42 protein-coding genes are annotated in these 50,316 nt (G+C 64.3%); 16 read left to right on the top strand and 26 right to left on the bottom strand.

From position 1 onward, the window contains the following. Positions 1–43 precede the first annotated feature (43 nt). The 5 genes from aptA to ACTRWG_RS14855 all read left to right on the top strand — a co-directional run bounded on the left by aptA (position 44) and on the right by ACTRWG_RS14855 (position 6,080). Complete coding sequence (aptA, locus tag ACTRWG_RS14875; RefSeq protein ID WP_462829522.1) at positions 44–1,363, top strand: omega-aminotransferase AptA; 1,320 nt, start codon at positions 44–46, stop codon at positions 1,361–1,363. A 63-nt stretch (positions 1,364–1,426) separates the two neighbouring features. Next, positions 1,427–2,686, top strand: coding sequence for an allantoate amidohydrolase (locus ACTRWG_RS14870; RefSeq protein WP_462829521.1), 1,260 nt, complete (start codon positions 1,427–1,429; stop codon positions 2,684–2,686). Further along, positions 2,683–4,143 carry a dihydropyrimidinase gene (gene hydA, locus ACTRWG_RS14865; protein ID WP_462829520.1) on the top strand — a complete coding sequence of 487 codons (1,461 nt, stop codon included), beginning with the start codon at positions 2,683–2,685 and terminating at the stop codon, positions 4,141–4,143. The genes ACTRWG_RS14870 and hydA overlap by 4 nt, the downstream gene beginning before the upstream one ends. 94 nt (positions 4,144–4,237) lie before the next feature. Next, on the top strand, positions 4,238–5,728 hold the full coding sequence (locus ACTRWG_RS14860; RefSeq protein ID WP_027234034.1) for an NCS1 family nucleobase:cation symporter-1: 1,491 nt from the start codon (positions 4,238–4,240) through the stop codon (positions 5,726–5,728). A 58-nt stretch (positions 5,729–5,786) separates the two neighbouring features. Continuing rightward, positions 5,787–6,080 (top strand): DUF1330 domain-containing protein, encoded by a 294-nt coding sequence (locus ACTRWG_RS14855; protein ID WP_027234035.1) that lies wholly within the window; start codon positions 5,787–5,789, stop codon positions 6,078–6,080. Positions 6,081–6,188: 108 nt separating this feature from the next. Here ACTRWG_RS14855 and ACTRWG_RS14850 read toward each other — a convergent pair whose 3' ends face one another. The 11 genes from ACTRWG_RS14850 to ACTRWG_RS14800 form a co-directional block, all read right to left on the bottom strand. Beyond that, complete coding sequence (locus ACTRWG_RS14850; RefSeq protein ID WP_462829519.1) at positions 6,189–7,301, bottom strand: alpha-hydroxy acid oxidase; 1,113 nt, start codon at positions 7,299–7,301, stop codon at positions 6,189–6,191. Then, complete coding sequence (gene comE / locus ACTRWG_RS14845; RefSeq protein ID WP_435661655.1) at positions 7,301–7,855, bottom strand: sulfopyruvate decarboxylase subunit beta; 555 nt, start codon at positions 7,853–7,855, stop codon at positions 7,301–7,303. Before comE ends, ACTRWG_RS14850 begins: the two co-directional genes overlap by 1 nt. Beyond that, positions 7,852–8,358 (bottom strand): sulfopyruvate decarboxylase subunit alpha, encoded by a 507-nt coding sequence (comD, locus tag ACTRWG_RS14840; protein WP_008558271.1) that lies wholly within the window; start codon positions 8,356–8,358, stop codon positions 7,852–7,854. Before comD ends, comE begins: the two co-directional genes overlap by 4 nt. Positions 8,359–8,395: 37 nt before the next feature. Beyond that, positions 8,396–8,806 carry a universal stress protein gene (locus ACTRWG_RS14835; protein WP_462829518.1) on the bottom strand — a complete coding sequence of 137 codons (411 nt, stop codon included), beginning with the start codon at positions 8,804–8,806 and terminating at the stop codon, positions 8,396–8,398. 30 nt (positions 8,807–8,836) lie between these two features. Continuing rightward, a complete protein-coding gene (locus ACTRWG_RS14830; RefSeq protein WP_027234039.1) occupies positions 8,837–9,817 on the bottom strand; it encodes an alcohol dehydrogenase catalytic domain-containing protein in 981 nt (326 codons plus the stop codon). Beyond that, positions 9,814–10,575, bottom strand: coding sequence for an SDR family NAD(P)-dependent oxidoreductase (locus ACTRWG_RS14825; protein WP_027234040.1), 762 nt, complete (start codon positions 10,573–10,575; stop codon positions 9,814–9,816). Before ACTRWG_RS14825 ends, ACTRWG_RS14830 begins: the two co-directional genes overlap by 4 nt. Further along, positions 10,568–11,875 (bottom strand): histidinol dehydrogenase, encoded by a 1,308-nt coding sequence (hisD, locus tag ACTRWG_RS14820; RefSeq protein WP_027234041.1) that lies wholly within the window; start codon positions 11,873–11,875, stop codon positions 10,568–10,570. The genes ACTRWG_RS14825 and hisD overlap by 8 nt, the downstream gene beginning before the upstream one ends. A 12-nt stretch (positions 11,876–11,887) precedes the next feature. Beyond that, a complete protein-coding gene (locus ACTRWG_RS14815) occupies positions 11,888–13,216 on the bottom strand; it encodes a TRAP transporter large permease (RefSeq protein ID WP_027234042.1) in 1,329 nt (442 codons plus the stop codon). A gap of 13 nt (positions 13,217–13,229) precedes the next feature. Beyond that, on the bottom strand, positions 13,230–13,742 hold the full coding sequence (locus tag ACTRWG_RS14810; RefSeq protein WP_027234043.1) for a TRAP transporter small permease: 513 nt from the start codon (positions 13,740–13,742) through the stop codon (positions 13,230–13,232). Between the two features lie 111 nt (positions 13,743–13,853). Continuing rightward, the gene (locus tag ACTRWG_RS14805; RefSeq protein ID WP_462829517.1) at positions 13,854–14,999 is read right to left on the bottom strand and encodes a TRAP transporter substrate-binding protein; all 1,146 of its coding nucleotides are present in this window, start codon (positions 14,997–14,999) and stop codon (positions 13,854–13,856) included. A 23-nt stretch (positions 15,000–15,022) separates the two neighbouring features. Continuing rightward, the gene (locus ACTRWG_RS14800; protein WP_259959581.1) at positions 15,023–15,208 is read right to left on the bottom strand and encodes a hypothetical protein; all 186 of its coding nucleotides are present in this window, start codon (positions 15,206–15,208) and stop codon (positions 15,023–15,025) included. A gap of 130 nt (positions 15,209–15,338) precedes the next feature. Between ACTRWG_RS14800 and ACTRWG_RS14795 the strand changes: the two genes are divergently transcribed. Further along, positions 15,339–16,367, top strand: a complete 1,029-nt coding sequence (locus tag ACTRWG_RS14795) for a LacI family DNA-binding transcriptional regulator (protein ID WP_462829516.1) — start codon at positions 15,339–15,341, stop codon at positions 16,365–16,367. Between the two features lie 122 nt (positions 16,368–16,489). Here ACTRWG_RS14795 and ACTRWG_RS14790 read toward each other — a convergent pair whose 3' ends face one another. Further along, a complete protein-coding gene (locus ACTRWG_RS14790; protein WP_462829514.1) occupies positions 16,490–18,898 on the bottom strand; it encodes a YbcC family protein in 2,409 nt (802 codons plus the stop codon). 13 nt (positions 18,899–18,911) lie between these two features. Beyond that, the gene (locus ACTRWG_RS14785; RefSeq protein WP_027234048.1) at positions 18,912–20,462 is read right to left on the bottom strand and encodes a proton-conducting transporter transmembrane domain-containing protein; all 1,551 of its coding nucleotides are present in this window, start codon (positions 20,460–20,462) and stop codon (positions 18,912–18,914) included. Positions 20,463–20,577: 115 nt separating this feature from the next. On the opposite strand from ACTRWG_RS14785, the gene ACTRWG_RS14780 reads away from it, so the two are divergent. From ACTRWG_RS14780 to ACTRWG_RS14765, 4 genes are all read left to right on the top strand, one after another. Further along, complete coding sequence (locus ACTRWG_RS14780) at positions 20,578–21,468, top strand: LysR family transcriptional regulator (protein WP_027234049.1); 891 nt, start codon at positions 20,578–20,580, stop codon at positions 21,466–21,468. A 262-nt stretch (positions 21,469–21,730) separates the two neighbouring features. Further along, positions 21,731–24,523, top strand: a complete 2,793-nt coding sequence (locus ACTRWG_RS14775) for a bifunctional aconitate hydratase 2/2-methylisocitrate dehydratase (RefSeq protein ID WP_027234050.1) — start codon at positions 21,731–21,733, stop codon at positions 24,521–24,523. A gap of 402 nt (positions 24,524–24,925) precedes the next feature. Next, the gene (locus ACTRWG_RS14770) at positions 24,926–27,151 is read left to right on the top strand and encodes an ATP-binding protein (RefSeq protein WP_462829511.1); all 2,226 of its coding nucleotides are present in this window, start codon (positions 24,926–24,928) and stop codon (positions 27,149–27,151) included. After that, complete coding sequence (locus tag ACTRWG_RS14765; RefSeq protein WP_462829510.1) at positions 27,148–27,786, top strand: heme oxygenase-like domain-containing protein; 639 nt, start codon at positions 27,148–27,150, stop codon at positions 27,784–27,786. Before ACTRWG_RS14770 ends, ACTRWG_RS14765 begins: the two co-directional genes overlap by 4 nt. A gap of 186 nt (positions 27,787–27,972) precedes the next feature. Here ACTRWG_RS14765 and ACTRWG_RS14760 read toward each other — a convergent pair whose 3' ends face one another. Both ACTRWG_RS14760 and ACTRWG_RS14755 read right to left on the bottom strand, forming a co-directional pair. Then, positions 27,973–30,216, bottom strand: coding sequence for a methyl-accepting chemotaxis protein (locus ACTRWG_RS14760; protein WP_462829508.1), 2,244 nt, complete (start codon positions 30,214–30,216; stop codon positions 27,973–27,975). A gap of 538 nt (positions 30,217–30,754) precedes the next feature. Continuing rightward, positions 30,755–32,563, bottom strand: a complete 1,809-nt coding sequence (locus ACTRWG_RS14755) for a methyl-accepting chemotaxis protein (protein ID WP_462829507.1) — start codon at positions 32,561–32,563, stop codon at positions 30,755–30,757. Between the two features lie 323 nt (positions 32,564–32,886). On the opposite strand from ACTRWG_RS14755, the gene ACTRWG_RS14750 reads away from it, so the two are divergent. Then, the gene (locus ACTRWG_RS14750) at positions 32,887–33,336 is read left to right on the top strand and encodes an Lrp/AsnC family transcriptional regulator (protein ID WP_027234055.1); all 450 of its coding nucleotides are present in this window, start codon (positions 32,887–32,889) and stop codon (positions 33,334–33,336) included. Positions 33,337–33,351: 15 nt separating this feature from the next. On the opposite strand, the gene ACTRWG_RS14745 is transcribed toward ACTRWG_RS14750, so the two are convergent. Then, positions 33,352–34,287 carry a LysR family transcriptional regulator gene (locus ACTRWG_RS14745; protein ID WP_462829505.1) on the bottom strand — a complete coding sequence of 312 codons (936 nt, stop codon included), beginning with the start codon at positions 34,285–34,287 and terminating at the stop codon, positions 33,352–33,354. Between the two features lie 168 nt (positions 34,288–34,455). Here ACTRWG_RS14745 and ACTRWG_RS14740 point away from each other — a divergent pair, with 168 nt between their 5' ends. From ACTRWG_RS14740 to ACTRWG_RS14725, 4 genes are all read left to right on the top strand, one after another. After that, on the top strand, positions 34,456–35,469 hold the full coding sequence (locus tag ACTRWG_RS14740) for a TRAP transporter substrate-binding protein (RefSeq protein ID WP_027234057.1): 1,014 nt from the start codon (positions 34,456–34,458) through the stop codon (positions 35,467–35,469). Between the two features lie 70 nt (positions 35,470–35,539). Beyond that, positions 35,540–36,076 carry a TRAP transporter small permease gene (locus ACTRWG_RS14735; RefSeq protein ID WP_027234058.1) on the top strand — a complete coding sequence of 179 codons (537 nt, stop codon included), beginning with the start codon at positions 35,540–35,542 and terminating at the stop codon, positions 36,074–36,076. Positions 36,077–36,093: 17 nt separating this feature from the next. After that, positions 36,094–37,434 carry a TRAP transporter large permease gene (locus ACTRWG_RS14730; protein WP_027234059.1) on the top strand — a complete coding sequence of 447 codons (1,341 nt, stop codon included), beginning with the start codon at positions 36,094–36,096 and terminating at the stop codon, positions 37,432–37,434. 16 nt (positions 37,435–37,450) lie between these two features. Continuing rightward, positions 37,451–37,954 carry a universal stress protein gene (locus ACTRWG_RS14725; protein WP_027234060.1) on the top strand — a complete coding sequence of 168 codons (504 nt, stop codon included), beginning with the start codon at positions 37,451–37,453 and terminating at the stop codon, positions 37,952–37,954. A 59-nt stretch (positions 37,955–38,013) separates the two neighbouring features. Here ACTRWG_RS14725 and ACTRWG_RS14720 read toward each other — a convergent pair whose 3' ends face one another. From ACTRWG_RS14720 to ACTRWG_RS14690, 7 genes are all read right to left on the bottom strand, one after another. Then, complete coding sequence (locus ACTRWG_RS14720) at positions 38,014–39,510, bottom strand: M81 family metallopeptidase (protein WP_036796825.1); 1,497 nt, start codon at positions 39,508–39,510, stop codon at positions 38,014–38,016. Then, positions 39,510–41,135 (bottom strand): amidohydrolase, encoded by a 1,626-nt coding sequence (locus ACTRWG_RS14715; protein WP_462829504.1) that lies wholly within the window; start codon positions 41,133–41,135, stop codon positions 39,510–39,512. Before ACTRWG_RS14715 ends, ACTRWG_RS14720 begins: the two co-directional genes overlap by 1 nt. A 36-nt stretch (positions 41,136–41,171) precedes the next feature. After that, the gene (locus ACTRWG_RS14710) at positions 41,172–42,095 is read right to left on the bottom strand and encodes an ABC transporter ATP-binding protein (protein ID WP_027234063.1); all 924 of its coding nucleotides are present in this window, start codon (positions 42,093–42,095) and stop codon (positions 41,172–41,174) included. Continuing rightward, positions 42,092–43,072 (bottom strand): ABC transporter ATP-binding protein, encoded by a 981-nt coding sequence (locus ACTRWG_RS14705; protein WP_027234064.1) that lies wholly within the window; start codon positions 43,070–43,072, stop codon positions 42,092–42,094. Before ACTRWG_RS14705 ends, ACTRWG_RS14710 begins: the two co-directional genes overlap by 4 nt. After that, positions 43,069–43,974 carry an ABC transporter permease gene (locus tag ACTRWG_RS14700; protein WP_051357657.1) on the bottom strand — a complete coding sequence of 302 codons (906 nt, stop codon included), beginning with the start codon at positions 43,972–43,974 and terminating at the stop codon, positions 43,069–43,071. Before ACTRWG_RS14700 ends, ACTRWG_RS14705 begins: the two co-directional genes overlap by 4 nt. A gap of 10 nt (positions 43,975–43,984) precedes the next feature. Then, on the bottom strand, positions 43,985–44,923 hold the full coding sequence (locus tag ACTRWG_RS14695; protein WP_027234066.1) for an ABC transporter permease: 939 nt from the start codon (positions 44,921–44,923) through the stop codon (positions 43,985–43,987). Positions 44,924–45,034: 111 nt separating this feature from the next. Further along, positions 45,035–46,597, bottom strand: coding sequence for an ABC transporter substrate-binding protein (locus tag ACTRWG_RS14690; RefSeq protein ID WP_462829502.1), 1,563 nt, complete (start codon positions 46,595–46,597; stop codon positions 45,035–45,037). A gap of 230 nt (positions 46,598–46,827) precedes the next feature. Here ACTRWG_RS14690 and ACTRWG_RS14685 point away from each other — a divergent pair, with 230 nt between their 5' ends. Further along, entirely contained in the window at positions 46,828–47,631 is an 804-nt protein-coding gene (locus ACTRWG_RS14685) for a helix-turn-helix transcriptional regulator (RefSeq protein WP_027234068.1), read from the top strand. 60 nt (positions 47,632–47,691) lie between these two features. On the opposite strand, the gene ACTRWG_RS14680 is transcribed toward ACTRWG_RS14685, so the two are convergent. The 3 genes from ACTRWG_RS14680 to ACTRWG_RS14670 form a co-directional block, all read right to left on the bottom strand. Beyond that, positions 47,692–48,894 carry an ABC transporter permease gene (locus ACTRWG_RS14680; RefSeq protein WP_462829501.1) on the bottom strand — a complete coding sequence of 401 codons (1,203 nt, stop codon included), beginning with the start codon at positions 48,892–48,894 and terminating at the stop codon, positions 47,692–47,694. Beyond that, complete coding sequence (locus ACTRWG_RS14675; protein ID WP_259957227.1) at positions 48,891–49,811, bottom strand: ABC transporter permease; 921 nt, start codon at positions 49,809–49,811, stop codon at positions 48,891–48,893. Before ACTRWG_RS14675 ends, ACTRWG_RS14680 begins: the two co-directional genes overlap by 4 nt. Before the next feature lie 13 nt (positions 49,812–49,824). Beyond that, positions 49,825–50,316, bottom strand: a 492-nt coding sequence (locus ACTRWG_RS14670; RefSeq protein WP_462829500.1) for a TOBE domain-containing protein, incomplete at its 5' end; no start/stop codon positions are given.

The raw sequence follows: 50,316 nt of genomic DNA, 5'->3' as shown, positions 1-50,316 counted from the left end.
AACCAGGTTGCGGCCTGACCACTCTCAAGAAAAGGATTCGGATATGACCACTGATCCAAAACGCGCAAACGCGATGGACGCCTATTGGATGCCGTTCACGGCCAACCGGCAGTTCAAGCAAAACCCGCGCATGGTCGCTGCGGCGGAGGGGATGTATTACACCACCACCGACGGGCGGAAGGTGATGGACGGCACCGCGGGCCTGTGGTGCGTCAATGCAGGTCACGCCGCGCCGCGCATCACCGAAGCGGTGCAGAAACAGGTCACCGAACTGGACTATGCGCCCGCCTTCCAGATGGGTCACCCCAAGGCGTTTGAGCTGGCCAACCGACTTGCCGAGCTGGCGCCGGGCGATCTGAACCACGTGTTTTTCACCAACTCCGGCTCGGAATCGGTGGAGACCGCGCTGAAGATCGCGCTAGCCTATCACAAGGCCAAGGGCGAGCAGGGCCGCACCCGGCTGATCGGCCGCGAGAAGGGCTATCACGGGGTCAATTTCGGCGGCATTTCGGTGGGCGGCATCGTCAACAACCGCCGCCATTTCGGCAGCTTGCTGACCGGCGTCGACCACCTGCGCCACACCCATGATCCGGAGCGCAACGCCTTTACCAAGGGCCAGCCGGAGCATGGCGCGGAGCTGGCCGAAGACCTGGTGCGGCTCGTTGACCTGCATGGGGCCGAAACCATCGCCGCGGTGATCGTCGAGCCGATGGCGGGCTCTGCCGGGGTGATCCTGCCGCCCAAGGGCTATTTGCAGCGGCTGCGCGAGATCACCCGGGAGCATGGCATTCTGCTGATCTTTGACGAGGTGATCACCGCCTATGGCCGCCTGGGCCGGGCGTTCGGCGCCGATTACTACGGCGTCGAGCCGGATATGATCACTACCGCCAAGGGCCTCACCAACGGGGTGATCCCGATGGGCGCGGTGATGGTCAGCAGCGAAATCCACGACGCCTTCATGACCGGGCCGGAGCATATGATTGAGCTGTTCCACGGCTATACCTACTCCGGCAACCCGGTCGCCTGCGCGGCCGCCCTGGCGGCGCTGGACACCTACCGCGAGGAGGAGCTGTTCGAGCGCGCCGCGTCGCTGGAGGCGTATTGGGCCGACGCGCTTTTCAGCCTCAAGGGGCTGCCGCATGTGAAGGACATCCGCTGCGCGGGCCTGGTCGGCGCGGTGGAGCTGGAGCCGGTGGCGGGGGTGCCGACCAAGCGCGCCTTCGACACCTACCTGCGCGCCTGGGACAAGGGGGCGCATCTGCGCACCACCGGCGACATCATCGCCATGTCGCCGCCGCTGATCATCGAAAAACGCGAAATCGACGAGCTGATCGGCATTCTGGCCGAGTCGCTCATCGCGTGAGGACCTGCCCCTGACCTGCGGGCCAAGCGGCGCGCGGGGCAGGGGCGGCAAAGGGAGAGAGATATGAAAGACGTGCAAAGCAACGCCCGCATCAACGGCAGCCGCCTGTGGGACTCGCTGATGGAGATGGCAACCAAGGGCCCGGGGGTGCGCGGCGGCAACAACCGCCAGACGCTGACCGATGCCGACAAGGAAGGCCGCGACCTGTTCAAGCGCTGGTGCGAAGAGGCCGGCATGACAGTGGGCGTCGACAGCATGGGCAACATGTTTGCCCGCCTGGAAGGCGCCGAGCCGGATCTGGATCCGGTGATGATGGGCAGCCACCTGGACACCCAGCCGACGGGCGGCAAATACGACGGCGTCCTTGGCGTGCTGGCGGGGCTTGAGGTGGTGCGCTCGATCCGCGATCTGGGCATCACCCCGCGCCGCCCTATCGTGGTCGTGAACTGGACCAACGAGGAAGGCACGCGGTTCGCGCCCGCCATGCTGTCCTCCGGCGTCTTTGCGGGCGTTCATACCCAGGACTGGGCCTATGCGCGTGAGGACGCGGAGGGCAAAAAGTTCGGCGAGGAGCTGTCCCGGATCGGCTACAAGGGCGATGAGCCGGTGGGCAACCGCAAGATGCACGCAATGTTTGAGCTGCATATCGAGCAAGGGCCGATCCTGGAAGCCGAGGGCAAGGACATCGGCGTCGTGACCCACGGTCAGGGCCTGAACTGGCTGCAGGTCACGCTGACCGGCCAGGAAGCGCATACCGGCTCCACCCCGATGCCGATGCGCCGCAATGCGGGCCTTGGCGCCGCGCGGATCACCGATCTGGTGCATGAAATTGCGATGAGCCACCAGCCCGATGCGGTTGGTGCTGTCGGCCACTGCGACTATTACCCCAACAGCCGCAACATCGTGCCGGGCAAGGTGGTGTTCACCATCGACTTCCGCTCGCCCAGCTTTGACACCCAGACCGACATGGAACAGCGCCTGCGCGAAGGTGCTGCCAGGATCGCCGGGGAGCTGGAGCTGGGACTGGAGATCGAGCAGGTGGGCCATTTCGACCCGGTGACCTTTGACGAGGGCTGCGTCGAGGCGGTGCGCCGGGCGGCGGAAAAGCTGGGCTATTCGCACCGCAACATCATCTCCGGCGCGGGTCATGATGCCTGCTGGATCAACAAGGTGGCGCCGACCGCCATGGTGATGTGCCCCTGCGTTGACGGCCTCAGCCACAACGAGGACGAGGAAATCAGCCGCGAATGGGCGGCGGCGGGGACGGATGTGCTGCTGCACGCCGTTCTGGAAACCGCAGAGATTGTGGAGGAGCAGGCATGAGCCAGAGAACCGTAATCAAGGGCGGCACCATTGTTGCCGCTGACCGCAGCTATGCCGCCGATGTCGCCATCGAGGACGGTAAAATCGTGCAGATCGGCATCAACCTGAACGGCGACAAGGTGCTCGACGCCGAGGGCTGCTATGTCATGCCCGGCGGCATCGACCCCCATGTGCATCTGGAAATGCCCTTCATGGGCACCCATTCGGCGGATGACTTTGAATCCGGCACCCGCGCGGGCCTTGCAGGCGGCACCACCATGGTGGTGGACTTCTGCCTGCCCACCCCCGGCCAGTCGATGCTGGAGGCGCTGGAGGCCTGGCACGCCAAGTCGAAACGCGCCTGCGCCGACTATTCCTTCCACATGGCGGTGACCTGGTGGAGCGAGCAGGTGTTCAACGAGATGCAGCAGGTTGTGGAGCTGGGCATCAACTCCTTCAAGCACTTCATGGCCTATAAGGGCGCGCTGATGGTGGATGATGATGAGCTGTTCGACAGCTTCCGCCGCTGCGCCGCGCTGGGTGCGCTGCCGATGGTGCATGCGGAAAACGGCGACGTGGTGGCCACCATGCAGCAGAAGCTGCTGGCCGACGGCATCCGCGGCCCCGAAGGCCACGGGCTGTCGCGCCCGCCCGAGGTTGAGGGCGAAGCCACCAACCGCGCCATCATGATCGCCGACATGGCGGGCGTGCCGCTGTACGTCGTGCACACCTCCTGCGAGCAGGCGCATGAGGCGATCCGCCGGGCGCGCCAGAAAGGCATGCGCGTCTTCGGCGAGCCGCTGATCCAGCATCTGGTGCTGGACGAAAGCGAATACCGCAACCCCAACTGGGACCACGCCGCGCAGCGGGTGATGTCGCCGCCGTTCCGCGACAAGGCGCATCAGGACAGCCTGTGGGCCGGTCTTCAGGCAGGTTCACTGCAGGTGGTGGCGACCGACCACTGCGCCTTTAGCGTGGAGCAGAAACGCTTTGGCATCGACGATTTCACCAAGATCCCGAACGGCACCGGCGGCCTTGAGGACCGGATGCCTGTCCTGTGGAGCGAGGGCGTGAACACCGGGCGGCTGACACCGAACGAGTTTGTGGCCGTGACCTCGACCAATATCGCGCGTATCCTCAACATATACCCGCGCAAAGGGGCGATCCTGGAAGGCTCCGACGCCGATCTGGTGGTGTGGGACCCGAAGAAGTCCAAGGTGATCTCGCCCGAAACCCAGCAGTCGGTGGTGGAGTACAACGTCTTCTCCGGCCGCGAGGTGACCGGCCTGCCGCGCTATACCCTCAGCCGCGGCGAACTGGCGGTGGACGACGGCACCGTCTGCGCCACTCCGGGGCACGGGCGTTTTGTTGAACGGCCCGCGTTCCCGGAAGTCAACAAGGCGCTGTCCAAGTGGAAAGAGGTCACCGCGCCGCGCCAGGTGGTGCGCTCGGCTGAAAACATGCCGGCCTGCGTCTGATTATGATCCCCGGCGCAGGCCGGGGACTCTTGCATGTGCTGCCTGCCGCAGAAGCAGGCGGCAACAAAGCCAAATAACAGGGAGGAAACTCAAAATGGCTGATGTAACCAGCGGGTATTCCGCGTCCGGCGCCGAGGCGCCGCCGCAGGTGGATCTGACCGGGATCGACCCCGAACTATACAACGAGGACCAGCTGCCGACGACGGCTGCGGAACGCACCTGGGACTGGGTGGCGATTGCCGCGCTTTGGGTTGGCATGGTGGTCTGCATCCCGACCTATCTGCTGGCCTCCTACCTGATCGGCTCGGGCATGAGCTGGGATCAGGCGGTGATGACCATTCTGGTCGCCAACGCGATCGTGCTGATCCCGATGGTGCTGGTGGGCCATGCCGGCACCAAATACGGCATCCCCTTCCCGGTGCTGCTGCGGTCTTCCTTCGGACCCACCGGCGCAAAGATCCCGGCGGTGGCCCGCGGCATCGTTGCCTGCGGCTGGTTCGGTATCCAGACCTGGGTCGGCGGCTCTGCGATCTTTGTGATCCTCAACACCCTGACCGGCGGTGCGCTGGCGGGCGAGGCGCTGCCGGTGCTGGGCATCAGCGCGGGCGAGTTCATCTGCTTCCTCGCCTTCTGGGCGCTGCATCTCTACTTCATCGCCAACGGCACCGAGTCGATCCGCTGGCTGGAGACCTATGCAGCCCCGTTCCTGCTGGCGATGGGCCTGGCGCTCCTGGCCTGGGCCTATGTCAACGCAGGCGGTTTCGGCGAGATGCTGTCGACCCCCAGCGCTTTTGATCCGGGCCAGCCGCAGGAAGGCCAGTTCTGGGTTGTCTTCTGGCCGAGCCTCACTGGCATGATCGGTTTCTGGGCGACGCTGGCGCTGAACATCCCCGACTTCACCCGCCACGCCAAAAGCCAGAAGGACCAGCTTTTGGGTCAGATGGTCGGCCTGCCGATCCCGATGGCGCTGTTTGCCTTCATCGCCTCCGCCGTGACTTCGGCCACCGTGGTGATCTATGGCGAGGCGATCTGGGATCCGATCCAGCTGTCTGAGAAGATGGGCGGGTTTTCGGTGATCATCGCGCTGTTTGCGCTGATCGTTGCGACGCTGACCACCAACCTGGCGGCAAACGTGGTGGCCCCGGCGCACGGGTTCTCGAACCTGGCCCCCAGCAAGATCAACCTCAAGCGCGGCGGCTATATCACCGCGGGCATCGGCATTGCCATGTTCCCCTGGATCCTGGTGAACCACATCATCGGCTGGCTGATCGCCTATTCGGCGCTGCTGGGCCCGATTGCGGGCGTGATGCTGGCGGACTACTACCTGCTGCGCAAAACCAAGCTGGAAGTGGCGGATCTGTTCAAGATGAACGGCATCTATTCCGGCAGCAACGGCACCAACTGGGCCGGTGTCTGGGCACTGGTGATCGGCATCCTGCCGAACCTGCCGGGCTTCCTGGCCGGTGTCGGCATCACGGCGGGCACCTCGGACTTCTTTGCCACGATCTACACCTACGCCTGGTTCGTGGGCCTGTTCGTGGCCGGCGCTGCCTATCTGGTGCTGGCGAAGATCCTGAACAAGTGACCCTTGGCCGGGGCGGCGCCTGCCGCCCCGGTTTCCTTTTCAGACCAGCGGAGTTCCCATGCCCAAAGCCTATTGGATTGCCCATGTCACTGTGACCAACCCGGACCCCTACAAGCTGTACGCTGAAGGCGCGACGGAGGCGTTCAAGACATTCGGCGCCCGCGTTCTGGCCCGCGGCGGCGCCTGCGAGCAGATGGAGGGCGACGGCCATCCGCGCAACGTGGTGATCGAGTTCGACTCGATGGAAGCCGCGCTTGGCTGCTACAACTCGCCGGAATACCAGGCCGCCAAAGCGCACCGCGAGGGCGCGGGGCTGGCCAATATCGTGATCGTCGAAGGCGCGCCCGGCTGACCGGGCCTGCATTTGCACCGGTTGCTTGCCGCCCTGCGAGACGTGGGGGCAAGTCGCCGGGCAAGCATTTGTTTTTAAGTATAAAAAATGCAGCCCCGTTGCGCGCTGCTATGACCGTCCCAGAAAATTGTCAGCTGACAATGATGTCAATCCGGTTTGCGCCATGGCGATGCTCAGCTCTTCGCTCAGCGCCTCCCACAACTGTTGCAGCCCTGCCTCACCCCCTGCGGCAATGGCAAATTGCAGGATGCGCCCGAGAAAGGTGAAATCCGCCCCGGCCGACAGCGCCTTCAGCACGTCCTCGCCCGACCGGATGCCGCTGTCATAAAAAACCGGCACGTCCGGCCCGACCGCCGCCCGGATTTTCCTGAGCATCACTATCGGCGCAGGCGCGGCCTCCAGCTGACGGGCGCCGTGGCTGGAAACCTGGATCGCGTCCACGCCCGCCGACACCAGAGCGCGGGCGTCTTCAACGTCCAGCACACCCTTTACCACCAGCTTGCCGGGCCAGGCATCGCGCAGCCGGGCCAGCGTGTCCCAGGTGGCGCGCGCCCGGCTTTCGGTGCGGTCGAAGTCATAGCCCTCCATCTCGAAATTCGCCATCACCGGCTTGCCTTTCAGCAGGGTGGCCAGCGACCAGCGCGGGTGCAGGGCAAAATCGAGGAACTGCCGCGGGCCGATGCGGAAGGGCATCTTGAAGCCATGGCGCAATTCGCGCGGGCGGCGGCCCACCTCCGGCACATCGACCGTGAGAACCAGCGTCTGATAGCCAGCGGCGCGGGCGCGCTCGGCCAGCTTGAAGGTGCCGCTGCCGTCGCCGCTGAAATAGAGCTGGAACCAGGCATAGCCCTCTGCCGCTTCCAGAATGGTTTCCAAAGGGGTGGAGGCGACGGTGGAAACCCCGTGCGGCACCCGGTAGCGCGCCGCCAGCCGGGCCAGCATCAGGTCGGCGCCGGGGGCCGACAAGTTGCACATGCCCATAGGGGCAATGCCAAAGGGCCGGTCGGCCTCGGCGCCGAAAATCCGGGTGGCGAGCGAGCGCCGGCTGACATCGCGCAGGATGCGGGGCCGCAGGGTGAGGGCATCCAGGGCCGCGCGGTTGCGCGCCGCCCCGGTTTCCTGCCCGGCGGCCCCGTCAATGTAATCAAACACCATCCAGGGCAGCCGCCGCCGGGCCAGGCGGCGGGCGTCCTCAGCCGAATGGATGGCGCCTGCGGCCATCAGCCGGCCACGGCCTTCATAAAGCGGTCGCGGATCACCACCGGATCCATCGTGATCACCGGCATTTTCGCGTTGCCGCTGTCGCATTTGACCACCAGCACTGTGGCCTCGCCGCTGGCCAGCGCCTCCTCCAGCGCCGCGCCGGTGTCCTTGTCCTGCACCTCCACCACCCGGGCGCAGCCGGCGGCGCGGGCCATGCCGGCCAGATCGGTGCGCTGGCTGGTATAGGTCGGCTGATCGCCGGTGGAGCCATAGGAGCCGTTGTCGATGATCATCAGGATATAGTTGCCGGGCGCGTTGTTGCCGATGGTGGGCAAGGTGCCGAGGTTGGTCAGGATCGAGCCGTCACCGTCGATCACGATCACCGGTTTCGGCTGCGCCAGCGCCAGCCCCAGCCCGATGGAGGACGCCAGCCCCATGGTGCCCAGCATGTAGAAATTGCTGGGCTGGTCGTCGATCGCGTGCAGCTCTTGCGACGGAATGCCGATGTTGCAGACCACCAGTTCGTCGCGCAGGATGGGCGCGATCTCTTTCAGGATTTCGGAACGGATCATTGGTCGCCATAGCCTCCCCAGAAGTTGGCGTCGGTCAGGATGGCAACGGGTTTGTTGCACATGAAGGTGTATTTCAGGATGTTGTCGAATTCCTCGACGTCCCGCTGCCAGTGGAAGTGGTAGGTGGGAATGTTGAGCTGCGCCAGAAGCGCCTTGGTATGCACCGCCATTTCCACCTGGCAGGCCACCGGCTCGCGCAGCTCGCCGCGGTAGGAGATCAGCATCGGCAGCGGCATCCGGTAGTATTGGATCAGCGTTGCCAGCGTGTTGATGGTGACCCCGATGGCGGTGTTCTGCATGATGATGGCCGGGCGCTTGCCGCCCATCCAGGCGCCGGCGCACAGCCCCATGCCCTCATCCTCTTTGTTGGAGGGGATATGGAAGATGTCGTCGCGCTGGTCGATCTCCTCGATCACGCCGGCCAGCTGCTTGCAGGGCACGGTCGTGACGAAGGAGACGCCGTTGGCCGCCAGATCGTCGGCGATCCTCTTGTCGATATTCATGGTCGGTTGCCTTTGCTTCGGGGGTCTTGTTTCGGGGTCACGAGGTGCGGCAGACATGCACCGCGCAAGGCGCGTGGCGGACCACGCGGGCGGCGGTTGAGCCGAGGAAAAAGTCGCTGAGCCCCGGTTTGTGGGAGCCGACGACAATGCAGTCCATGCCGTGCTGTTCAGCGTATTCGACGATAGCGCGGTAGGACCGGCCCTTGATGATCTCTGCCGTGACATCGCCGTGGCCTGCGGTTTTTTCGGCCAGCGCCTCGCGGGCCTTGTCAAAGCCTTCGCGCACGGTGTCTTCGTCCAGGTAGGCGGTGACCGAACTGTGCGGCGGCTCATAGACATGCAGCGCGGTGATCTGCCCGCCGGGGTTGCACAGGGTGGCGGCGGCCTTCAGCGTTGTTCCGGACACCCCGTGATCCAGGGCCATGGGAACCAGGATACTGTCATACATGGTTGCTCTCCTTTTGTTTGGGGCGCGCGGTCAGGCCCAGGGGTCGAGAATGATCTTGGGCGCCGCCACCGCGCCGCTGCGCAGGTCGCGAAAGGCAGCAGCGCCGTCTGACAGCGGCCGCGTTTCGGGCCAGTCCAGCAGCCCAAGGCGGCCGTCAAAGATCGCTTGCGCGGTGTCGCGGAAGTCCTGCGCGGTATAGGTGTAGGTGCCGATGAAGGTGATCTCCTGCAGGGTCATGCGGCGGATATCCAGGCCGCCGGTGTCCTCGCCCAGGCCGACATGGGCAATCACCCCGCCGGGCGCAGCAGCGGCTGAGGCGGCGGTGCGGGTGGCGGCATAGCCGACGGCGTCCACTACCAGCGGCACCATGCCCCGAAACTCCGCCACTGCCTGCTGGCCGCAGCGGTCTGTCAGGAAGGCCCGGCGCGCGGCGTTGGGTTCCTGGATCGTCACATCCTCCACCCCCATCGCCCTGAGCGCCAGTGCCGCCGCCAGCCCGATGGCACCGCCGCCGATCACCAGCGCGCGGCGTTCGGTGTCCGGATGCAGCGCCTCCAGCGCCAGCCGGGCGGCGTGCCAGCTGACTGCCAGCGGTTCGGCCAGCGCGGCCTTTGAAAGCGGCACATCGTCCGGCACGGTCACCAGGTTACGCTCCGGCAACGCCACAAACTGGGCAAAGGCGCCCGCGCGCGGGGGCATCGAGATGATCTGGCGGCTGGCGCAGAGGTTTTCGCGCCCCGATGCGCAGGCAGCGCAACTGCCGCAGGTCACCAGCGGATTGATCGTCACCCGGCGGCCCGCCTGCGGGCCGTCCTCGATCACGCCCGCGGCTTCGTGGCCGAGGATCAGCGGTGCGGGCCTGCGGGCGTCGTGGCCCAGATAGGCGTGCATGTCCGAGCCGCAGATGCCGGAGGCATGGACGCGGATCAGCTGCTCGTCCGGCTGGCCTGCGGCCATCGGCACATCACGGACCGCCAGCGTCTCAACCCCTTCATAAACCAAGGCTTTCATTTCGCGGTGAACCCCCCGTCAACCATCAGGATTTGCCCGGTGACATAGGCCGAGGCCTCGGAGCACAGGAACAGCAGCGGCCCGTCGAGATCCTCCAGCCGGCCGTTGCGGCCGATGCAGGTTTGCGCGGCGTTGCGGGCGGCGCGGGTGTCATCCCCGAACACCGCCTGGGTCAGCTCGGTCGGAAAAAACCCCGGCCCGATTGCGTTGGCGGTGATGCCATGGGACGACCAGGCCTCTGCCATGGCGCGGGTCAGCTGGCCGATCCCGCCCTTGCTGGCGCCATAGGCGATGCCGCCGGGAAAGGCGCGGGTGGTCTGCAGCGAGGCAAAGTTGACGATCCGCCCCCAGCCCTGCTTTTGCATCGCGGGCACAAACGCCTGGCTGAGGAAGAAGGGCGCCGACAGGTTCAGCGCCACAGTCTGATCCCAACCCTCTGCCGTCACTGCATCTGCGGGTTGCCGCGTGTTGACGCCGGCTGCGTGGATCAGGATGTCCGGCGCGCCGAAGGGGGCCGTGACGGTGTCCCGCAGCGCCTCCAGCGCGCTGCGGTCCGCCACATCCGCGACCGCATAAGCCGCAGCCGGGCCGATCTCGGCACAGAGGCTTTCCAGCGCCTCCGCCCGGCGGGCCACTGCGACCACCTGCGCCCCGGCGGCGGCCAGCGTGAGGGCCGCCCGCCGCCCCAGGCCGGAGCTGGCGCCGGTGATGCAGGCGGTCCGGCCTGTCAGATCGAACAGGGCGCGCGGGTCAGCCATTGGCGGTCAGGTCAAAGGTTTCGTCCGGGAAATACTTGGCCAGCCGCACGTCGGCGGCGCGGGCGTGGCCCTCCATCCCTTCCAGCCGGGCGATCCGCGCCGTGGCCTCGGCCACCGGTTTGGAGCCTTCGCGGGTGGCGCGCTGCCAGGTGACGATCTTCATGTATTTGTGCACCGACAGCCCGCCGGTATAGCTGGCCGCGCGCGAGGTCGGCAGCACGTGGTTGGTGCCCGCCGCCTTGTCGCCGTAAGAAACCGTGGTCTCCTCGCCCAGGAACAGCGAGCCGTAGCAGGTGAGCCGCTGCAGCCACCAGTCCAGATCCGCGGCTTGCACCGTCAGATGCTCCGGCGCGTATTCGTCGGAACAGGCCGCCATGTCCTCGCGGTCCGCGCACAGGATCACCTCGGCATAGTCGCGCCATGCGGCGGTGGCGTTCTCGCGGTTCACCTCCGGCAGGTCGTCGATGTAGCCGGGCACCAGCCGCATCACCTCTTCCGCAAGGGTGCGGTCATCGGTCACCAGCCAGACCGGCGAGTTGTAGCCATGCTCTGCCTGGCTCACCAGATCGGTGGCGACGATGTGCGCATCCGCCGTGCCGTCGGCCAGGATCAGGCTGTCGGTGGGGCCTGCGATCATGTCGATGCCGACACGGCCGAACAGGATGCGCTTGGCCTCGGCCACAAACTGGTTGCCGGGGCCGACCAGGATATTGGCCTTGGGCAGGCCAAAGAGGCCGAATGTCATGGCCGCCACACCCTGCACGCCGCCCATCGCCATGATCTGGTCCGCGCCGCAGATATGGGCGGCATAGACGATGGCGGGGGCCACGCCCACCCCGGGGCGCGGCGGCGAGCAGGCGGCGATGTGCTTGCAGCCCGCAACCTTGGCGGTGGTCACCGTCATGATGGCGCTGGCGATATGGCTGTAGCGCCCGCCGGGCACATAGCAGCCCGCCGCATCCACAGGGATCACCTTTTGCCCGGTGATGAAGCCGGGAGAGATTTCGGTTTCCACATTCTGCATCGTGCTTTTCTGCAGCTCCGCAAAGCGGCGCACATTGTCGTGGGCGAACCGGATGTCGGCCTTCAGTTTCTCCGGCACTTGCGCACAGGCGGCCTCGATCTCCTCTTCCGTCAGCAGCACATTGCCTTCGTACCGGTCGAACTTGGCGGCGTATTCCAGCGCCTTGGCGTCGCCGCCGGCTTCGATGTCGTCCAGGATGCCCTGCACGGTCTTATGGGTCTCGGAGGCATCCGACTTGGGGGTCAGGTCGGCCTTCTTGAGGTATTCTCGGGTCATTTCCAGGGGGTCCTATTTGAAGATATCAGGAAGCAGCGTGGTCGAGATCGGCGGAATGTAGGCGATCAGCAGCACCACGATCAGCATGGTCAGAACAAAGGGGATGGCGCGGGCGGCGATCTTGAGGATGGACTCGCCGGTGATGCCGGAGACAACGAACAGGTTCAGGCCCAGCGGCGGGGTGATGAAGCCCACCCCCAAGGCGGTGATCATCATGATGCAGAACTGGATTTCGTTCATGCCGATGTTGTCCGCGAGCGGCTTCAGGATCGGTGCCAGGATCACGATGTTGGGGGTCGTCTCCATTACGCAGCCCGCGGCGATCAGGATGCAGATCATCAGCAGGATCAGCACCGAGGGATCATCGGTCAGCCCGGTAACCGCGGTCACGAACCCCTGCGGCACGCCCATGATGGCCAGTGCCTCTGCCAGCGGGGCGGAAAAGGCGATGATCGGCAGGATCACCCCGTTCACCTTGGCGGAGCTGACCAGCATCGCCGGGAAGTCCGACAGTTTCAGGGTGCCGAGCAGGAAGCCCATCAGGATGGTGACGACCACGGCGGTGGCGCCGGCCTCGGTCGGGGTCAGGCGGCCGGAGAAGATGCCGTAGAAGATGATGCCCGGCACGATGAAGGCATACCACCCGGATTTCAGCGCATGGCCCAGGTTGCCCAGCCACTCGCCCAGCCCCATGTTGCCGCCGGTCTCATAGGTATAAAGCCGGTTCATGATGATGTTGGTGATCAGGATCGACACCAGGATCGCGAGGCCGGGGATCAGCGCCGCCAGAAACAGGGTGGAGGCGGAAATACCCAGCACCAGGCCGATGATGATATAGGCGATGGAGGGCGGGATCAGGATGCCGGTGCAGGCACCCGCGGCCACCAGGGCGCAGGCATAGGGGCGCGGATAGCCGCTTTCGACCAGCCGGGTGATGGTCATCCGCCCGACTGCCGCCGCACCCGCGGCGTCAGAGCCGGAGATTGCGGCAAACATGCCGCAGACCAGCACCGTGGCAGAGCCGAAGCCGCCCCGCGTCCAGCAGGTCAGCGCCTCGGCCACATCGAGGAACTTCTTGCTGAGCCCGGTGCGCACCAGCACGTCGCCGGTCAGGATGAACAGCGGCACCGCGGTCAGGGCAAAGGCGTCGATGCCGGTGAACAGGCTTTCGCCGATGGCGCTGAGCGGCAGGTCGCCCGACATCACCAGCATGGTGATCGCCGCCGCGCCGATAGCGGCCCAGACCGGCACCGCCAGCGCAATCAGCGCCACGAACATGATCACCGGCAGATAGAAGTCCCAGCCCAGTTCGACTGTTTGGTTGAGTGAATTCCACAGCATCGCTTAAGGCCCCTCAATCAAACAGCTTGTCGCCTTCAAAGACGGGGGTGCCGTCGCGAAGGCTGCGGTAGTCGCGCAGGAAGGATTGCAGCAGGCGCCAGACCATCAGGGTGAACCCCGCGGGCACCGCCATCAGGAACCAGACCATGGAGACCCGCAGCCCGTGGCTGACCGATCCGAACTTGGCCGAGACCAGCACCGTCTCAAACGACCAGTAGAGCGCCACCAGGGCGACGATGAACATCACCAGATCGCCGAAGATGTAGAGCAGCGCCTTGGGCCGGGGGCCGAGGTAGTGCATCAGCACGTCAATGCGGATATGGGCGCGTTCCTTGACCGCAGCCGCGGCGCCGATCCAGGCCAGGTAGATAAAGGAATAGCGGACGATCTCCTCGCCCCAGATCGAGGAATAGGCAAACAGCTCGCGCCGGATCACCTCGATCGCCATGGTGATGACCAGCATCACGTAGAAGGTCAGCAGCAGCCAGCGCTCTGCGTTCTTGTCTATCGTTTGCAGGATCTTCATCGCTATTCCCGGGGTTCAGGCACACCCCCGCAGCCAGCCGGCAGGCTGCTGCAGAAGCGGCGATTTCGAAAGCGGGCGGCCGCCGGTGTCCGGCGCGCGCCCCTGCAGCGCTCAGGCGTCGTGGACGTAGTATTTGCCCTGGGTGCCTGCGGCCTCTTCCAGCTTGGCGAAATTGTCCATCGACCCGGCAAGTTCGGTCTTGAAGGCATCCCACTCGCTGCGCTGATAGCCGCCGGCGTCCTTCCACTCGGCCAGCTGGTCATCGCTCAGCGCATGGAATTCGACGCCCGCCTTGGCCAGTTCCGCCATTGCATAGGCGCGGGCGGAGGGCACCTTGGACAGGTTCTGATGCGCGGTCATTTCCGAGCCCCACATCACACCGTCCTGCACGTCCGCCGGCAATGAGTTGAACCACTCAAGATTGCAGGAATAGACCTGGCTGTCCGGCACCGCCTGGGTAAAAGTCACGTGGCTGAGAATGTCCTTGAAGCCAAAGACATAAAGCGCCCCGACGGACGGATCGAGCGCATCCGCCACCCCCTGTTTGATCGCCGAGGGAGTCTCGCCCCAGGCCACCGGCGTGGGGTTGGCGCCGACCATGCGGTAATACTGCTGCAGCATCTTCGAGCCCGGCACCCGGAATTTCACGCCCGCCATGTCGCCCGGCGACATCACCGCGTTGCCGCCCTTGCGCACCGCGACCACACGGGGGTCGATGTTGACATAAAACAGCGCTTTGAAACCGGCGGCCTCGACCTTGGGATGCACCTCGGTCTTCCAGAAACCGGAGTTCACCAGATTGGTGAACCGCTGGTTGGAGCCGCAAAGATAGGGCATGTTGATCAGGTCAACGGTGGAGGCGAAGGGCGCGAAGTTCGACAGCGAATGCTGCGCGGCCTGGATGGTGCCGCCTTGAACCTTCTGCACCAGCGCGCCGCCCGCACCAAGCTGGCCGCCAGGGGCAAGCTTGACGTAGATCTTGCCGTTGGTGGCGTTCTGGATGTTCTCTTTTAAATCCAGCTGCATGATCGGATAGCTGCGCGAGGCGCCCAGCACGTATGCGGTCGCCAAGGTCATGATGTGCTCGGCGGCGCGCTCGCGCTCCTTCTCTTCTTTGGCAGTCTGGGCGGCCGCCTCGGACGACCAAAGCACACCGCCTGCACCCGCCACCAGCGCTGCGGTGAAAGAGCCGGCCGAGGCCAGTTTCAGAAAATTGCGGCGCTCAGCAGATTTGAGGCCATCCTTGCCATTCGTCATTGTCTTCCTCCCTTGGAAATCCGTCAGCTGCCGTTCTTGTTCTTGTGGTCAGCCTCGCGCTTGAGGATCGCGGCAACGAACAGGACCGACGCCGCAAACAGAACCAGCATCTCTCCGACATCGCTCAGGAAACCGCCGCCGCCAAACGCGCCCAGGGCGACATTGGCAAAGAACAAGGTAAAGACGGCTGCAGCAGCGAAGAGAAACATCAGCAGATCCCGATTTTTGATCCCAACACCATTTGTAAGCGCTTACATCAATAATGCAAGCGCTTACATGAGTGGATGGCAACGGCCGTATTTTGTGCTAAGACAGGGGCAATGGAATGGCAGGCGTGACATGGGAAAAACCCGCTCAGCTCCGACACTTAACGATGTTGCACGGGAGGCCGGGGTGTCGACCGCGACGGTGTCGCGCTGCCTGAACTCGCCGGAACGGGTGATTGAGACGACCCGCCAGCGGGTCCTGCAGGCGGTCGAATCACTGGGCTATACGCCGAATTTCGCGGCCCGGGTGATGGCGGCCAAGCGCAGCTTCACGATCGGGGCGATCATTCCAACCATGGACAACGCGATCTTTGCCCGCGGCCTGCAGGCCTTTCAGGATGAGCTGCGGGAGCGCGGCTATACGCTTCTGGTGTCCAGCTCGGCCTATGATCCGGAGGCCGAACGCGAGCAGATCCGCACCCTGGTGGCGCGGGGTGCAGACGGGCTGCTGCTGATCGGGCATGAACGCGACCCGGAGATTTACGACTACCTCGACCGGCATCAGGTTCCGTCGCTGGTTGCCTGGTCCTATGCGCCGGACGCGCTGCGGCCCTCTGTCGGGTTCAGCAATGCCAGCGCCATGCGCGAGCTGGCGGACAGCGTGCTTGCCGCGGGCCACCGGCGGGTTGCGATGATTTCCGGCCTGACGCAGGGCAACGACCGGGCGCTGAGCCGGGTGGAGGGCGTCAGGCAGGCATTGCACGCGGCCGGCTTGGGGGAGGGGGCGCTGACCCTGATCGAAACCCCTTATGAAATCGACAAAGGGGCAGAGGCGTTCCGCCAGCTGATGGCGCTGGACCCGCGCCCGACTGTGGTGATGTGCGGCAACGATGTGCTGGCGGCAGGAGCCTTGCGCGAGGCAAAGGGGATGGGCATTGCGGTGCCGGAGCAGGTCTCCGTCACCGGCTTCGACGACATTGAGCTGGCCGGAATTGTCAGCCCGGCGCTGACCACCGTTCATGTTCCGCACCGCGAGATGGGCCGCAAGGCCGCGCGGGAGCTGGTGGCGATGGTCGAAGGCACATCGGCTGGGCAGCCGGTCTGCATCAGCACGCATGTTGTGGCGCGGCAGTCGCTGGCTGCGCCGCCTGACCCGTCATAAGCACGGCATCAGCCTTTTGATACCATAACTGCGCGCAGCAGCAGCTGTCCCGGCGCGTATGGAAACCGGCAAGCGGACCTGCCGGTTTCCATCGCATTTGAGTGGCTTGCCGCCGGTTGCGGTCACTCCGCCGCGATTGCGCGGCGGCGCTGGTCTTCCGGCTGGAACGGCGACCATTTCAGTTCGCCGTCATACCGCCAGGCCAGCTTGCCTTCGCTGTCCATCGCAATCAGCGACAGCCACCGGTTGTCGAAAAGTTCCCTGACATTGGCGTGGCGTTTCAGGACATCCGTCATCGCCTCGCGCGGGGCTTCGATGATGACGGTCAGGCGCAGCGGGTCATGCTGGAAGTCCTCACCGTCATGCACGGACTGCCAGGGCAGGCCAGGGCGCAGCGCGCCGCCGTTGCCTTCGAGCACACCGATGCCGCCCGCAACGTTGTGCAGCAGCTTGTTGCCGCCGCCAAACAGCTGTGGTGCCACGGTGGAGCCGTAGTACTGCAGGCTGATCCAGCTGGCGACCTGCACCGGGGCGGTCATGATCAGCTCCAGCACGCCAAAGCCCTCGTCGGCCTGCCAGTCGTAGTTGTGCAGGAAGGTGCTGCGGGACAGGTCCGCGCCCTCCGTCCGCTGGCGCGGGGCGGCGATCAGCGCCTGGCAGCCGGCCAGGCCCCATTCGGGGCGCAGTTCGGCCCAGTCGCCGGCCCGGCGGGCAATGTCCGCCTCCCCCTTGGCCCGGGGCAGCCTGGCGGCGCGTTCGGCGCGGGCCAGCCGCCCGGCGCCGTCCAGCCAGCGCTTCAGTTGGGCAACATCCGCATTCCAGTCCTGGCTCGGCAGATCCTGCTCATACAGTGTGACCGCATCGGTGGTGGTGTGGTGCAGCGCCGGCAGGAACAGCGTATCGGCGGGGATGCTGATGCCTTCGCCCTGCAGCCCCTCGCGCACCTGGGCGTCATTCAGCAGCCCGGCCAGCAGGCGCGCGTTCACGTCGCCGGCATGGCCGCCGCAGGCGCCGCACTGCAGGGCGCTTTCGTGCGGGTTGTTGGTGACGTCAGCGCCGTGGCCCGCCAGCATCACGATCCGCGCGAAATTCTCTGTCAGGGACATCGCGGCCAGCACGGATTTCGCCATGCCGATGCGGACGTCCAGGCCGATCAACGGGTCAAGCTGCGGCGCGGGGTCGGGCTTGGCGCCCGCCGGGCGGCCAAGAGAGTCCCGCAGCAGCTTGCTGACGTACAGCGGGCCGGTCGCCTCGACAAAGGCAAAGGAGGAGACCGCCGCCAGCTTGAACCGGCCCCAGGCGCGTTTGGCCCGCGCCGCATAGCGGCGGTTTTGATCGGCGGTGTCCGGCTCGGCAGCCTTGGAGGACACGCCGGCCTGCAGCAGGACCGGGCCGCGGGTCTCGGTCACGTCCGACCCGGCGGCCTGGTGGGCGCTGGCAAGGCCGAAGAAGCCCGCAAAGCCAATGGTTTCGATCCCGGCATCCTGCGCTTCCAGCATCCGGCGGAACACCTCGGAGCGCACGTCGATGCAGAAGGCCGCCTGCACGGCCGGGCGCCCCGCGGTCAGGCGCGGCTGGCGCGAGGTCAGGACACCGGAAAGCTTGCGCTGCTGCGCCCGCTCGGCGGCGTCCTGCAGCACCGCGTCGATGACCAGATCCCGGCTGGGGGTCACCGGCATTTCGTGCTGTGCGGCGACCTCTGCCCAGCGGCTGGCAATCTGCTCTTTGTAAAGATGGAACAGCGCCTCGTCGAACACCATCCGGATCGCCAGCAGCTCTGCCGCGGTGTTGTCGGCCTTGCCGTCCAGTTCCGCCTGCCACAGCAGATAGCGCGCATACTGCGCCCAGCCGCCCAGGGTGATCAGCCACCTGTGGTAGGCGGTGCCGGCGGCCCCGGCCGACACGCCGAGGGCCTCGGACGCACGGCCGATGGCCCGCCAGTGGGACCGGTTGGTGGCGGCAACGAAGGCGCCGAAGCCCTTGAGGCCGTGAATTTCCGGGGTCAGATCGCGGGAGGCGAATTCGCGCCAGGCGCTGAACGCGCCGCCGGTGCGGTTGGGCTGCCACAGCGCCTGTCCCTGATCGAAGTGGCTGGACGCCCAAACGCCGATCCGCTCCTCGATCAGGCCGGGCCAGTCGATGCCGGACACATCCGCCGCCAGTTCCGCCACCGTGGGCAGCGCGCTCAGCGGTGCGCTTTCGGTCCTGAGCGCCGCCTTGACGGTGTCCAGATCCGGCTGGCCAAAGCGGGTTTCGGCACTGGCAAGCGCATCGCGCAGATCCTCCACGCCGATCTCTCCGGCGTCGAATTTGGCCGCCCAATGCGCGCGCTCCGGCGTGATCCGTGCACCGGCGACCCGCGCCATGCGCGCGGCCGCCACTGCCAGGGGTTCACCGGTCTGGCCAAGGAAAGGGTTGACCGCAACGCTGGATGAGAGCGGGAACAGCGGCGGGATGGCTTTCACCGCCTTGTTCGCCTCAGCCACAAATTCCAGCAGGGCAGCGGGGTAGGTTTCGTGCTTGGTAAACATGTCTCGCTCCGTTTCAGGCGGTTTTCCGGTTCGACCAGCCGTCCAGCAGCCTGTCGAAGATCGCGTTTGCGTAAAGCCCGTTGGACAGATGCACGCGCAGGCCGGAGGCGGCCGGATGCGTGGCCCAGAGCGGGAAGGTTGCCTGCGCCACGGCAACCGCGCCGAAGCTGAGCAGCGCCAGAACGATCAGTGCCCATTCCAGCGGGCCCGGGGCGGGGGCCGGGGGCAGCGTGCCGGCCGTCATGTGCAGGGCTGCAGATTGCAGCAGGAAGTAGCCCACCGAGGTTGCGGAGGCATAGATCACGGTGCGGCGGGTCAGCGCGCCGGGGGCTGCATCGGCAAAACCTTGTGCCAGGATGTAGGCGACGCCGAAGATCAGGATCACACCCAGGGCGATGGCCTGAACCGACTTGCCGTCAAAGCCGAAGACCGCGCCGATCAGCCCGTACATCACAATGCCGATGGCAAAGGCCTGCAGCACGTTGCGGGCGCTTGGCACCGCGACCGGGCCAGGGCGGCGGATGGCGGCAACATTGCGGACCGCCTCGCCCGCGCTGAGGAAGGCGTGCGCCTTATACAGCGAATGCGCCACGATGTGCAGCAGGGCCAGCGGGAACAGTGCCAGGCCGCATTGCATGACCATAAAGCCCATCTGCGCGATCGTGGACCACGCCAGCGAGGTCTTGACCGCGGCTTGGGTCAGCATCACCAGCCCGCCGAACAGCGCGGTGAAGCCGCCCAGCATCACCAGCAGCGCCATAACACCCGGCGCGGCCAGCATCACATCGGCAAACCGGATCAGCAGGAAGCCGCCCGCGTTGATGACACCCGCATGCAGCAGCGCCGAAACCGGGGTCGGGGCCTCCATCACCTCGGTCAGCCAGCCGTGGGCCGGAAACTGCGCCGAGGCCAGCACCGCCGCCAGGGCAACCAGCAGCGCCGCGGCAACCGTCGCCGGGCCCGGCTGCGCGGCGGCCAGGATCGCGGAGATGTCGGACGTGCCGTAGCCCAGCACCAGCAGCAGCACCGCGCCTGCCAGCGCGAATTCGCTTGCCCGCGCAACAACGGCCTTTTTGCGTGCGGCGCGCCGGGCGGTGGTGCGCTCCGGATAGAACAGAAGCAGGCGGTTCAGCAGCAGGCTGGTTGCCACCCAGGCCGCCAGAAGCTGAATAAGGTTGCCCGACATCACCAGCAGCAGAACCGCGGCCAAGGTCGCCGACATCCAGCCGGTAAACGCGCCCTGGCGCGCTTCGCCGTCCATATAGGTGGCCGCGTAGCGCATGACGATCCAGCCGATGAAGCTTACCAGCACCAGCATGGTGGCACTGACCGCGTCCAGCCGGACGGAAATCCCCACGCCCCACAGGCCGATCAGCGCCGAGTTTCCCGGGCCGTGAAGCAGCAGCAGGACGGCTGAGAGGGCCGAGACGGCAAAGGCGGCAAGCGCGGACCATTCGGCCAAGCGGGGCAGCAGGGCGGGGCGGCGGCCAGGTGTCTGGCGCGCATAGACCGCGGCGGCCAGCAGGATAAGCGGGCTTAGAAGTGGCAGAAACAGGTGACTCATGGTTCAATTTCCTTGGTCTCAGCAGGCGGAATCGCGTTCCAGAAGGAGATAGGGCAAGTTTTTAGTTATAAAAAATTCATTGTTTGTTTGATTGTGTTCTAATAAATAGAACGATATGCCGCTGAACTATCACCACCTCCGCTATTTCTGGGCGGTTGCGCACGACGGGAACCTGACCCGGACCGCGCAGCAGCTGAACCTGTCGCAATCTGCCTTGTCCGTTCAGATCAAGCAGCTGGAGGAACGTCTGGGCCATGCCCTGTTCGAGCGCCGCGGGCGGCAATTGCATCTGACCGAGGCGGGCCGGATCGCCCTGGACCATGCGGATGCGATCTTTACCGCCGGGCAGGAACTGGTCGCCACATTGCAGGAGACAGGCCGCACCCGTCAGGCGCTGCGCGTGGGGGCGCTGGCCACCTTGTCCCGTAATTTCCAGATCGGTTTCCTGCGCCCGATCCTGGCGCGGACGGATGTTGAGGTGATCCTGCGCTCCGGCAGCCCGGCGGAACTGCTGGAGGGGCTGGGCACGCTCAACCTGGATCTGGTGCTGATGAACCGGGAGCCGCCGGACGACAGTCTGGCGCCCTATGAAACCCATCAGATCGCCGAACAGGCCGTCAGCATCGTTGGCTCCCCGGAACGGTTCGACCCGGACCGGCCTATCCGTGAACTGCTTGGCGAACACCCGTTTATTCTGCCCACCACCGACAACACCCTGCGCACAGCCTTCGATGCCATGGCCAGCCGGCTGTCGGTGCGCCCGCAAGTGGCGGCAGAGGTGGATGATATGGCGATGATGCGCCTGCTGGCGCGGGAAAACATCGGCCTGGCCCTGGTGGCGCCGATTGTGGTTCAGGATGAGTTGACCTCCGGGCGGCTGGTGGAAGCCCGGGAGCATCCGCGGATCAGGGAGACGTTTTACGCCATCACCCTGCGCCGCCGGTTTCCCAACCCGGTTGTGCAGGAGCTGCTGGCGAGCAGCTTTGATCCGGCACCGCTGCCCTGAGCCTCTGACCGGTCAGGGCCGCTGCGGGGATTCGTCACGTTTGAAAAAATGCTTCACTCTGGCAATCCGCTGCCGGATACGAGGCCGCGGGCCCGCAGCGCTGTGCCGGGGCAGGGCGCGTGGGTCAACTTGCCACTCACCGCCATATTGCCAAGCCGGATCTTTTCGTATACCGCGGCATACAAATAGCATCCGGGGTGTTGGCAGCGGCTGCCGGACCCGGGGTGCAAGCTTCTTATAACGCTTACTCGCCGGGACAGCCATGAGCCTTTACACAGACTACCTCAATGAGATCGAAACCCGCAAAGAGCAGGGTTTGAACCCCAAGCCCATCGACGATGGCGCGCTGGTTGAAGAGCTGATCGCGCAAATCAGGGACACCGGAAACGCGCACCGCGACGACTCCCTGAACTATCTGATCTACAACACCCTGCCCGGCACCACGAGCGCCGCAGGCGTCAAGGCGAAGTTCCTGAAAGAGATCATCCTGGGCCAGGCCGAGGTTCCGGAAATCTCCACCGGTTTCGCGTTCGAGCTGCTGTCCCACATGAAAGGCGGCCCGTCGGTTGAGGTGCTGCTGGATCTGGCGCTTGGCGAGGATGCCGCGGTGGCGGAACAGGCGGCTGAGGTGCTGAAGACGCAGGTCTTCCTGTATGAGGCAGACACCGACCGTCTGAAGCAGGCGTATGCAGCCGGGAACGGCATCGCCAAGGACATTCTGGAAAGCTATGCAAAGGCAGAGTTTTTCACCAAGCTTCCGGACATTGACGAAAAGATCGACGTCGTCACCTATGTCGCTGCCGAGGGCGATATCTCCACCGACCTGCTGTCGCCGGGCAATCAGGCGCACAGCCGTTCGGACCGGGAACTGCACGGCAAATGCCTGATTTCCGAGAAGGCCCAGCAGGAAATCGAGGCGCTGAAGCTGCAGCACCCGGGCAAGCGCGTGATGCTGGTTGCGGAGAAGGGCACGATGGGCGTCGGGTCCTCCCGCATGTCCGGGGTCAACAACGTCGCCCTGTGGACCGGCAAGAAGGCCAGCCCCTATGTGCCGTTCGTGAACATTGCGCCGGTTGTCGCAGGCACCAATGGCATCTCTCCCATTTTCCTGACCACCGTCGGCGTGACCGGCGGCATCGGGCTCGACCTGAAGAACTGGGTCAAGAAAACGGACTCCGACGGCAATCCGATTCTGAACAACGACGGCAACCCGATCCTGGAGCAGAAGTACTCTGTCGAAACGGGCACCGTTCTGTCGATCAACACCAAGACCAAGAAGCTCTGCCGCGCTGAGACCGGCGAAGAGCTGGCGGATGTCTCCTCTGCCTTCACCCCGCAGAAGGTCGAATTCATGAAGGCCGGCGGCTCCTATGCCATCGTGTTCGGCAAGAAGCTGCAAAGCTTTGCGGCCGAGACCCTGGGCGTTGAGCCGGCACAGGTCTTTGCGCCGTCCAAGGTGGTGTCGCATGAGGGCCAGGGCCTGACCGCGGTCGAGAAGATCTTTAACAAGAACGCTGTTGGCGTGGCTGGGGATACGGTCCTGCACGCAGGGTCTGACGCCCGCGTGAAGGTCAACATCGTCGGCTCCCAGGACACCACCGGCCTGATGACCGCGCAGGAGCTGGAGTCGATGGCCGCGACCGTCATCTCGCCGACCGTGGACGGGGCCTATCAGTCCGGCTGCCACACCGCCTCGGTCTGGGATCTGAAAGCGCAGGCCAACATTCCCAAGCTCATGAAATTCATGAACAAGTTCGGCCTGATCACGGCGCGGGACCCGAAGGGCGTCTATCACTCGATGACCGACGTGATCCACAAGGTGCTGAACGACATCACCGTGGATGACTGGGACATCACCATCGGCGGCGACAGCCACACCCGCATGTCCAAGGGCGTGGCCTTCGGTGCCGACTCCGGCACCGTGGCGCTGGCGCTGGCAACCGGCGAGGCCACCATGCCGATCCCCGAGTCCGTCAAGGTGACGTTCAAGGGCCGTATGAAGGACCACATGGACTTCCGCGACGTGGTGCACGCCACCCAGGCGCAGATGCTGCAGCAGCACGGCGACAACGTTTTTCAGGGCCGCGTGATCGAGGTGCACATCGGCACCCTGCTGGCTGACCAGGCGTTCACCTTTACCGACTGGACCGCAGAGATGAAGGCGAAGGCCTCCATCTGCATCTCCAACGACGACACGCTGGTGGGCTCGCTGGAACTGGCAAAGTCGCGCATCCAGGTGATGATCGACAAGGGCATGGACAACGAGGCCGGCACCCTGCAGGGCCTGATCGACAAGGCCGACAAGCGCATCGCCGAAATCAAGTCCGGCGAAAACCCGGCCCTGGCGCCGGACGGCAATGCCAAGTATTTCGCCGAAGTCGTCGTGGACCTGGACGCAATCGACGAGCCGATGATCGCGGACCCCGACGTGAACAACGCGGATGTCTCCAAGCGCTACACCCACGACACCATCCGCCCCGTGTCCTATTACGGCGGCGACAAGAAGGTCGACCTGGGCTTTGTCGGCTCCTGCATGGTGCACAAGGGCGACATGAAGATCGTCGCGCAAATGCTGAAGAACCTGGAGAAGAAATCCGGCAAGGTCGCATTCAACGCGCCGCTGGTTGTCGCGGCGCCGACCTACAACATCATTGATGAGCTGAAGGAAGAGGGCGACTGGGAAATCCTGCAGCGCTACTCGGGCTTTGAGTTCGACGACCTGATGCCGAAAAGCAAGGCGCGCACCGAATACGAGAACATCCTGTATCTGGAGCGTCCGGGCTGCAACCTCTGCATGGGCAACCAGGAGAAGGCCGCCAAGGGCGACACGGTTCTGGCCACGTCCACGCGCCTGTTCCAGGGCCGCGTCGTGGAAGACAGCGCAGACAAGAAGGGCGAGTCCCTGCTGGCCTCGACGCCGGTTGTTGTCCTGTCGGCGATCCTGGGCAGAACCCCGAGCATGGACGAGTACAAGTCCGCCGTGGAGGGGATCGACCTGACCAAGTTCGCACCGCCGCTGGAAAAACCCGCTGGCGCGCGCTCGGTTCATTTCTGACGCCGGCTGTTACCTTTGGGCTTCAGCCGCCGCGGTTCGCGGCGGCTGAAAACCCCCGCGCCGCCGGGCAGGTGCAAACCCTTGCCCTGCGGCGAGACTTTCAGGAACCGGCCGGGTTTGACCTCCACCCGCCGCGGCCTCGGGCGCCTGTAATCATGATTATGTTAATTGATGAGTGAAGACTGACTGGCGCGGCTTTGCCGGATTGCGGCAGGTGCCGGGCCCGACTCGCGCAAAGGTGTGCTGCTAAGTGTATGAAATAACATAGTTAGTTTGGTCGAGCGGCACTGGACTCTGCAGCAGGCCCGGGCGCTGGCCCCCGTGGAAGCAATACACGTTAAACGGTAATTGCTTTTTCATACTCCTTCTTTAAGGTGAAAAAGGTCCAACGAGGTACAGCTCATGAACCTTTCTCTCTCCAGATTCTTTGAACGGACCCCGGCGACCAATCTCGACACCTGCGACCGTGAACCGGTCCATATGATCGGAATGATCCAGAAGGGCACCGGCCTGCTGGTTCTGGACCATACCGATGGCCGCATCGTTGGCGTGTCAGAAAACCTCCATGAAATCATCGGCATGCCAGCTGACGCCTTGCTTGGCGCGGGTATCGAGACCGTTTCGGAGGATATCGCCGGGCAGCTGGCCGAACTGACGGACAGCCCGCACATATCCCACGAAATCCTTGATGCGCAGTTTGAGGCGGATGGCGCTGTCTATGATGTCGTCACCCACACGCACGCGAGCCGCCGCTTTGTCGAGTTCATCCGCAACGAAGCGCCGTCGGCGTCCCTGGTGCGGAAACGGATGCGGCGCTGCGGGTCGGCCTGTTCGCAGATCATGGGCGCTGTGACCTTCGAGGAGGCGATGCAAGTCGCCGCCAATGCGGTGCGCGATCTGACAGGCATGTCCCGGGTCAAGATCTACCGCTTCCTGCCCGACTGGTCAGGTTCAACAATCGCGGAATCGCGGGACGACCGGATGGAGTCGATGCTGGGAATGCACTTTCCCGATACCGATATCCCCAAACAGGTCCGGGAGCTGATGACCATCGTGCCCTACCGGTTCGTGGGGTCGGTTCAGGACGAAAACGTGGCAATCCGCGCGCTGGCCGGTCACGCCGGCGAGCTGGACATGACCTGGTCGATGGGGCGCGCAGTCTCTGCGATGCACACCGCCTATCTTCGCAACATCGGGGCGTTCTCGTCATTTTCCTGCAGTCTGATGGACAAGGGCAAGCTGTGGGGCCTGATCGCCTGCCACCACGTCGACGAGGCGATTGTGCCTTCGGACAGCTGGGCCCTGGCACAGGAAATCGGAACCGCGCTGATGCTGCGCTACGACCAGGCGCAACGCACGGAAACCGCGGACATGATCTCGCAGCTGCGGCGGATCGAAAGCAACTTTGCGGCCGAACTGCGCCAGACCGGCGACGTTGAGGACGTGATCAAAACGCTTGTCCCGGTGCTGCAGAAATTCCTGCGCGCCGACGGGTTCGCCTTTCAGTACGGGCTTAACCTGCACACATCCGGCGAAACGCCGCCGCCGGAGTTCATCCGAAATCTGATCCGTTGGACCAAGGACAATCTGACTGGGGAGGATCAGTTTCAGACGATCTCGCTGCAGTCGATCTATCCGGACTCGGCGCCCTATAAGGACGTCGCCTGCGGGGTGCTGGTGCAGCCGATTGTCGTGCACCGGGTCTGCCAGCTCATCTGGTTCCGCGGGCCGATCACGCAAAAGGTGACCTGGGCCGGGCGCCCGGATGCCAAGATGGTGGCGGATGAAAAGACGGGTGTCACCCTGGGGCCGCGGACGTCGTTCGACAAATGGGTCGAAGAGCATAGCGACCAGAGCCTGCCCTGGGAGGAGGCTGAGCTGCAGGCCGCGCGCGAAATCTTCCAGGAGTTTCTGGACATCATCTCTTCCCAGTTGCTGCTGAAGGAGGAAAACTCATCGCTGCGCCGCTTTGCGCATATGGCGGCGCATGACCTCAAGGCGCCGCTGCGGGGCATAAGCTCGGCGCTGCAATGGATGGAAGAGGATGAGGCCGACCCCGCAAGCGTTGAAGAGCACCGCCACCTGGCCGCGCAGCAGGCGAAAAAGCTGCAGCGCCTGACCGAAAGCCTGCTGGAACTCGCCGTCCTGCAGGAGCAAAAGCCGAAAATGGTGACTGTGGACCTGGGCCTGCTGGCGCAGCAAGCGATTGAGCTGCTGGGGCATGACATCGCGGCGGCGGATGCCGAGGTCCGGATAGACGGCCTGCCGTCCTGCGTCGCCGCGCCGGACCTGCTGATCCGGGTGTTCCTGAACCTGATCGGAAATGCGCTTAAATACGGCCGCTCTGCGGACCGGCCGCTTCGGATTGCGGTCTCGTCAGAGGATGACGGCAGCTGGCACCGCATTGTGATTAAGGACAACGGCCCCGGCATCCCGCCGCAATACGCGGAGCGGATTTTCGAGCCGTCCCAGCGGCTGGTGACAGATGACAAGGCCGAGGGATCCGGCTTTGGCCTTTCGATCTGCGCCGAGATCGTCAAGTTGCACAACGGGCGCATCTTTGCCGACAAGACCTCCGAGACCGGCGCGCGGTTTGTCATGGAGTTGCCGAAAGCTCCGCTGCAATGACGCGCCCGAAGGACGCCGCCCGGCGATCCGCGCGCGTGTGGCTTCGTGAGGCCACGCACCGTCTGCATCTGGACCTGCACAAGCATCCGCTCTACCGGCGCTTGCCGGAACCGGATCTGACCTGCCAGGAACTGAGGGCAACCGCGGCAATAACCTATTCAGCCGCGGCGGTGGTCGAGTCCAGCCGGGCCAGCCGGCAGATCTGGCCGGAGATTTCTTTGTCGGACCATCTTCAGGACCTGGCGAGGGATCTGGGTGATCAGGCGTGCCTGCCGCCGCCGCAGGGACAAGCGCATCTGACAACCGAAGCGGGCCTGCTTGGCGCGCTTTACGTCATTCATGGCTCCGCATTCGGGGCTGCCTCGCTCGCCAAGTCTGTCAGGCGCGCTGTGCCCTCGGCTCCCCGGTCCTTTCTTATGCCCCGCAACACGGAGGCCTGGCAGTACCTGTGCCGGCTGCTTGATGCGGTCCCGGCGGCCGAGTTGCCGCTGCTTGCGCAGGGTGCCAAGGAAGTCTTCCGCAATTACAAGCTGCTCGCCGATTTCCAGCTGGAGATTTGCCGGGCCGCCATTCCCTCCGGGGCTACTAAAATCCCGCCCGCCAGCCGCCAAGCCTGGCAACCGGCCTCAAGGTAAGCGTCGGCTGCGGCCGGTCTGCCGGAACGGGGCCAAGCGCAGCTGCGTCTTCAGTCTGTAAGCCGCCTGTCCGGATCCAGGTTGCGCGCCGGGACCCCGGTCTGTGGCCCGAAGCGGCGGGCTTTTGATCCCGGCGGTGCAGGGCGGCCGCCGGACACGCCCGCGGGGCTGCTGCGGCCGGCTGCATCAGGCACTCAGACGCTGCGGGGCAGCGTGACGGGTTGCGGGGCCGGCAGCGCCCAGATCGAAGCTGCCGACAATCCCTGTCAGGCTGTGGGATTCGTTCTGCAGCAGCTGGCTGGCCGCCGCGGCTTCTTCTGACATGGCCGCGTTCTGCTGGGTCATGCTGTCAAGCTGATGCATGGCGCCATCAATCTTCTCCAGCCCGCGGGACTGGGCGCGCACGCCGTCAGCAATGTCGGTAACCAGGCCGGACACCGCCGACACCTGCTCGATGATGCTGGTCAGGGCATCGCCTGCACGGCCGACCATTGAGACCCCATTGGCCACATGCTCCTCGCTGGCGCTGGTCAGCCCCTTGATCTGCCCGGCCGCGTTGGAGGCTCGCTGCGCCAGGGCCCGCACTTCGGAGGCGACCACGGCAAACCCGGCTCCGGCCGGACCCGCCCGCGCGGCCTCTACCCCGGCGTTCAGCGCCAGCAGGTTGGTCTGGAAGGCAATGTCGTCGATCATGTTGATGATCTTGGAGATTTCCGACGAGGCTTCCTGAATTTGGTCCATCGCCTCCACCGCTGACGTCACCACCTCGGTGCTCTGTTCCGCCTCGCTGCGGGCGCCGCGCATGGTTTCATCCATCTTGCCCGCCCGTTCCGCGGTCGAGCGGATGCCTTCCGTCAGCTCGCGGATCGCGCCGGCGGTTTCCTCCAGCGTCGCCGCCTGGCTTTCGGTCCGGTGCGCCATTTCCGTGGCGGCGCCGCGCTGCTCTTCGGAGAAACGGCCGACATTCTCCGCAGCGCCGACAACCTGAGCCATTGAACTGCGCAGTTTCTCGAGGCTGCGGTTGAAGTTTTCCCGCAGCGCCTCGTACTGGACCGCAAACGGGGCCTGAATGTCACAGGCCAGGTTGCCGCGCTGCAATTCGGACAGCGCCGCGCTCATGCTGTCGACCACCGCCGCGGTATGGCGCGCCGCCTCCACCTCGCGCGCGGCGGCCTCGTCTGCGTCTTTCAGCTTGCCGCGGAAGCTGTCGAGGCTTCGCGCCAGGTCGCCCAGTTCGTCGCCGCGGTCGCGGCCGCTGATTGCAGTCTCGTAATTGCTGTCCGCCAGCGCATTGGTGGCTTCGCGCAGCGCGTGGATCGGCCGGGTGACGCTGCGGGCCGCAAGCCAGGATACGCCAATGGCCGCCAGCAGCGCCGCGCCGATCAGCCCGGCGGCCGTCAGGCGGATCCGCTCGACCACGGCAAAGGCGGTATGCTCATCCGTTTCCAGCACCAGTGACCAGTCAAACCCCGGCAGATCCAGCGGCATCACCAAGGCTAAGGCGCGCTCGCCAAGCGAGGAGGCCACGCCTTCGAACTGGCCGGCTTCCCGTGCCCTGGCGGCCTGGATCTGCGGTGTGTCCGGCATTGCCTGCAGCACCGGGAACAGCCCTGCCGCGGACGACGGGCTGCGGGCCAGACCATCGCTGCTGACCACAAAGATATTCTGATGGCTGCCGCCCGACAGGTTGCTGGTCAGCGCGTTGACAACCCCCGCCGTTCCCAGCTGCACCGCGATCACCCCGACCACCTCCTTGCGTTTGGAGAACACCGGGGCGGCCATGAAGGCTGCGACGCCCTCTGCGCTGTGGCTGTAGGCGGCATAATCCGCTGCCACAACGGTGCCGGCCTCGGCCTGCAGGGCGGCCTGAAACACCTGGGCCAGCCCGCTGTCCGAACCAGGCTGAATATCCGTCAGGAAATCGCCCTGCTTTTTCACCGAATACACCACCTGCCCCTTGGCGCTGATCAGGTAGAGGTCCTGATAGCCGTTGAGGCGCAGGCTTTGCAGAAAGGTGGGGTGATAGGTGGTATGCGACTGGTTGTAATAGCTGCCGTCGCCTGCGTCCGTCAGTTCCTCCCGCTGGTCCGCGGGATGCGGGTTCGCCTCTGCGTAGGTCTGTTTCAGATAGGCGACGGGGTCGTCTTCCTCGACCATGCCGATCACCCGCTCGAAGTTGCCGATCGCCCGGAACACGGCCGGCTGTCCGGCCAGGCTCGACACATCTGACCGTGCGGCCTTGATCAGGAACTCCAGCGCCTGGGCGCCGGACTTGGCCTCAATCTCCTGCGCGGCAAAGGCGTTTTCCCGGATGCTGCGCTCTGCCATTGAATAGACCAGCAGGGACACGGTGACGAGAAACGCGCCCGTCAGCGCCACCATGATCATCGGCAGTTTCAGTTTCAGCGGCAGTTTCGTGGTCCGGGGCATTGGCGAAAGTCTCCTGCAATCGGCGTCGCGCCCTGGTCTGAGAGGGGCGCATACAGGAGTGTTAATCAGCAAAGTCCTGAAAAAGTGTGTACCGCAATGGCACCATAAATGAAGTTTTCCGGAAATGAGTGGAAATTTATGCCGCAAATTTGAAGTGCGGCAGAATGCGCAGAACAGGAGGTGATACCCTATATTATTATCGGCATTCCGTTTGCATCTTTTCGAAACGTCCGGAGGATGGTGACGCAAAACGGCTAGTCTGGTCATATTCAGATTTGATGATCTTGCAAAAGCAGTCCGCGGAGACTGGGGGCCGGCGGATAGGCTGCGGCTGCGCAAGGGGTAACCTTCTGGCGGATGCTTGTTTGCAGTCGGCATCGTTAAGGGGGCGAACATTGCCGCGGGTCTGGCCAAGAGTGGCCGCCGGGCGCAGGCCTGCGTCACTGATGCCTGCGCCCAAGCGCGGGCCGTTTGATTGTCCGGGCTGGTGCAGCGCGGAGGTGACCGCTGGCAGCAGCAGGCGGGGCTGGGCTGCGGTTTAAAAATCCTGCCAGAGATTGCGGGCGGCGGCTGCCGCCGCTGCAGGGGCCGGGCTGGCCTGGACCTCCCAGGTGTCCTCCCCGTGCGCCGTTGGCGGAGGCGGAGCGGCGGGTGCGGCGGCAGGGGCCGCCTGACCGTCTGCGGCCTGGAACCCGGCAACCAGTTCTGCCAGTTTGGTGGCATCGGAATTCAGCATGTGGCCCGCCGCAGTGGCCTGTTCCACCATTGCGGCGTTCTGCTGGGTCACCTGGTCCAGCTGGGTGACGCCGGCGTTGATTTCACTCAGCCCGGTCGATTGTTCCGCCGCACCTTGGGCGATGCCGGAGACCAGCTGGGCAATCTGTGTCACCCGCTCGACGATGCTCTGAAGCGCGCCGCCGGCCTTGCCGACAAGATCGACACCCTGCTGCACGTGTCTGGAGCTGTCCCCGATCAATGTCTTGATCTCCGTAGCGGCATCGGCAGACCGCTGCGCCAGGGCCCGCACCTCAGAGGCGACTACGGCAAAGCCCTTGCCGGCCTCGCCTGCGCGCGCCGCCTCGACGCCTGCGTTGAGCGCCAGCAGATTGGTTTGAAACGCGATATCGTCAATCACGCCGAGGATCTTGGAAATCCGGTTCGAGCTCTGCTCAATTTCTGCCATTGCGGCGACGGCGTCCTGCACAACCCCGTGGTTGCCCTCTGCCTCGGTGCGGGCTTCCTCCATGGTGGCCTCGACGCTGCGGGCGCCCTCGGCGGCGGATTTCACCGATGCGGTCAGCTGGTCCAGTGCCGCGGCGGTCTGCTCCAGAGTTGCAGCCTGGCTCTCGGTGCGGTGCGACAGGTCGTCGGAGGCCTGGCTGATTTCTGCGGCGCCGCTGCGGATGCTGCTGGACGCCTCGACAACCTGGGCCACGGTGGAACTCAGCGTTTTGGCAGTCAGGTTGAAGTCCTTGCGCAGGCCGTCGTGTTCCTCCGGGAAGGGGCCGCTGATCTGATATGTGAAATCGCCCTTGGACAGGCGCGACAACCCGGTGCGCAAGGCATCGACCACATCCTGCTGCTGCTGTTGGCGGAGCGTCCCGCCGTGCTGCTCTTGCGCGGACCGGGCCGCTTTCAAGCCGTTCTGCATCTCCGCAATGGCACGGCCGATTGCGCCGATTTCGTCCTTACGGCCTGCTTCTCCGATCACACGATCCAGTTCGCCGGCGTTGACAGCCTCGATGGCGGCGCGGATCTGCTTGAGGGGGCGGATGACCGGGCGCACCGCAAGGGCAACCGCCGCCAGCAGGATCGCGCCTGCAAGTGTCAGAGCGGCGAGAATCCATCGTGCGATGGCGGCAGACGCCATCAGAGAGCCGGTGATGTCCTGCCGGAGTTCGATGACTACGGGTACGTCCGCGTCCCCTGCCGCGATTCGGCCGGCTGCGGCAGCCCGCAGCAAGGTTTTCCCGTCGCGGGTCACGACACGGGCATATGAGCCTTCGGGATTGCTGCTCAGATGATCCGAGGCTGCCTGCATGAACCCATCCATCTCCGGGCCGGCCAGCCCGGGAACGGGACTGGCGCTGTAGACGGAGAGGGAGCCCGGGACGCCGCCGGTCAAGGCGCCTGAGGCGCTTGCGTCCGCGCTGACATTGCGGGGGTCATTCCCCACGACCGTTTTTATCTGATTGAGCGCATGCACAGCGCCATCTGTTGCGGCCGCAACAGTGTTGCGTTCGATGGCCCGCGGAATGAGGAGCCAGCCTGCCGCCAGGCACAGCATCAGAACCGCGGCAACCGGGATGGTCAGTCTGAACAGCAGGGACTTGGAACCGTTACCCATAAAACACTCCGCAGCAAACTCACCACTGTTTGCGCCGCACAGGTACGGCGCCCGGCCCGCGCCGCAAGGCCGCGGAACTGCCGGTAGGTTGCAAGAGTGTTTCGCGGATGCCCTAAAGATCCGGTAACGGCAGCCGCGCCTGCCCGCCGGATCGCGTTAAAAGAGCAGAAAATCCGGCCTTGCGAACGACGGTTCAGGTCATCTCCGTCGCTGCACGGTTCCGGCGCCGCCTGGCGTGCGCCCGCACGGGGGTGGCGGCACAATTGCAAGGAAATTTGACGAAACAAGTTGTCAAATCCGCCGCGCCGGTCAAAAACTCGGCCATGGATGATAAAGACCACGACATTCTGCGGCTGATACAGTCCAACGCGCAGCTGACTGCTGAGGCGATCAGTCAAGAGGTGGGGCTGTCCGCGCCCGCGGTTCAGAAACGGCTGAAAAAGCTGCGGGACTCCGGGGTGATCGAGAAGGAAATCGCCATCCTCTCCCCGGCCCGGCTGGGGCGGGAGATGACCGTGATTGTCCAGGTAGTGCTGGAGCGGGAAAGCCGGATGCATCTGGATGCCTTCAAGCGCAAGATGTGCAAGGCGCCGCAGGTGCAGCAGTGCTATTACACCACCGGTGAGGCCGATTTCATCCTGATGGTCATCGTCAAGGACATCAAGGAATACGAGGCCTTCACCCAGGAGCATTTCTTTGATGAATCCAACGTCAGCCGCTTTACTTCCTCGGTGGTGATGGACCGGGTCAAGGTGTCCTTGGACATTATCTGACCGCCCGCTTCAGCGTTACTCCTTGGGGGGCGGGACTGAGTGGGCCGCAACCAAAGTGTCCAGGAACAGCTTGGTGATCCGGTTCATCGCCGGGCGCTTGCGGGTGACGGCGGCAAATTGGGATCTGTAGGAAATGGACTCCGGAAGCACTTTCCTCATCATGCCGCTGCGGACAAATTCGTCGGCCAGATGGTCCGGCAGGAACCCCAGGTAGCTGCCGGACATAACGAGGATCGCCAGCGCCTGTTCGTTCTGCACTTTGGCGGCGCGGCGGAAGCCGAGAGTCTGGCCGACAAACAGGTTGGGGGAGTTCACCCGGATGCCGGCGTAATTCGCCGCCTGCACATCCGCAAGACTGAGGCTGGAGTGGTCGCAATCCATGAACGGATGCCCCTTGCCGCAGTACAGGAACATGTCCTCGCCATAAAGCGGCGCGTAGTCCAGACTGGGGGAAGGCCGGTGCAGCGCCAGGATGCCGACATCAATCTTGCCGCCGATTACATTGGTTTCGATCACATTGGGCGGCTCCAGCGACAGGTCGATCTCAACCGCGGGGGCGGCCTTGTTAAAGGCGCGGATGGCTCCGGCGACATAGGCCTCGGGGTTGGAAGCGCATTGATCGAACAGCGCAATGCGCAGCGTGCCGGCCAGCTGCTGCTTGATTTCATTCACTTCCGCCCGGAAGTCGGCAACCGACACCAGAAGGGCCTCTGATGATTTCAGCACTTTGCTGCCCTCATCGGTCAGTGAAAACCCGGCCGGGCCGCGGTTGCACAGCTTCAGATCCAGCCGCAGCTCCAGATCCGCGATGTATTTGGAAATCGTGGATTTGCCGATGTTCAGCTCAGTTTCCGCCGCCGCCAGGCCGCCGCTTTCGGCCACGGCCTTGAACACGCGGAGCAATTTCAGATCGGCATCGGCAACATGCTGGAGGTGGGACTTGCGGTTCATCTATAGGTTCGTGATATGTGAAACTTTGCTTTCAAAAGTTTACATTCAAGAAACAAAGAACGCAATGTAGCTTCCCGCAGACCAAGGACGGATCGGACTGGCAATGACGCTGTGGAGGGCGGGCCAGCGCGCGCCTTGGACCCCAGAATGACAATACGGGAGGATATTATGTCATTTCTCAAGAAGGTCTGCACGCTGACCGCAGCCGTTTCTGCCGCCGCGATGCTGACGACCGGTGCGGTATCCGCCAAAAACTTCAAGATCGCCGTGGGCGACAGCGCGGGCAGCTCGCAGGAAGGCACCGGCAAATTCTTTATCGAAGCACTGGAGGAAAAATCCGGCGGCAAGCACACTGGCACCATGTTCCTGAACGGCCAGCTTGGCTCCGAGCAGGACACCGTGAACGAGGCTGCAATCGGCACCCTGGACATGTCGCTGCTGGCAATCAATAACGTCACCCCGTTCTCGCCGACCGTTGGCGTATTTACCTTGCCCTATGTCATCCTGAGCCTGGAAGACGCCGAGAAACTGACCCAGGGCCCGATTGGCCAGGAGCTGACCGAAAACACCATCCGGGACGCAGGCGTGCGCATCCTGGCGTGGACCTATACCGGCTTCCGCCGTCTGACCAACTCCAAGAAGCCGGTTACCACAGTTGCCGACCTGCAGGATCTGATCATCCGTGTTCCCAAGAACGAGATCATGATCGAAACCTACAAGTCCTGGGGCATCAACCCGACCCCGATGGCCTGGTCCGAGACCTTTACCGGCCTGCAGACCAAGGTGGTCGACGGTCAGGACAACCCTTACACCACCATCAACTCCATGAAGTTCTACGAAGTGCAGGAATATGTGACCAACCTGCGCTACATCTTCTCGATCGAGCCGCTGATTGTCTCTGAGGCGGTGTTCCAGGACCTGTCCGAAGAAGACCAGCAGATCCTGATCGAAGCGGGCAAGGAGGCCACCCTGAAATCGGCCCAGTACCTGCGCGACATCGAAGCCGAGATCAAGGATGAACTGGTCGCCAAGGGCATGCAGATCGACGATCCGGAAAATGACGAGGCGGAGTTCATCAAGCTGGCAACCGAAGCCGTTTGGCCGAAGTTCTATGACTCCATCGGCGGCGTTGAGAAAATGAATGCGGTGCTGACCGCCATCGGCCGCGACCCGGTTCAGTAAGCCTCTGGCAAACCTATAAAAAAAACGAAGCAGCGCTGCGGCGCTGCTTCGCACAGGGGAGGAGTGCATCATGTTCTGGAAATTTCTGGACAATATAGAAAGCTACATCTGCCGCCTATTGCTGTCCGGCTTTGTCATTCTGCTGTTTGTGCAGATCGTCTCACGCGAGGTGTTCGGCCATTCATTCTCGTGGATCGAGGAGCTGTCGGTCTACATGTTCGTCTGGTTCGTCTACTTCGGGGCCTCTTATGCGGCGCTGAAGGGGGCGCACAACCGGGTCACTTTCCAGTTCAAATTCCTGCCCTCGGGGTGGATCAAGTACATTGAGGCCTTTGCCGACCTCTTCTGGCTGTTCTTCAACTGTTACTTCCTGTGGCTGGCCACCGATTTTGTCTTCAACAAGATGAACAAGTTCTGGAAGTCGCAGACCTTGGGCATCGAGATGAAGTACATCTACATGGTGCTGCCCATCGCCTTTGCCCTGATGACGATCCGCATTCTGCAGGTGAATTACCGCAAGCTGATCCGCGGCGAAGACATCCACGATCCCGACCAGATCGACCTTGATGAAATCAAGGCCGCCGCTGGCGCGGACAACCGCACGTAACCGGGAGGGACAGGACTATGGAAACCGAAATCGTCACGATCCTGTTTGGATCCTTTTTGCTGCTGCTGCTTTTGGGCGCGCCGATCACCGTTGCGCTGGGGGTGTCGTCGCTGATCTCGTTCCTCTATCTGGACGAAAACCCGATCAAATTCGTGCAGATCGCCTTTACCTCTGTCGGGTCGTTCCCGCTGATGGCGCTGCCTGCCTTTATCCTGGCCGGTGCGCTGATGGAGGCCGCGGGGATCTCCAAGCGCCTGATCAACGTGGCCGAAAGCCTGGCGGGACCGTTCACCGGCGGGATTTCCGCCGCAACCGTGATGGCCTGCCTGTTCTTTGGCGCCATCTCCGGCTCCGGCCCGGCCACCACCGCGGCCGTCGGCATGCTGATGATCCCGGCCATGATCAACCGCGGTTACGAAAAGGGTTATGCTTCTGCTATCACGGCGTCCTCCGGCGGCCTGGGTATCATCATTCCCCCGTCGATCCCGATGGTGATCTTCGGCATCGCGGCGCTTGGCTTTACGGCACCGCCCGAAGCGGTCGAGAAGTTCGGCACCTTCCAGTCGGTTTCGATCTCGAAACTCTTCATTGCCGGCTTCGTGCCTGCCTTCCTGATCGCCACCAGCCTGCTGATCCTGAACTTCTTCATGTCGAAGAAACGCGGGTACAAAGGATCTGCCGATGGCTGGTCAATCCGCAATGTCGGCTGCGAGATGTACCGCGGGTTCTGGTCGCTGATGGCACCACTGGTCATCCTGGGCGGTATCTACACCGGGTTCTTCACCCCGACTGAGGCGGCCATCGTGGCGATCTTCTATACCCTGGTGGTTGGCGTCTTTATCTACCGCGAACTGACCTGGTCGTCGCTGTTCCAGTCGCTGGAAGCCACGACCTGGCTGACGGGCCGCGTGCTCTTGATCCTGTTCACCGCGACCGTGTTCGGCCGCCTGCTGGTGGAAAACCAGATCCCGGCGCTGATTGCGGACAGCATGCTGAGCTTTACCCAGAATCTCTATGTGATCTGGGCGCTGATCATCTTCTTCCTGCTGTTTGTCGGCATGTTCATGGAGACGCTGGCGACGATCCTGATCCTGGTGCCAGTGATGCTGCCGGTGGCTTACTCGGTGGGTATCGACCCGATCCATTTCGGCGTGGTGATGGTCTGCACCCTGGGCATCGGCTTCCAGACGCCGCCCTTGGGGGAGAACCTGTTCATCGCTTCGGGCATCTCCAACATCTCGATCGAGACGATCTCGCTGCGCGCCCTGCCCTTTGCGGCGGTGAACACGATTGCGATCTTCATCATCGCCTTCTTCCCGGAACTCTCGCTGTGGCTGCCGCGGCTGTTCGGCTATTGATCAGAAAGGATCCGATATGAAACCGATGATCACCAGCATCCTGTTTGCCACCGATCTGTCGCATAACTCCACCCTGGCGCTGCGGCATGCCGCCAGCCTGGCCCATGCGACCGGGGCGGAAATCCATGTGCTGCATGTGAATGAGCCGATTTCCGAGGATGCCCGCATCACCTTTGAGATGTTTGTGCTGAACGAAGAGACCCGCAAGTCCGCGGCCCGGCGGCGGCATGAGATGGTCAAGCAGATCCTGGCCGAGCGGCAGGCGCGGTTCTGGGCGTCTTTTGAAGGCGACGAGGCCAAGATCCGCGATCAGGTCACCTCTGTCGAGGTGACCGACGGCCACCCGGCAGAGGTGATCCTGCGCCGCTCGGTCGAACTGGGCTGCGATCTGATCGTGCTGGGCGCCCATGACCACGGGTTTTCCCACACCTTCCTGGGCACCGTGGCCAAGCGCGTCCTGCGCCGGTCGCAGATCCCGACGCTGGTAGTGCCCTACCAGAACGGCGAAGACGAGGACTGATCCTCCCCGCGGGCGGCAGCCCCCTGGCCGCCTGCGAAAGGCCATCCCTGCAGAAGGTCTCAACCCTTTGCAGGGATGGTTCTGACGTCCGGGTGCAGGTTTTCGTAGGGGAAGGTTCCCAGATCGCAGGGAAACACACCGGGAGCGGCAACCGGATAGACCGCGCTGGCAACGGGCTCGAAGTCGGCGCGGAAATGGGCGGTGCTTTTCACGCAGACCGTGCGGTATGCGGCGGGGTCCAGTCCGATATGGGTGAAATGCGCCAGATCCAGGCATTGGTTGCGGATACTGGTGACGACAAGGGTGATACCCGCCTGTGTCCCGTGCAGTTTCAACACCGCCGTGAGGCCCAGCGTCGCGGTCCCGCCGCCGTACATTTCCCCGGTGTAACGGCAGCTGCCGCCGCCTAGCGCAACCACCTGAAATTCAGCGTCAAACGGCTGGTCTCCCGCCGCGCCGGAACGCCCGCCAAGGGCGATGCGGAAGACGCTGCCCTGTCCCGCCTCATGCGCCGCTGCGGCGGCCTGGGGATCATGGAACAGGCCCATCAGCACGTCTTGCGCTCCGGCGTTTGCCAGCGCCGCCAGCAGCCCGGTGGTGTCAGAGGTGCCGCCCGCGCCGGGGTTGTCCTGCACGTCGGCCAGCACCACCGGCTTGCGCGTGCGCGGCTGGCAGGCGGTCTCTGCCGCTTGTCCGGGCGTCAGCATCGGGTGGTCCGAGTGCGCTTCCATCCTTTCGAACAGTCCGGCGATATGGTCCGCCGCCCGCGCTGCGGCGGCGGCAGCCCGGGCATAGGCGACGCAGGAGGGCCGGGTGTCCGGGAAATCCGCCGCGGTGAACCCCAGCGCGATGTCCGCCAGAACACCCGCCTGTTCCAGCGGCGGCAGCGCGTCATAGAGCTCCCGCCCCGGTGTGGCGCCGGTATACTGCGCGTGCAGCGGGATCAGGTAGTCCATCTGCCGGAATGCCTTGTGCAGCGTCCCGCCCGCCAGCAGGTGCCGCAGCACCGGCACGCAGCGGGCACCGGTTTCGGCCATATCCAGATGCGGATAGGTGCGGTAGATCGCGATGTAGTCTGCCAGCTCCACCGAGGCGGCTGAAATATTGGCGTGCAGGTCGAGACTGACCGCGATGGGCAGCCCCGGCCCGGCCCAGGCGCGCAGCCGCCGCAGGATTTCGCCTTCGCCGTCCGGGTGGCTTTCGGTCACCATCGCCCCGTGCAGATCAAGAAAGATGCCATTGAGCGGCCCGGCAGCGTGCAGCCCGTCCAGGATCTTGGCGCAGATGGTGTCAAATGCGTGATCGGTCACATGCGCCGAAGGTTCCGCCGCGCACCACAGGATGGGGGCCAGCTCCATCCCGGCTTCCTCCGCCGCCTTGGCAAATCCCGCGATGGGCAGGTTCATGCCGCGGGTTTCGCGGATCACCGCGTCCCCGTCCAGCATGGCGGGCCAGGAATCCGCCATCTCGAACTCTGCCAGCCCGGCCTTGGTGGTGCCGAAGCAGTTGGTTTCATGCTGAAAGCCTGCAATGGCGATCCGCGGTTTGGCCTGCATCAATTCTGCTCCTGCGCCCAGACGGTCCGCCCGCGGCGGATGGTGCGGGTGACTTTGGTGGTGTCGATCAGGTCCGGATCGTCAAGCGGATTGCGGTTCAGCACCGCAAAATCCGCCAGTTTGCCGGGTTCGATGGAACCGCGGGTGTCTTCCTGAAACACCTGCCAGGCGGCCTCGATGGTCTGGGCGCGCAAGGCTGACAGGGTGCTGATCCGCTGCGCCTCGCCCAGCCGCCGTCCGCTGGCGGTCAGCCGGTTCACCGCGCAATGGGCCAGGTGGATCGGCCGCGTCGGCGTGACGGATGCGTCGTTGTGGATGGTGTAGCGCACGCCGTAACGCTCAGCCGAGGCGCAGGGGGAAATCCGTTCCGCCCGCTCCGGCCCCAGGAAGGTATCGTAATGGCGGTCGCCCCAGAAATGCACATGTGCCGGGAAGAAACTTACGGTGATGCCGAGCTTCGCCATCTGCTGCAATTGGTCGTCGCGCAAGGCTTGCCCGTGGATGATGGTGTGGCGGTGATCGGCGCGCGGGTTGTCCTTTAGCGCCGCCGCCACCGCGTCGATGAACATCTGCGCACCTGCGTCGCCGTTGCAGTGGCAGTGGATCTGAACGCCCAGATCATGCAGTTTTTTCACCTCGCGCCGGTGTTCGGCAGCATCCGCATAAGGCATCCCGCAGGGGTGCGCCGGATCCACCGGCTTGTGGTAAGGCGCGCTGAGCAAGGCGGTCTGCAATTGGAACGCCCCGTCGGTGAACAGCTTGCGCGGCCCAAGAGTGAAATGCGGGTTGCCAGGCCACTTCAGCGCATCCGGGCCGCGGCTCAGCTCAGGCTCCAGTTCCCCGATTGGCAGCAGCATCAGGTCATAGCCGGGGTCCTGATCGGCTGGCAGCGAGGCGAAATGCTCCAGCATCGCCCGCGTGGCCCAGGCGTTCTGGGCGTAAGTGACGCCATGCGCCAGGTATTCATCGCGGCAGCTGTCGAACCCGGCCCAGAACCGTTCGCGGTCAATCAGGAAATCGGTATCGCCCATCTCTCCCATCGCTGACAGGCCTTCGATCAGCCCGGTCAGCGCGCCGGTCTCCGGGTTGCGTCCAAATCGCCCGCCCAGAGGGTCCGGCGTGTCGCGGTTCACGCCGTGGCGCTTCAGCGCCAGCGAGTTTGCAGATCCGTTGTGGCCTGAGGCATGGATCACCCAGATGGGATGTTCGTTTGAGACATTGTCCAACTCGGCGCGTGTGGGCATCCTGACCTCGGCAATGGCGGTATTGTCGAACAGCACCCCCATCACCCATTCCCCCGCAGGGGTTTCCGCTGCTTTGGCCCGCAGCCGGTCCAGCGCGGTGGGGATGTCAGGGCAGTCGCCACTGGGGGCAGAGGCGAGGTTGACCCGGAACAACCGGATGAAGCCGGGATCGGGGAAATGCCCGTGCGGGTCGATGAAGGCGGGGATCAGGGACTGGCCTTGCAAATCCACCTCATGAGTGCCCGCAGGCATCTGCGCGCGCAGTTCACCCTCGGCGCCAACAGCGCGGATAGCTTCACCTTCGGTCAGCACCGCCTGGGCGCAGGAATTGGCCGCGTCCATCGTCAGGACAGCGCCGTTGAAATACAATGTGCTGGTCATGGTCTTTCAGATTTTGAGGGGTTTCGAACGGGGCCGTCAGTTTAGCGGTGCCAAGCAGCGCAGGCCGTGGCCGTTTTCGGTCTCCCACCGCGGGGTTTGCATGCAGATGTCCTGGGCAAACGGGCAGCGCTCGCGGAACTCGCAACCCTTGGGGCGGCGCAGCAGGCTGGGCGGCTCGCCCTTCAGGGCAATGCGTTCCAGCCGGGCGTCGGGGTCGGGTTCCGGGTTCGCCGACAGCAGGCAGCGGGTATAGGGATGGCGGGGCTCCTTGAAGATCGCCTCGGTGGTGCCTTCCTCGACCAGCCGGCCCAGGTACATGATGCCCATCCGGTCGGCCACGTGGCGCACGACGTTCAGGTTGTGGGTGATGATCACCATTGCCAGCCCCAGCCGTTCACGCAGGTCGTTCATCAGATTCAGAAGCTCCCCCTGCACCGACACGTCCAGGCCCGCGGTGGGCTCATCCGCCAGGATCAGCTTGGGCTCCAGCGCCAGCGCGCGGGCGACGCCCACCCGCCGCGCCTGCCCGCCCGACAGCTGATAGGGATAGCGGTCGGCGAAATGCGCAGGCAGGTTCACCATCTCCAAGAGGCGCTTGGCCTCGGCGGCCAGATCGCGGTCCTTCATGCCTTGGATGCGGTAGGGCTCGGTGATCAGGCTGCGGATCGTGAGGCGCGGCGACAGCGAGCCGACCGGGTCCTGGAACATCATCGCGATGTCCTTGCGCAGGGGGCGCAGTTCCCGTTCCGAGGCGCCGCGGATCTCCCGGCCCTCGAATTTCACAGATCCCTCCTGCGCCGGCGCCAGCCCGGCAATCGCGCGGATCACCGTGGTCTTGCCGGAGCCGCTCTCGCCCACCAGCGCATAGGTTTCGCCGGGTTCGACGGTGAAGCTGACACCGGCCAGCACGTTGACCGGTCCATAGCTGGTCTTGAGGTTGTTTACATCCAGCAGGCTCATTCCGCGGCCTCCTTGTGGTTCAGCCAGCAGGCGGCGTGGTGGCCGTCCTTCAGCTGTGTCAGCGGTGGGACTTCTGCCGCGCAGCGCGGCATGGCCTGGTCGCAACGGTCGCGGAAGATGCAGCCGCCGGGCAGGTTGGCCAGATCCGGCACCTCGCCCGGGATGGTGGGCAGCACGCGGGCACGCTCCTTGATGTGGCCCGGGTCGCAGTCGATCAGGCGGCGGGTGTAGGGGTGCTTGGGATCGTGGAAGATCTCGCGCACCTCGCCGCTTTCGACCACGGCCCCCGCATACATCACCACCACCCGGTCGCAGAGTTCTGCAATCACCCCCAGATGATGCGAGATGAACAGGATGGCGCAGTCGAATTCCTGCTGCAGCTCTTGCAGGCGCTCGATGATCTGCACCTCCAGCGTGGCATCCAGCGCCGTGGTCGGCTCATCCGCGATCAGCAGGTCCGGTTCCGACATCAGCGCCATGGCGATGGCAATCCGCTGCCGCATGCCGCCGGAGAACTCATGCGGGAACTGGTCCAGCCGCGCCTCCGGGTCCGGGATGCCGACGGCACCCAGCATCTGCGCGGCGCGCGCCCGTTTCTCGGCCTTGGACGCCTTGGAGCGGTGCTGGATATCCAGCATCTGCTGGCCGATGGACAGCACCGGGTTGTGGGTCTGCATCGGGTCCTGGAACACGATGGAAATATCGGCGCCGCGCAAGGCCCGCATCCTGCGCTCCGGCAGTTGCAGCAGATCGTCCCCCTTGAACCGCACCTCGCCCTGCCGGAACCGGGTGTTCGGGGCGGTCAGCCGCAGGATCGAGGAGATCAGGGTGGACTTGCCGCATCCCGACTCGCCGACGATGCCGACAATCTCGCCCTTGCGGACGTCGAAGGAGATATCGCGCAAGGCTTTCAAGTCGCCGCGGGCGGTCTCGTAGTCGACGCTGAGGCGGTCGATTTCCAGAAGCGTATCACTCATCTCTGTTTCCTCAGTTTCGGGTCAACCACGTCACGCAGGGACTCGCCCAGGAAGGTGAAGCCCAGCGTTGCCAGGATGATCGGCAGCCCGCCGCCCACCACCAGCCAAGGGGTCTGGCGGATCAGCGAATAGCCGTCTTTCAGCAGCGCGCCCCAGCTTGGCGTCGGCGGTTTCACCCCGAGGCCGAGGAAGGACAGTCCCGCCTCCAGCGCGATCACCGTGGGAATATCCATCGCCGCCAGCACCGCCAGCACGCCAACGATGTTGGGCAGCATGTGCACGCCCAGGATGCGTTTCATGCTGGCGCCCATGGAGCGTTCGGCCAGGATAAACTCTGAATTGCGCAAGGTGAGCGTCTGGGTCCGTGCCACCCGGCCATAGGTCGGGATCGAGGTTGCCATCACCACAAACACCACGGTTTGCAGGCTCGGCCCTACCAGCGCCACCACCGCCAGGGCAAACATCACCGTCGGGAAGGAGCGGATGGTGTCGAAGAACAGCATCAGCAGGTTGTCGAGCCACTTCGGCCCGTAGCCGGCGATCATGCCCAGCGTGAGGCCGATGGCCATGGCGCCGAAGACCGCGGGCAGCGCGACTTTCAGCGCAACCTGACCGCCCATCACGACGCGCGAAAACGTGTCGCGGCCCAGCTGGTCGGTGCCCAGAAGATGCGCGGCGGAGGGGCCTTGCAGGCGGTCCTTGATGTTCATCGCGACCGGATCGTAAGGAACGATCCAGACAGCAAAGATGGCACAGAAAACGATGGTGCCGACGATGATCAGCCCCATCAGCCCCAACGGGTCGCGGGCGACGCCGTGGAGGATCTGGCCCAGCTCGGACCGGGATTTGTGGGTGCGGCCGGGCGCAGCGGCCGGCTGTGTTCCGGATTGAACCTCAGACATTACAGTCTCCTCAAGCCGCCGTGCGGGCGCGGGGATCGAGCCAGGCGTTGATCAGGTCAGCCAGCGCGGTGGACACCACGAACAGGCCGGTCGAAATCAGCACCGATCCCATCACGATCGGGTAGTTGCGGGTGGTGATGCTGTCGATCACCAGCTTGCCCAGGCCGGGGCGGGCAAAGACGATCTCGGCAAAGACGGCGGAGCTGAGCAGAAAGCCCATGCCGACGCCGATTACCGTGACCACCGGCAGGATGGCGATGCGGAGCGCATAAACCATCACAACGCGGCGTTCATGAATGCCGAAGGCGCGGGCGGTGCGGATGTGGCTCTCGCCCATCACCTCCAGCATCGAGGCGCGCACCAGCCGGGCGATATAGCCCACCCAGCTGAGACCGATGGCAAAGGCGGGCAGCACCAGGTGATTGAGGCGGTCCCAGAAACCTTCGCCTGCGCCGATGGCCGGGAACCATTGCAGGTGCACCGCAAAGATCAGCAGCGACAGCAGCGCGACGACAAAGGCGGGCGCGGCGACGAAACTGACGGAAATGGCGGCTGTGATCCGGTCGATCACCGTATTGGGATGCGCAGCCGCATATGCGCCAAGCGCAATGCCAAGCGTGGCGGACCAGGTGATCGACCCCAGGATCAGCCACAGTGTGTGAGGCAGCTGCTGGAATACAATCTCGGTCACCGACCGGCCCGAGAACACATCAATCCCCAGATCGCCCTGCATCAGGTTGCCATAGAAGATCAGCAGCTGTTTCCAGATCGGCTGATCCAGCGCCAGCTCTGCCGTCAGCCGCGCCTGCAGCTCTGGCGTGGCGCGCGGGCCCAGCATGATCTGGACCGGATCGCCGGGGACGGCGCGGATCATCAGGAACATGACGGTGACCGCCACGATCAGGATCAGCAGTGCCAGCCCGAACCGCCGGGTTGCATAAAGTAACATGGCCGCATGGCCCCCTTGTCTTCGCTGTGCGGATGAAAACGGCACGGCTGCGCCGCATTATGCAGCCGTGCCAAGTCAGGCCCGGCGGGAGGACCGGGCCTGAGGGGAGTGTCAGGCCTTGCCGAAGTAGCGCAAGAGCGCCAGCCCGTCAGGCCTCAATGCAGGCACTACTCCGGCGGAATGCACCACTGGCGTCGCCTCATGGGTCAGGAAACGGTAGGCCCCGCTTTCCTCCATCAGGTCCTGCGCCCGCCGGTACATCTCGTCCCGCTTGGCCTGGTCGGTCAGCTGCGCGGCCTCGGCATGGATCTTGTCGAACTCGTCGTTGCTGAACTGTTCCCAATTCCAGTGGCCGACCTGTTCGGTGGTGAACCAGGAAGTCGCGTAATACGGGTCCGGGGTCATCGAGTAGCGGTTCAGCACCAGCTGCAGATCCTCGTTATCCGCGCTGGCCCAGAAGGCGCCGGATTCCAGCACGTTCACCTCTACCGTGATGCCGATCTGCGCCAGTGTCGCCTGGATCACCTGCGCCGCGGTGGTGAAGGTGGTTTTGTTCAGCGTGTCGAGCTTCAGCGTGACGTTGGTTTCACCGGATTCCGCCAACAGGTCCGCGGCCTTGGCAAAATCCGCTTGCGGCGGCACCAGCGATTGCGGTCGGTTCCCGACCAGACCCGGTGCGATGATGCCGGTGGAGGGTTCCACGGCGCCGAAATAGGCCGCTTCCAGGACCGAGGGCACGTCGATGGCATGCTGAATCGCCTGGCGCAGTTTTTTGTTCAGCAGTTTGGGGTGATCCAGGTTCATGCCCAGCCAGGCGTAATAGAGTGACGGGTACTCCAGCAGCGTGCCGCCGTTCGGCACCCCGTCCCGGTAGCGCGCGACCGAGCCGAGTGAGACGCGGGTAAAGTCCAGTTCTCCGGCCTCGAATGCGATCTCGGCGGTGTTCTCGTCGTCGATCGGCAGGATCTCGATCGTGTCCCAGGCGGGGGCTTCGCCCTTCCAGTCCGGGTTGCGCTTCAGCACGGTCTTTTCCTTGGGCGACCAGCTGTCGCGCAAGTAAGGGCCGGATTCTGCCAGCGGATCGGTTGTTGCCTTGCCGCCTGCGGCCTCCCAGGCCTTTTTGGACACGATATTGCCGGTGATATAGGGCAGCGCGATGCTCCACAGCGGGGCAAACGGCTCTTTCAGCACGATGGTGCCTTCACGCTCGCTGGTCACCTCGACATGGCTTAGCGGGCCCATGTCAGGTTTGTTCGGGCTTTCGGTCTCTTCCGCAACGATCCGCTCAAAGCTGAATTTCACGTCTTCGGCGGTCATTGCGCCGAAGCCGTTTGTGAACCCGATGTCATCGCGCAGTGCGAATTTGATGTGGGTTTCGTCGCCTTGCTCGATCATCGCGGCAGCGTCCATCTGCCAGTCCCATTCGCGGCCCGGCTTATACTGGATCAGCTTGTTGTAGATCGAGGCATGGATCTCCTCGTCGATCACACCCTTGGAAAAGGCCGGGTCGATGCTTTGCAGGTCGCCATAGGAGCGCACCCGCAGGGTACCGTCCGCGGTTGCCATCGCGCGGCTGCCCAGGCCCATCGGCAAGACGGCGGCCGCCCCCAGCGCGGTGGCGCCCTTCAGAAAATTGCGCCGTCCCACCGGCGCCTTGGTCCATTCGATCCTCATAGTGTCCTCCCTTGGATCAGATCCACTGAGCCCGCGAACCGGGGCCCTCTCCTGCTGCCGCTCGGTTTGCCGCCTCCACTCTCCAGCCCTCCCGGCCGGACCGCGGCTTGCCATACTCACGCGGCTTGGCTCCAGAAACGCCGGTTTCGCCGGATTCAAAACTGTGCAAACATGCGCGAACTGACACGGGATGATCCACACTCGCGTCAGAACGCGAAGGATATTGACGCTTGTCTGGGAATTTTTCAGAAAATCTGCGCTCGCTCTGCGCTGAGCATGGCAGCATTGCGCAGATCTGCCGCGAGATCGGCCTCAACCGCCAGCAGTTCAACCGCTACCTCAATGGCAGCAGCCTGCCCTCCGCGCACAACCTGCGCCGGATTGCCCGGTATTTCGCGATCCCGGAATCGCAGCTGTTTGCCGCGCAGTCAGAGTTTGAAGCCCGCCTCGCCGAGGCAGCCGGTCCCGCCACGCACAGCCCGGGCGAGGAATTCCTGGCGCCCTTCCGCGGACAGCAGCGCAATCTGAAACGCTACCTCGGCTTCTACCACGCCTATTTCCACACCCCCTCCTGGGGCGACGGCATCTTCTGCGCGCTGACCCGGTTCATAGAACAGGACGGGCTGATTCTGTCCCGCAACCTGGAAATTGCCCATGACCCGGAGCAGAGCATCCGGCAGATCTCGCGCTATCGGGGGCTGGTGGCGATGCGGGGCAACCGGCTGTTCATCACCGAGCACGAGCGTGCCCGTGAAGGCAGCGTGGCGCAGACCATCCTATTTTCGGCCCACCGGCAGCAGCTGAAATACCTGCGCGGCATGACCATGGGGCTGGCCTGGCGGCCGTTCCCCCGCCCCTATGCTGCGCGGACGATCTGGAAACGGCTGGATGAGCGGGTCACAGCGCGCGAGGCGATTGCCGCCTGCGGCGTTCACCCGGTGCGCAGCCCGCGGATTGACCCGACAGTCAGGAAATATCTGGAAACCCCGGCCAAGGAAGATCTGCCGGACATCAACGGCAGCTACCTGCTTTAAGGCTGCAACCCCGGTGAGAAAGGCGGCCCTTCGGCCGCCTTTTCTGTTTTATTTCCGGTTTCAGTTGCCTGAGCTGCTGTCATCGCTGCCGCCGGACAGGTTGCCGGGATCGAAGGCGCCGCCGAAGCCGGAGCTGCCGCCGGTTGCGGGCGCGCTTGGGGCCGGGGCGGGGCTGCCGCCCTGCTGCTCCAGCTGCTCCTGGCGGCGCAGCTCGCGCTGGCGGCGCAGCTCCTGGATGCGCTGTTCGGTCTCCAGCCGCTTCTGCTCCTGCACATCGGCGATGCATTGCGCCGGGCTGTAGACCGATGCGGTGCCGACCACCGCCACCGTGGCGCAGGCCACAACCACCAGCGCCACCGCCGCGGCGTTGGAGCTGAGGAAGCCGGGCAGCCGCAGCCTGCCGCTTTCCAGCTCCTCCACCGTGGCCTTCTGGCGCGCCGCCGCGACCAGCTCCTTGCGGCGGATCGAGGCCTCATTGGCCAATGCTGCAATCACCGTCAGCACCACGATGATGAAGGCCAGCGCCGAGATCGCGGGGGTGATGCCATAGCGCACCTTCTGCGCCAGCTCGATGGTCAGCGTCGGGTATTCGCCGAAGGTGAAGGTGGTGGTGTTGTAGTTCTCAAAGCTCGCCAGGAACGCCAGCACCGCGGCCGAGGCAATGGCGGGCCGCATGAACGGCAAGAGCACCTTGCGGAAGGCCTGGGCGTGGGTCGCGCCCAGATCCAGCGCCGCCTCGGTCAGCGCGATGTCATAGCGCTGCAGCCGTGCCACCAGCACCAGCATGCAGTAGCTGGCGATGAAGGTGGACTGGCCGATGATGGTCAGGAACAGACCGTTCGACAGCCAGCTGTCCGCCCCCAGCCCCAGCATCCGGTTGATCCGGTCCCAGAACACCAGGGTCGAGATCCCCAGCACCACGCCGGGAATGAGGATCGGCGCGATGATGATGGTGTAATAGGTCGCCCTGAGCTTGGGCCAGATCTGGGTCAGCATCAAGGCGCCCGCCAGCCCCATCGCCACCGACAGGACCACCGTGCCCGCCCCCACCAGGATCGAGTTCCAGATGCCGTTCAGGATCCGCTCGTCGCGGAACAGCGCCGCGAACCACTCGAAGGTCAGGCATTCCCAGGGCGTCATCCGCGGGAACGACGGCGAGTTGAAGGCGGTGGCCGACATGATCACCAGCGGGCCCAAGAGATAGGCAAAGAAGATCGCCAGATAGACCCACAGGCTCAGGCGCATAAAGGAGAAGGACTTCATTTGCCGATATCCCCCATGTTCACCTTAAAGAGCCGCATGACGGCCAGCACCAGCAGGATACAGGTGACCAGCAGCACCACCGCATAGGCTGCGCCCTGCGGCCAGTCGGAGTTGTCGTTGAACTGCTGATAGATCAGCTGGGTGAACCACAAGCTGGACGGCCCGCCCAGGATCTGCGGCGCCGCCAGCGCGCCCGCCGACAGCATGAACACCATGGTGCAGCCCGAGCTGATGCCCGGCTTGGCATAGGGGATGACCACCCTGCGGTGGATCTTGGTCCAGCTGGCGCCCATGTCCCGCGCTGCCTCGATCTGGTTGCGGTCCAGGCTCTCGATCACATTGTAGATCGGGAAGATCATCAAGAGGATGTAGGCGTAGCCCAGACCCGCATAGAGCGCGATGTCATTGCGGATGAAGTCGAAGGGCGTGTCGAAAATCCCCAGGCCGACCAGGGCGTTGTTCAGAACCCCGGTCTCGCCGAAGATGATCCGCAGGGCAAAGGCGCGCAGGATCTCGTTGATCCAGTAGGGGATGATCAGCATCAGCGCGAAGATGCGGATGTGATTGCCCTTGGTCTGGGCCAGGTAATAGGCGATCGGGTAGCACAGGATCAGGTTGAAGAGGGTGACGCAGACCGCCGCCACCAGGGTGCGGAAGAACACCTTGAGGTCGACCGCGTTATAGTCCTGGCTGCCGCCCTCGGGGCCGTAGATCAGGTATTTGTAATTCTCCAGCGTGTAGACGTCCCTGGGCCCGCCGATTTCCGGCGGCGGCAGGTTGGGGCGGAAGGAAAAGTCGAGCATCGACAGCTGCGGCAGGATGATGAGGCCGATGGTCCAGAACAGGACCAGCCCCAGCATCAGGCTGCCCATGCCGGTGCCGTTGCGTTTGAAGAACTCCCTCAGGAAGCTTGGCATGATCCGGGCCTCCTCATTCCGCGGCCAGCTCGCCCGCAGGCACGATGACGGCGTTTTTCGTCTCGTATTCCAGGGTGATGTTCTGGCCGGTGTGATCGTCGAACGACTGGCCCAGGTTGGGGATCGAGACCTTCAGCTCCTTGCCGCCGTCGCCTTCCATGAAGATGTTGAAGGCATTGCCCTCGAACTCCTCGTGGTTGACGCGGGCGGTGACGAAGTGATCGCCGCTGGCCCCCTGCGGCGCCAGCGCAAAGGCCTCCGGGCGGATGAACATCATCGCCTCGTCGCCCTCTTTCATCCTGCCCTGGTTGGCACTGGAAATGCGCGCCACCAGCTCGCCGGAGCGGTTGGTGGCGATCAGCGCCTCATCGCCCATCACCCGCTTGATCCTGCCGCGGAAGACGTTGTTTTCGCCCACAAAAGACGCGGCAAAGGCGGTGGCGGGGTCATTGTAGATGGTCTTGCCGTCACCGATCTGGTCGATCACGCCCGCCTTCATCACCGC

The sequence above is a fragment of the Leisingera sp. G5_S3_59_S7 genome (assembly GCF_054968485.1).
Note: the sequence above shows the minus strand (reverse complement) of the source record. Positions and strands in the feature narration are given on the sequence as shown.

What these genes read in the sequence shown, in the direction of transcription:
- ACTRWG_RS14765 (WP_462829510.1), top strand. Translation starts at nt 27,148, where the DNA reads ATGACGCGCCCGAAGGACGCCGCCCGGCGATCCGCGCGCGTGTGGCTT.
- ACTRWG_RS14750 (WP_027234055.1), top strand. Translation starts at nt 32,887, where the DNA reads ATGGATGATAAAGACCACGACATTCTGCGGCTGATACAGTCCAACGCG.
- ACTRWG_RS14715 (WP_462829504.1), bottom strand. Translation starts at nt 41,135, where the DNA reads ATGACCAGCACATTGTATTTCAACGGCGCTGTCCTGACGATGGACGCG.
- ACTRWG_RS14805 (WP_462829517.1), bottom strand. Translation starts at nt 14,999, where the DNA reads ATGACGAATGGCAAGGATGGCCTCAAATCTGCTGAGCGCCGCAATTTT.
- hisD (WP_027234041.1), bottom strand. Translation starts at nt 11,875, where the DNA reads ATGACCCGAGAATACCTCAAGAAGGCCGACCTGACCCCCAAGTCGGAT.
- ACTRWG_RS14855 (WP_027234035.1), top strand. Translation starts at nt 5,787, where the DNA reads ATGCCCAAAGCCTATTGGATTGCCCATGTCACTGTGACCAACCCGGAC.
- ACTRWG_RS14785 (WP_027234048.1), bottom strand. Translation starts at nt 20,462, where the DNA reads ATGAGTCACCTGTTTCTGCCACTTCTAAGCCCGCTTATCCTGCTGGCC.
- ACTRWG_RS14810 (WP_027234043.1), bottom strand. Translation starts at nt 13,742, where the DNA reads ATGAAGATCCTGCAAACGATAGACAAGAACGCAGAGCGCTGGCTGCTG.
- hydA (WP_462829520.1), top strand. Translation starts at nt 2,683, where the DNA reads ATGAGCCAGAGAACCGTAATCAAGGGCGGCACCATTGTTGCCGCTGAC.
- ACTRWG_RS14745 (WP_462829505.1), bottom strand. Translation starts at nt 34,287, where the DNA reads ATGAACCGCAAGTCCCACCTCCAGCATGTTGCCGATGCCGATCTGAAA.
- ACTRWG_RS14755 (WP_462829507.1), bottom strand. Translation starts at nt 32,563, where the DNA reads ATGGGTAACGGTTCCAAGTCCCTGCTGTTCAGACTGACCATCCCGGTT.
- ACTRWG_RS14775 (WP_027234050.1), top strand. Translation starts at nt 21,731, where the DNA reads ATGAGCCTTTACACAGACTACCTCAATGAGATCGAAACCCGCAAAGAG.
- ACTRWG_RS14705 (WP_027234064.1), bottom strand. Translation starts at nt 43,072, where the DNA reads ATGAGTGATACGCTTCTGGAAATCGACCGCCTCAGCGTCGACTACGAG.
- ACTRWG_RS14815 (WP_027234042.1), bottom strand. Translation starts at nt 13,216, where the DNA reads ATGCTGTGGAATTCACTCAACCAAACAGTCGAACTGGGCTGGGACTTC.
- ACTRWG_RS14690 (WP_462829502.1), bottom strand. Translation starts at nt 46,597, where the DNA reads ATGAGGATCGAATGGACCAAGGCGCCGGTGGGACGGCGCAATTTTCTG.
- ACTRWG_RS14790 (WP_462829514.1), bottom strand. Translation starts at nt 18,898, where the DNA reads ATGTTTACCAAGCACGAAACCTACCCCGCTGCCCTGCTGGAATTTGTG.
- ACTRWG_RS14860 (WP_027234034.1), top strand. Translation starts at nt 4,238, where the DNA reads ATGGCTGATGTAACCAGCGGGTATTCCGCGTCCGGCGCCGAGGCGCCG.
- ACTRWG_RS14735 (WP_027234058.1), top strand. Translation starts at nt 35,540, where the DNA reads ATGTTCTGGAAATTTCTGGACAATATAGAAAGCTACATCTGCCGCCTA.
- ACTRWG_RS14795 (WP_462829516.1), top strand. Translation starts at nt 15,339, where the DNA reads ATGGGAAAAACCCGCTCAGCTCCGACACTTAACGATGTTGCACGGGAG.
- ACTRWG_RS14780 (WP_027234049.1), top strand. Translation starts at nt 20,578, where the DNA reads ATGCCGCTGAACTATCACCACCTCCGCTATTTCTGGGCGGTTGCGCAC.
- ACTRWG_RS14770 (WP_462829511.1), top strand. Translation starts at nt 24,926, where the DNA reads ATGAACCTTTCTCTCTCCAGATTCTTTGAACGGACCCCGGCGACCAAT.
- aptA (WP_462829522.1), top strand. Translation starts at nt 44, where the DNA reads ATGACCACTGATCCAAAACGCGCAAACGCGATGGACGCCTATTGGATG.
- ACTRWG_RS14695 (WP_027234066.1), bottom strand. Translation starts at nt 44,923, where the DNA reads ATGTTACTTTATGCAACCCGGCGGTTCGGGCTGGCACTGCTGATCCTG.
- ACTRWG_RS14740 (WP_027234057.1), top strand. Translation starts at nt 34,456, where the DNA reads ATGTCATTTCTCAAGAAGGTCTGCACGCTGACCGCAGCCGTTTCTGCC.
- ACTRWG_RS14800 (WP_259959581.1), bottom strand. Translation starts at nt 15,208, where the DNA reads ATGTTTCTCTTCGCTGCTGCAGCCGTCTTTACCTTGTTCTTTGCCAAT.
- comE (WP_435661655.1), bottom strand. Translation starts at nt 7,855, where the DNA reads ATGATCCGTTCCGAAATCCTGAAAGAGATCGCGCCCATCCTGCGCGAC.
- ACTRWG_RS14730 (WP_027234059.1), top strand. Translation starts at nt 36,094, where the DNA reads ATGGAAACCGAAATCGTCACGATCCTGTTTGGATCCTTTTTGCTGCTG.
- ACTRWG_RS14675 (WP_259957227.1), bottom strand. Translation starts at nt 49,811, where the DNA reads ATGCCAAGCTTCCTGAGGGAGTTCTTCAAACGCAACGGCACCGGCATG.
- ACTRWG_RS14850 (WP_462829519.1), bottom strand. Translation starts at nt 7,301, where the DNA reads ATGGCCGCAGGCGCCATCCATTCGGCTGAGGACGCCCGCCGCCTGGCC.
- ACTRWG_RS14825 (WP_027234040.1), bottom strand. Translation starts at nt 10,575, where the DNA reads ATGGCTGACCCGCGCGCCCTGTTCGATCTGACAGGCCGGACCGCCTGC.
- comD (WP_008558271.1), bottom strand. Translation starts at nt 8,358, where the DNA reads ATGAATATCGACAAGAGGATCGCCGACGATCTGGCGGCCAACGGCGTC.
- ACTRWG_RS14680 (WP_462829501.1), bottom strand. Translation starts at nt 48,894, where the DNA reads ATGAAGTCCTTCTCCTTTATGCGCCTGAGCCTGTGGGTCTATCTGGCG.
- ACTRWG_RS14835 (WP_462829518.1), bottom strand. Translation starts at nt 8,806, where the DNA reads ATGTATGACAGTATCCTGGTTCCCATGGCCCTGGATCACGGGGTGTCC.
- ACTRWG_RS14725 (WP_027234060.1), top strand. Translation starts at nt 37,451, where the DNA reads ATGAAACCGATGATCACCAGCATCCTGTTTGCCACCGATCTGTCGCAT.
- ACTRWG_RS14710 (WP_027234063.1), bottom strand. Translation starts at nt 42,095, where the DNA reads ATGAGCCTGCTGGATGTAAACAACCTCAAGACCAGCTATGGACCGGTC.
- ACTRWG_RS14830 (WP_027234039.1), bottom strand. Translation starts at nt 9,817, where the DNA reads ATGAAAGCCTTGGTTTATGAAGGGGTTGAGACGCTGGCGGTCCGTGAT.
- ACTRWG_RS14720 (WP_036796825.1), bottom strand. Translation starts at nt 39,510, where the DNA reads ATGCAGGCCAAACCGCGGATCGCCATTGCAGGCTTTCAGCATGAAACC.
- ACTRWG_RS14760 (WP_462829508.1), bottom strand. Translation starts at nt 30,216, where the DNA reads ATGCCCCGGACCACGAAACTGCCGCTGAAACTGAAACTGCCGATGATC.
- ACTRWG_RS14700 (WP_051357657.1), bottom strand. Translation starts at nt 43,974, where the DNA reads ATGTCTGAGGTTCAATCCGGAACACAGCCGGCCGCTGCGCCCGGCCGC.
- ACTRWG_RS14870 (WP_462829521.1), top strand. Translation starts at nt 1,427, where the DNA reads ATGAAAGACGTGCAAAGCAACGCCCGCATCAACGGCAGCCGCCTGTGG.